67 protein-coding genes, 1 riboswitch and 1 other annotated feature (2 of these 69 cut by a window edge) are annotated in these 55,828 nt (G+C 36.3%); of the genes, 48 read left to right on the forward strand and 19 right to left on the reverse strand.

Annotated features, from left to right (window positions below; all coding sequences use genetic code 11):
- The 12 genes from CN288_RS02610 to CN288_RS02670 form a co-directional block, all read left to right on the forward strand.
- Positions 1–1,129, forward strand: the 3' portion of a protein-coding gene (locus tag CN288_RS02610) for a dihydrolipoamide acetyltransferase family protein (RefSeq protein ID WP_098301778.1). The gene continues 185 nt to the left of window position 1, outside the view; the window shows 1,129 of its 1,314 coding nt (coding positions 186–1,314); the start codon falls outside the window, past its left edge; the stop codon is at positions 1,127–1,129.
- A gap of 345 nt (positions 1,130–1,474) precedes the next feature.
- A complete protein-coding gene (locus CN288_RS02620) occupies positions 1,475–2,653 on the forward strand; it encodes an FtsW/RodA/SpoVE family cell cycle protein (RefSeq protein ID WP_026590008.1) in 1,179 nt (392 codons plus the stop codon).
- Positions 2,654–2,772: 119 nt separating this feature from the next.
- Complete coding sequence (locus tag CN288_RS02625; protein ID WP_026590009.1) at positions 2,773–3,477, forward strand: DUF421 domain-containing protein; 705 nt, start codon at positions 2,773–2,775, stop codon at positions 3,475–3,477.
- A 213-nt stretch (positions 3,478–3,690) separates the two neighbouring features.
- The gene (locus tag CN288_RS02630; protein ID WP_026590010.1) at positions 3,691–4,155 is read left to right on the forward strand and encodes an NUDIX hydrolase; all 465 of its coding nucleotides are present in this window, start codon (positions 3,691–3,693) and stop codon (positions 4,153–4,155) included.
- A 138-nt stretch (positions 4,156–4,293) separates the two neighbouring features.
- Positions 4,294–4,701, forward strand: coding sequence for a YjdF family protein (locus tag CN288_RS02635; RefSeq protein WP_090687432.1), 408 nt, complete (start codon positions 4,294–4,296; stop codon positions 4,699–4,701).
- Between the two features lie 142 nt (positions 4,702–4,843).
- Positions 4,844–5,257 carry a BrxA/BrxB family bacilliredoxin gene (locus CN288_RS02640; RefSeq protein WP_139265493.1) on the forward strand — a complete coding sequence of 138 codons (414 nt, stop codon included), beginning with the start codon at positions 4,844–4,846 and terminating at the stop codon, positions 5,255–5,257.
- 394 nt (positions 5,258–5,651) lie between these two features.
- Positions 5,652–6,431, forward strand: a complete 780-nt coding sequence (locus CN288_RS02645; RefSeq protein ID WP_098301779.1) for a transporter substrate-binding domain-containing protein — start codon at positions 5,652–5,654, stop codon at positions 6,429–6,431.
- A 37-nt stretch (positions 6,432–6,468) separates the two neighbouring features.
- Entirely contained in the window at positions 6,469–7,128 is a 660-nt protein-coding gene (locus CN288_RS02650) for an amino acid ABC transporter permease (RefSeq protein ID WP_026590014.1), read from the forward strand.
- Complete coding sequence (locus tag CN288_RS02655) at positions 7,121–7,843, forward strand: amino acid ABC transporter ATP-binding protein (protein ID WP_026590015.1); 723 nt, start codon at positions 7,121–7,123, stop codon at positions 7,841–7,843. Before CN288_RS02650 ends, CN288_RS02655 begins: the two co-directional genes overlap by 8 nt.
- A 291-nt stretch (positions 7,844–8,134) precedes the next feature.
- The gene (locus tag CN288_RS02660; RefSeq protein ID WP_026590016.1) at positions 8,135–9,103 is read left to right on the forward strand and encodes an aromatic acid exporter family protein; all 969 of its coding nucleotides are present in this window, start codon (positions 8,135–8,137) and stop codon (positions 9,101–9,103) included.
- A 16-nt stretch (positions 9,104–9,119) separates the two neighbouring features.
- Positions 9,120–9,671 carry a L,D-transpeptidase gene (locus CN288_RS02665; RefSeq protein ID WP_098301780.1) on the forward strand — a complete coding sequence of 184 codons (552 nt, stop codon included), beginning with the start codon at positions 9,120–9,122 and terminating at the stop codon, positions 9,669–9,671.
- 73 nt (positions 9,672–9,744) lie between these two features.
- Positions 9,745–9,984, forward strand: a complete 240-nt coding sequence (locus CN288_RS02670) for a DUF3894 domain-containing protein (RefSeq protein ID WP_026590018.1) — start codon at positions 9,745–9,747, stop codon at positions 9,982–9,984.
- 104 nt (positions 9,985–10,088) lie between these two features.
- Here the strand turns inward: CN288_RS02670 and prli42 are convergent, their stop codons facing one another.
- Positions 10,089–10,181 (reverse strand): stressosome-associated protein Prli42, encoded by a 93-nt coding sequence (prli42, locus tag CN288_RS28590; protein ID WP_090687428.1) that lies wholly within the window; start codon positions 10,179–10,181, stop codon positions 10,089–10,091.
- 199 nt (positions 10,182–10,380) lie between these two features.
- Between prli42 and CN288_RS02680 the strand changes: the two genes are divergently transcribed.
- Positions 10,381–10,926, forward strand: a complete 546-nt coding sequence (locus tag CN288_RS02680) for a GNAT family N-acetyltransferase (RefSeq protein WP_026590019.1) — start codon at positions 10,381–10,383, stop codon at positions 10,924–10,926.
- Positions 10,927–11,046: 120 nt separating this feature from the next.
- Positions 11,047–12,165: a tripeptidase T gene (locus CN288_RS02685; protein WP_026590020.1), complete on the forward strand. Its 1,119-nt coding sequence runs from the start codon at positions 11,047–11,049 to the stop codon at positions 12,163–12,165.
- 54 nt (positions 12,166–12,219) lie between these two features.
- Here CN288_RS02685 and CN288_RS29370 read toward each other — a convergent pair whose 3' ends face one another.
- A complete protein-coding gene (locus CN288_RS29370; RefSeq protein ID WP_098301837.1) occupies positions 12,220–12,450 on the reverse strand; it encodes a hypothetical protein in 231 nt (76 codons plus the stop codon).
- Between the two features lie 121 nt (positions 12,451–12,571).
- On the opposite strand from CN288_RS29370, the gene CN288_RS02695 reads away from it, so the two are divergent.
- Positions 12,572–13,810, forward strand: a complete 1,239-nt coding sequence (locus CN288_RS02695; protein ID WP_098301781.1) for a DNA polymerase IV — start codon at positions 12,572–12,574, stop codon at positions 13,808–13,810.
- Between the two features lie 132 nt (positions 13,811–13,942).
- Here CN288_RS02695 and CN288_RS02700 read toward each other — a convergent pair whose 3' ends face one another.
- The gene (locus CN288_RS02700; protein WP_026590022.1) at positions 13,943–14,467 is read right to left on the reverse strand and encodes a YhcN/YlaJ family sporulation lipoprotein; all 525 of its coding nucleotides are present in this window, start codon (positions 14,465–14,467) and stop codon (positions 13,943–13,945) included.
- A 222-nt stretch (positions 14,468–14,689) separates the two neighbouring features.
- On the opposite strand from CN288_RS02700, the gene CN288_RS02705 reads away from it, so the two are divergent.
- The gene (locus CN288_RS02705) at positions 14,690–15,013 is read left to right on the forward strand and encodes a hypothetical protein (protein WP_098301782.1); all 324 of its coding nucleotides are present in this window, start codon (positions 14,690–14,692) and stop codon (positions 15,011–15,013) included.
- A gap of 112 nt (positions 15,014–15,125) precedes the next feature.
- Here the strand turns inward: CN288_RS02705 and CN288_RS02710 are convergent, their stop codons facing one another.
- A complete protein-coding gene (locus CN288_RS02710; RefSeq protein ID WP_026590024.1) occupies positions 15,126–15,377 on the reverse strand; it encodes a DUF3932 family protein in 252 nt (83 codons plus the stop codon).
- A 188-nt stretch (positions 15,378–15,565) separates the two neighbouring features.
- On the opposite strand from CN288_RS02710, the gene rnz reads away from it, so the two are divergent.
- The 5 genes from rnz to sdaAA all read left to right on the forward strand — a co-directional run bounded on the left by rnz (position 15,566) and on the right by sdaAA (position 18,982).
- Positions 15,566–16,489: a ribonuclease Z gene (gene rnz / locus CN288_RS02715; RefSeq protein WP_026590025.1), complete on the forward strand. Its 924-nt coding sequence runs from the start codon at positions 15,566–15,568 to the stop codon at positions 16,487–16,489.
- A gap of 463 nt (positions 16,490–16,952) precedes the next feature.
- A complete protein-coding gene (locus CN288_RS29375) occupies positions 16,953–17,141 on the forward strand; it encodes a PTS sugar transporter subunit IIC (protein WP_231503887.1) in 189 nt (62 codons plus the stop codon).
- 113 nt (positions 17,142–17,254) lie between these two features.
- On the forward strand, positions 17,255–17,377 hold the full coding sequence (locus tag CN288_RS29380) for a hypothetical protein (protein ID WP_255259944.1): 123 nt from the start codon (positions 17,255–17,257) through the stop codon (positions 17,375–17,377).
- Between the two features lie 48 nt (positions 17,378–17,425).
- Positions 17,426–18,085, forward strand: coding sequence for an L-serine ammonia-lyase, iron-sulfur-dependent subunit beta (sdaAB, locus tag CN288_RS02725; RefSeq protein ID WP_026590027.1), 660 nt, complete (start codon positions 17,426–17,428; stop codon positions 18,083–18,085).
- 18 nt (positions 18,086–18,103) lie between these two features.
- A complete protein-coding gene (sdaAA, locus tag CN288_RS02730; protein ID WP_026590028.1) occupies positions 18,104–18,982 on the forward strand; it encodes an L-serine ammonia-lyase, iron-sulfur-dependent, subunit alpha in 879 nt (292 codons plus the stop codon).
- 56 nt (positions 18,983–19,038) lie between these two features.
- Here sdaAA and proI read toward each other — a convergent pair whose 3' ends face one another.
- On the reverse strand, positions 19,039–19,878 hold the full coding sequence (gene proI, locus CN288_RS02735) for a pyrroline-5-carboxylate reductase ProI (RefSeq protein WP_026590029.1): 840 nt from the start codon (positions 19,876–19,878) through the stop codon (positions 19,039–19,041).
- A gap of 165 nt (positions 19,879–20,043) precedes the next feature.
- On the opposite strand from proI, the gene CN288_RS02740 reads away from it, so the two are divergent.
- Together CN288_RS02740 and CN288_RS02745 are read left to right on the forward strand one after the other, a co-directional pair.
- Positions 20,044–20,997, forward strand: coding sequence for an MBL fold metallo-hydrolase (locus tag CN288_RS02740; protein WP_098301783.1), 954 nt, complete (start codon positions 20,044–20,046; stop codon positions 20,995–20,997).
- Between the two features lie 9 nt (positions 20,998–21,006).
- A complete protein-coding gene (locus CN288_RS02745; protein WP_026590031.1) occupies positions 21,007–21,801 on the forward strand; it encodes an SDR family NAD(P)-dependent oxidoreductase in 795 nt (264 codons plus the stop codon).
- A gap of 29 nt (positions 21,802–21,830) precedes the next feature.
- On the opposite strand, the gene CN288_RS02750 is transcribed toward CN288_RS02745, so the two are convergent.
- Positions 21,831–22,016, reverse strand: a complete 186-nt coding sequence (locus CN288_RS02750; RefSeq protein ID WP_026590032.1) for a YqzH family protein — start codon at positions 22,014–22,016, stop codon at positions 21,831–21,833.
- Positions 22,017–22,241: 225 nt separating this feature from the next.
- Between CN288_RS02750 and argC the strand changes: the two genes are divergently transcribed.
- The 7 genes from argC (at position 22,242) to CN288_RS28595 (ending at position 28,349) form a co-directional block, all read left to right on the forward strand.
- Positions 22,242–23,279, forward strand: coding sequence for an N-acetyl-gamma-glutamyl-phosphate reductase (gene argC, locus CN288_RS02755; RefSeq protein WP_026590033.1), 1,038 nt, complete (start codon positions 22,242–22,244; stop codon positions 23,277–23,279).
- A 10-nt stretch (positions 23,280–23,289) separates the two neighbouring features.
- A complete protein-coding gene (gene argJ / locus CN288_RS02760; RefSeq protein WP_051588524.1) occupies positions 23,290–24,516 on the forward strand; it encodes a bifunctional glutamate N-acetyltransferase/amino-acid acetyltransferase ArgJ in 1,227 nt (408 codons plus the stop codon).
- Between the two features lie 11 nt (positions 24,517–24,527).
- Positions 24,528–25,295, forward strand: coding sequence for an acetylglutamate kinase (gene argB / locus CN288_RS02765; RefSeq protein ID WP_026590035.1), 768 nt, complete (start codon positions 24,528–24,530; stop codon positions 25,293–25,295).
- Entirely contained in the window at positions 25,292–26,452 is a 1,161-nt protein-coding gene (locus tag CN288_RS02770; protein ID WP_026590036.1) for an acetylornithine transaminase, read from the forward strand. Before argB ends, CN288_RS02770 begins: the two co-directional genes overlap by 4 nt.
- Positions 26,453–26,464: 12 nt before the next feature.
- Positions 26,465–27,415, forward strand: a complete 951-nt coding sequence (gene argF, locus CN288_RS02775) for an ornithine carbamoyltransferase (protein ID WP_026590037.1) — start codon at positions 26,465–26,467, stop codon at positions 27,413–27,415.
- Positions 27,416–27,567: 152 nt separating this feature from the next.
- Entirely contained in the window at positions 27,568–28,119 is a 552-nt protein-coding gene (locus CN288_RS02780; RefSeq protein ID WP_026590038.1) for a DUF2062 domain-containing protein, read from the forward strand.
- A 56-nt stretch (positions 28,120–28,175) separates the two neighbouring features.
- On the forward strand, positions 28,176–28,349 hold the full coding sequence (locus tag CN288_RS28595) for a hypothetical protein (protein ID WP_170833600.1): 174 nt from the start codon (positions 28,176–28,178) through the stop codon (positions 28,347–28,349).
- A gap of 23 nt (positions 28,350–28,372) precedes the next feature.
- Here the strand turns inward: CN288_RS28595 and CN288_RS02785 are convergent, their stop codons facing one another.
- The gene (locus CN288_RS02785; RefSeq protein WP_026590040.1) at positions 28,373–28,819 is read right to left on the reverse strand and encodes a MarR family winged helix-turn-helix transcriptional regulator; all 447 of its coding nucleotides are present in this window, start codon (positions 28,817–28,819) and stop codon (positions 28,373–28,375) included.
- Between the two features lie 71 nt (positions 28,820–28,890).
- On the reverse strand, positions 28,891–29,661 hold the full coding sequence (locus CN288_RS02790) for a GDSL-type esterase/lipase family protein (RefSeq protein ID WP_026590041.1): 771 nt from the start codon (positions 29,659–29,661) through the stop codon (positions 28,891–28,893).
- 297 nt (positions 29,662–29,958) lie between these two features.
- On the opposite strand from CN288_RS02790, the gene cpdB reads away from it, so the two are divergent.
- The gene (gene cpdB / locus CN288_RS02795) at positions 29,959–32,262 is read left to right on the forward strand and encodes a bifunctional 2',3'-cyclic-nucleotide 2'-phosphodiesterase/3'-nucleotidase (RefSeq protein ID WP_098301785.1); all 2,304 of its coding nucleotides are present in this window, start codon (positions 29,959–29,961) and stop codon (positions 32,260–32,262) included.
- Between the two features lie 74 nt (positions 32,263–32,336).
- On the opposite strand, the gene nhaC is transcribed toward cpdB, so the two are convergent.
- Positions 32,337–33,710, reverse strand: coding sequence for a Na+/H+ antiporter NhaC (gene nhaC, locus CN288_RS02800; RefSeq protein ID WP_026590043.1), 1,374 nt, complete (start codon positions 33,708–33,710; stop codon positions 32,337–32,339).
- Positions 33,711–33,967: 257 nt separating this feature from the next.
- Positions 33,968–34,187: a binding site (T-box leader), on the reverse strand.
- 144 nt (positions 34,188–34,331) lie between these two features.
- Here nhaC and CN288_RS02810 point away from each other — a divergent pair.
- The 8 genes from CN288_RS02810 (at position 34,332) to CN288_RS02845 (ending at position 41,183) form a co-directional block, all read left to right on the forward strand.
- Positions 34,332–34,688 (forward strand): hypothetical protein, encoded by a 357-nt coding sequence (locus CN288_RS02810; protein WP_026590044.1) that lies wholly within the window; start codon positions 34,332–34,334, stop codon positions 34,686–34,688.
- Positions 34,689–34,809: 121 nt separating this feature from the next.
- The gene (bioA, locus tag CN288_RS02815; protein WP_026590045.1) at positions 34,810–36,201 is read left to right on the forward strand and encodes an adenosylmethionine--8-amino-7-oxononanoate transaminase; all 1,392 of its coding nucleotides are present in this window, start codon (positions 34,810–34,812) and stop codon (positions 36,199–36,201) included.
- On the forward strand, positions 36,198–36,926 hold the full coding sequence (bioD, locus tag CN288_RS02820; RefSeq protein ID WP_026590046.1) for a dethiobiotin synthase: 729 nt from the start codon (positions 36,198–36,200) through the stop codon (positions 36,924–36,926). The genes bioA and bioD overlap by 4 nt, the downstream gene beginning before the upstream one ends.
- Positions 36,892–38,079 (forward strand): 8-amino-7-oxononanoate synthase, encoded by a 1,188-nt coding sequence (gene bioF / locus CN288_RS02825; RefSeq protein ID WP_090687398.1) that lies wholly within the window; start codon positions 36,892–36,894, stop codon positions 38,077–38,079. The genes bioD and bioF overlap by 35 nt, the downstream gene beginning before the upstream one ends.
- Positions 38,076–38,816, forward strand: coding sequence for an alpha/beta fold hydrolase (locus CN288_RS02830; protein WP_098301786.1), 741 nt, complete (start codon positions 38,076–38,078; stop codon positions 38,814–38,816). Before bioF ends, CN288_RS02830 begins: the two co-directional genes overlap by 4 nt.
- On the forward strand, positions 38,782–39,642 hold the full coding sequence (gene bioC / locus CN288_RS02835) for a malonyl-ACP O-methyltransferase BioC (protein WP_026590049.1): 861 nt from the start codon (positions 38,782–38,784) through the stop codon (positions 39,640–39,642). The genes CN288_RS02830 and bioC overlap by 35 nt, the downstream gene beginning before the upstream one ends.
- Positions 39,596–40,594 carry a biotin synthase BioB gene (gene bioB / locus CN288_RS02840; protein ID WP_026590050.1) on the forward strand — a complete coding sequence of 333 codons (999 nt, stop codon included), beginning with the start codon at positions 39,596–39,598 and terminating at the stop codon, positions 40,592–40,594. Before bioC ends, bioB begins: the two co-directional genes overlap by 47 nt.
- A gap of 268 nt (positions 40,595–40,862) precedes the next feature.
- Positions 40,863–41,183 carry a hypothetical protein gene (locus CN288_RS02845; protein ID WP_026590051.1) on the forward strand — a complete coding sequence of 107 codons (321 nt, stop codon included), beginning with the start codon at positions 40,863–40,865 and terminating at the stop codon, positions 41,181–41,183.
- Positions 41,184–41,203: 20 nt separating this feature from the next.
- Here the strand turns inward: CN288_RS02845 and ribH are convergent, their stop codons facing one another.
- From ribH to ribD, 4 genes are read right to left on the reverse strand one after another with little or no spacing between them, the layout of a single operon-like run.
- The gene (gene ribH, locus CN288_RS02850) at positions 41,204–41,665 is read right to left on the reverse strand and encodes a 6,7-dimethyl-8-ribityllumazine synthase (protein WP_026590052.1); all 462 of its coding nucleotides are present in this window, start codon (positions 41,663–41,665) and stop codon (positions 41,204–41,206) included.
- A 22-nt stretch (positions 41,666–41,687) separates the two neighbouring features.
- Positions 41,688–42,881 carry a bifunctional 3,4-dihydroxy-2-butanone-4-phosphate synthase/GTP cyclohydrolase II gene (locus CN288_RS02855; RefSeq protein WP_026590053.1) on the reverse strand — a complete coding sequence of 398 codons (1,194 nt, stop codon included), beginning with the start codon at positions 42,879–42,881 and terminating at the stop codon, positions 41,688–41,690.
- Between the two features lie 12 nt (positions 42,882–42,893).
- Positions 42,894–43,538, reverse strand: coding sequence for a riboflavin synthase (ribE, locus tag CN288_RS02860; protein WP_026590054.1), 645 nt, complete (start codon positions 43,536–43,538; stop codon positions 42,894–42,896).
- Positions 43,520–44,632, reverse strand: a complete 1,113-nt coding sequence (ribD, locus tag CN288_RS02865; protein WP_026590055.1) for a bifunctional diaminohydroxyphosphoribosylaminopyrimidine deaminase/5-amino-6-(5-phosphoribosylamino)uracil reductase RibD — start codon at positions 44,630–44,632, stop codon at positions 43,520–43,522. Before ribD ends, ribE begins: the two co-directional genes overlap by 19 nt.
- 305 nt (positions 44,633–44,937) lie before the next feature.
- Positions 44,938–45,082: riboswitch (FMN riboswitch) on the reverse strand.
- 145 nt (positions 45,083–45,227) lie between these two features.
- Here ribD and crcB (CN288_RS02870) point away from each other — a divergent pair.
- Complete coding sequence (crcB, locus tag CN288_RS02870; protein WP_026590056.1) at positions 45,228–45,632, forward strand: fluoride efflux transporter CrcB; 405 nt, start codon at positions 45,228–45,230, stop codon at positions 45,630–45,632.
- Positions 45,629–45,982, forward strand: a complete 354-nt coding sequence (gene crcB / locus CN288_RS02875) for a fluoride efflux transporter CrcB (RefSeq protein WP_026590057.1) — start codon at positions 45,629–45,631, stop codon at positions 45,980–45,982. The genes crcB (CN288_RS02870) and crcB (CN288_RS02875) overlap by 4 nt, the downstream gene beginning before the upstream one ends.
- Positions 45,983–46,020: 38 nt before the next feature.
- On the opposite strand, the gene CN288_RS02880 is transcribed toward crcB (CN288_RS02875), so the two are convergent.
- Positions 46,021–46,224 carry a CDGSH iron-sulfur domain-containing protein gene (locus CN288_RS02880; protein ID WP_026590058.1) on the reverse strand — a complete coding sequence of 68 codons (204 nt, stop codon included), beginning with the start codon at positions 46,222–46,224 and terminating at the stop codon, positions 46,021–46,023.
- Positions 46,225–46,367: 143 nt separating this feature from the next.
- Here CN288_RS02880 and CN288_RS02885 point away from each other — a divergent pair, with 143 nt between their 5' ends.
- Positions 46,368–46,613: a DUF2552 family protein gene (locus CN288_RS02885; RefSeq protein WP_026590059.1), complete on the forward strand. Its 246-nt coding sequence runs from the start codon at positions 46,368–46,370 to the stop codon at positions 46,611–46,613.
- Between the two features lie 17 nt (positions 46,614–46,630).
- Here CN288_RS02885 and CN288_RS02890 read toward each other — a convergent pair whose 3' ends face one another.
- A complete protein-coding gene (locus CN288_RS02890; protein ID WP_098301787.1) occupies positions 46,631–47,554 on the reverse strand; it encodes an alpha/beta hydrolase in 924 nt (307 codons plus the stop codon).
- 78 nt (positions 47,555–47,632) lie between these two features.
- On the opposite strand from CN288_RS02890, the gene CN288_RS02895 reads away from it, so the two are divergent.
- On the forward strand, positions 47,633–48,112 hold the full coding sequence (locus CN288_RS02895; protein WP_026590061.1) for a GNAT family N-acetyltransferase: 480 nt from the start codon (positions 47,633–47,635) through the stop codon (positions 48,110–48,112).
- Between the two features lie 153 nt (positions 48,113–48,265).
- Complete coding sequence (locus tag CN288_RS02900) at positions 48,266–49,195, forward strand: LacI family DNA-binding transcriptional regulator (RefSeq protein ID WP_098301788.1); 930 nt, start codon at positions 48,266–48,268, stop codon at positions 49,193–49,195.
- A 30-nt stretch (positions 49,196–49,225) separates the two neighbouring features.
- On the opposite strand, the gene CN288_RS02905 is transcribed toward CN288_RS02900, so the two are convergent.
- The gene (locus CN288_RS02905) at positions 49,226–50,545 is read right to left on the reverse strand and encodes a Na+/H+ antiporter family protein (RefSeq protein WP_098301789.1); all 1,320 of its coding nucleotides are present in this window, start codon (positions 50,543–50,545) and stop codon (positions 49,226–49,228) included.
- 128 nt (positions 50,546–50,673) lie between these two features.
- The gene (locus CN288_RS02910; RefSeq protein ID WP_098301790.1) at positions 50,674–51,675 is read right to left on the reverse strand and encodes an alpha/beta fold hydrolase; all 1,002 of its coding nucleotides are present in this window, start codon (positions 51,673–51,675) and stop codon (positions 50,674–50,676) included.
- 134 nt (positions 51,676–51,809) lie between these two features.
- Here CN288_RS02910 and CN288_RS02915 point away from each other — a divergent pair, with 134 nt between their 5' ends.
- Entirely contained in the window at positions 51,810–52,286 is a 477-nt protein-coding gene (locus tag CN288_RS02915; protein ID WP_026590065.1) for a ribbon-helix-helix domain-containing protein, read from the forward strand.
- A 47-nt stretch (positions 52,287–52,333) separates the two neighbouring features.
- On the opposite strand, the gene CN288_RS02920 is transcribed toward CN288_RS02915, so the two are convergent.
- Complete coding sequence (locus tag CN288_RS02920) at positions 52,334–52,777, reverse strand: ferritin-like domain-containing protein (protein WP_098301791.1); 444 nt, start codon at positions 52,775–52,777, stop codon at positions 52,334–52,336.
- Positions 52,778–52,959: 182 nt separating this feature from the next.
- The gene (locus tag CN288_RS02925; RefSeq protein WP_090687377.1) at positions 52,960–54,549 is read right to left on the reverse strand and encodes a bifunctional metallophosphatase/5'-nucleotidase; all 1,590 of its coding nucleotides are present in this window, start codon (positions 54,547–54,549) and stop codon (positions 52,960–52,962) included.
- A gap of 233 nt (positions 54,550–54,782) precedes the next feature.
- Here CN288_RS02925 and CN288_RS02930 point away from each other — a divergent pair, with 233 nt between their 5' ends.
- From CN288_RS02930 to CN288_RS02940, 3 genes are all read left to right on the forward strand, one after another.
- A complete protein-coding gene (locus tag CN288_RS02930) occupies positions 54,783–55,037 on the forward strand; it encodes a YqkE family protein (RefSeq protein ID WP_026590068.1) in 255 nt (84 codons plus the stop codon).
- Between the two features lie 69 nt (positions 55,038–55,106).
- Positions 55,107–55,631: a GrpB family protein gene (locus tag CN288_RS02935; RefSeq protein WP_026590069.1), complete on the forward strand. Its 525-nt coding sequence runs from the start codon at positions 55,107–55,109 to the stop codon at positions 55,629–55,631.
- Between the two features lie 149 nt (positions 55,632–55,780).
- A protein-coding gene (locus CN288_RS02940; RefSeq protein ID WP_026590070.1) for an aldo/keto reductase crosses the window boundary here: on the forward strand, positions 55,781–55,828 show its 5' end (the start). It continues 780 nt past the right edge of the window; the window shows 48 of its 828 coding nt (coding positions 1–48); its start codon is at positions 55,781–55,783; its stop codon lies beyond the right edge, outside the window.

The following is a 55,828-nucleotide window of genomic DNA, read 5'->3' on the forward strand; positions in this document are numbered from 1 at the left end:
TGGTGAAGGTGATACACTGGCTGTAGGTGAAGTTGTTTGTGTAATTCAAGTAGAAGGAGCAGATGAAGTAGCTGCCACGACTGTAGAAGAGAAAACAAAAGAGGAACCAAAAGTAGAAGTAGCTTCATCTGAAAAAGCACCAAAAATGAAGCAACCAACTGATGGCAAACCACGTTTCTCACCAGCTGTATTAAAACTTGCAGGTGAACATAATATTGATTTAGATGCAGTGGAAGGTACGGGGGCAAATGGCCGTATCACACGTAAAGATATTTTAAAGCTAGTTGAATCTGGTAACATCCCGGTAGTTGGGGCAAAGAAAGAAGAGGCACCTGTCTCTGTACCAAAACTACAGGAGGCACCAAAATCAGCTACGCCAGCACCAAAAGCAGAAGCGGCAAAACCAGTATCTGTACCGACAGTACCTGGAGATATCGAAATTCCGGTAACAGGTGTGCGTAAAGCAATTGCTGCGAATATGCTGCGTAGCAAACATGAAGCACCGCACGCATGGATGATGATTGAAGTAGATGTAACAAATCTTGTATCATACCGTAATTCAATCAAAGGCGAATTCAAAAAGCGCGAAGGTTTCAATTTAACATTCTTTGCATTCTTTGTAAAAGCAGTTGCACAAGCATTGAAAGAGTACCCGCAAATTAATTCAATGTGGGCTGGCGATAAAATCGTTCAGAAGAAGGATATTAACCTTTCTATCGCAGTTGCAACAGAAGATGAGTTATTTGTACCTGTTATTAAACAAGCAGATGAGAAAACAATTAAAGGCATTGCTCGTGAAATTACAGAACTTGCAGGAAAAGTCCGTACAAAATCATTGAAAGCAGACGAAATGCAAGGCGGTACATTTACAATTAATAACACAGGATCATTTGGATCTGTTCAGTCCATGGGAATTATTAATTATCCACAAGCTGCGATTTTACAAGTAGAATCTATTGTAAAACGTCCAGTAATTATGGATAATGGCATGTTTGGTGCACGTGACATGGTTAACTTATGTCTATCACTTGATCACCGCGTACTTGATGGTTTGATTTGTGGTAAATTCTTAGGACGTGTAAAAGAAATTCTTGAAAATGTATCAGCGGATAATACATCTGTATATTAATAAAAAGCTCGCGTCTGCGAGCTTTTTGCTTTAGAAAAGATATACTTCTTCACTTTGTATTCCACAATAAAAAATGCCTTCCATTAATCTGACAATGAATAACAATGTGTTATAAATTTATGAAAATACATTGCTGATATTCAGTATATAGATATACAATAAAAAAAGAATCCTTTTTTGGCAAATCTTACTGACGAAACTGTAGTATAATGTATTGTATTGTTTGAAAAAGAAAGTTATTCTATATAAGTATTTTATAGATTAATGTGCAATCAGCCGTCAAAACATGAAGCGTATTGACTCCTGATTTTTTATTTTGCCTTAACAATGTTTCAGGAGGGTGTCATGAAGAGAAGTACCGAGTTTCTAAAAAGTTTAGATGTAAAATTAATTTTAATTTTGTGTGTCTTATGCATTACAAGTATAGCTGCCATATATAGCAGTCAACAAACAGGGCAATATGGAGCTGCGAACTTTGCAATGAAACAAGGGATTAACTATATAATAGGTATTGTGTTATTACTACTTGTTGCAAGTATTGATTTAGATCAGTTGCAAAAATTAGCGTGGCCATTGTATATTGTTGGATTTGCTTCTATTATCATACTTAAGATTTCACCATTTAAAGGTTTAACACCTGAAATATTAGGTGCAAAAAGATGGTTTCGTGTCCCTGTCCTTGGGGCAATTCAGCCATCAGAGTTTTTCAAAATTGCGTTGCTTATTTTAGTTGCCAGTTTAGCGGTGAAGCATAATGCGAAATATATGGTACGAACTTTTCAAACGGATTTAATATTAGTAGGTAAAATTATTTTAGTATCGATTCCACCTGCTTTAATTGTATATAGTCAGCCTGATACAGGGATGGTTTTCCTATATGCTGCAGGGATCGCATGTATTTTGTTTATGTCAGGTATTCAAAAGAAGTTAATTGCAATATGTACAGTTATTCCACTGACCATATTGTCCACATTAGTATTTATATTTTTGAAATACCCAGATATTTTTTTCAACAAATTGGTTGCTTTACTAAAGCCACATCAACAGTCACGAATTTTGGGATGGCTAGATCCATTTGAGCACGCAGATCAAGGTTATCAAACACAACAATCAATTTTAGCGGTGGGTAGTGGAGGAATGGATGGAAAAGGATTTGGATATGGAAGTGTCTACATTCCCGAAAAGCATACCGATTTCATTTTTGCTACAATTGCTGAAGAAGGTGGATTTTTAATTGCAGCTTTTATTGTATTTATGTTCCTTCTTCTTTTATATCGAACAATTATAATTGGGTATTCAGCAGATAATTTGTTCGGTACATTATTATGTGCAGGAATAATTGGTGTTTTAACACTACAAATCTTCCAAAATGTTGGTATGATCGTTGGATTAATGCCGGTAAAAGGAATTGCGCTTCCGTTTTTATCATATGGAGGAAGTTCCTTATTCTCGAATATGATGATGATGGGGCTCGTTTTATCGGTGCGGAAAACTTATAAAAAGTATATGTTTTCAGTTAGTTAATTTTTATGTAAAAAGGCTGATTCGTTTTCATGCGAATCGGTCTTTTTTGTATAGATGCTCTTAATCATCACAAACTAAAGGGAGTGTGAAAGTTTGTGATGATTAAGGAGTGCAAATTCATGCATATGCATATTTTGAATGGGGCACATCATCTTTCTTATATAGAATGGATGATTCGAGCTATCATAGCGTATATTTTTTTAATTTTTGTTGCTAAAGCAATGGGACAACGCTCCATTGCACAGCTTCGTTTTTTGGATGTCGTATTAGTGCTATTGTTGGAAGGGAATCTCTCTAACGCACTATCCGATGAAAGAGTCGGTTTACTCGGATCGATGATTACAACATGTATGCTCATTGTTCTTTATATTGTCAGTTCGATTTTAGCGTTGAAATGGGATCGATGGAGACGCTTTTTAGAACCATCGCCCATTATACTTATACATAATGGGTCAATTGATTTTAATAATTTGAAAAAAGCAAGAATTACAGTAGAGTATTTATTCTCTGAATTACGCTTACAAAGTGCTAGTGATATTAAAACGATAAGATTAGCATTATGGGAAGCAAGTGGTGTTGTTTCGGTATTTCAGTATCCAGAATATGAAACGGTATCTCGGCAGGATATGAAAGTAGCTGGTAAAAAATCACCTATTTCATTTATTCTTGTAAAAGACGGGAAAATTCAAAAGGATGTGCTCACTTTATTGGGGAAAACGGAAAGATGGGCAAAGGAGGAATTATCAAAAAAAGTATCAATTGAATTGATTCAATTAGCAACTATAGATGAAAATGAACAAATCAATATTTTGTCTAGCGTTTAAGATTAAAATGCAAGGAAAGAAAAAAAGTTAGGTGGGGGAATGTGCTGCTCGTAAAAGCCTAATTGATGAAAATGAATTATTACTGGGGAGGGAGAAAAACTCCACTGATTAAAGTTTTACTTTATAAAAAAGTAAAAAATATGGCATTTTACCATTTCTTGCATATGATACAATAGTGTGGACAACGAAATAAAAAAAGAAGGGTTTGTTTTGATGGGATATGTAGAAGAATTACGGAAAGTAGTTGGTCATCGCCCTTTAATTTTAGTTGGTGCTGTTGTTCTCGTATTGAATGAAGATGGACATGTTTTGCTACAACAACGAACAGAACCGTATGGAAAATGGGGATTACTTGGCGGTTTGATGGAACTTGGAGAATCACCAGAAGAAACAGCTTGCCGTGAAGTATATGAAGAAGCAGGGATTCATGTAAAAAATTTAAAGCTCATTAATGTGTTCTCTGGAGCGAATTACTTTATAAAATTAGCGAATGGTGATGAATTTCAATCCGTAACGACGGCTTATTATACAAATGAATATGAAGGGTTGCTATCTGTCAATAAAGAGGAAGCAGTTCAACTTAAATTCTTTCCAATTACAGGATTACCAGATTATATTGTAGGTTCGCATAAAAAAATGATTGAAGTATATGAAAATATAGGAAAAAGAGTTAAATGAAGTAAAAATGATGTATAATGGATATAGAAATGCAAAAACACAGTTCTGGTTGGTAGTCCAGGCGCATACTAGTATGTCAGTAACCTTCCCCTCCGGGATGTCCAGTATTTCTAATTTTTTCTAAGGAGGGGCTGTCGAATGGATTTGACAGTATATCATGATGGTCAATTTTTTGTAGGAATGATTGAGAACACACATAAAGGAACTTTGTATGCAGCGAGGTATATTTTTGGTGCTGAGCCATCAGATGAAGAGATACTTTTGTTTGTAAATGGTATGATGCTAAAGTATTTTAATCACTTTGCCAGATGTGGTGTTAAAGTGAAAGAGAAACAGCGTCCAAAAAATATAAAGCGTATCATAAGAGAAGCTGCGAAAGAAATGCATACAAAGCGCTTTACGAAAGCACAAGAAGCAATTAGTTTATCTTATGAATTGCATAAGCAGGAAAAAAGAGTGCAATCTAAGGAACAGCGTGAAGCAGAAAAGCAGAAAAAACGTCTTATCAAAGTGCAAAAAGCAAAACAAAAGCATCGTGGACATTAAGAGAAACGTCTTAGGACACTTGTTCTAAGACGTTTTATTTATACACAAAAGTAAGTTTACTTGTACTTCTGAAACAGTAACTGGTAAGATACAAATAGATAGATCTAGAGGAGGGAAAACATTGATTAACTTTAACTTTTTTATGAATGATGTTGTCCGTCAAGCGCGTGAGGAAATTGTTTCCGCTGGATATACAGAATTAACAACAACAGAAGCGGTCGATGAAGCGTTCAAAAAAGAGGGCACAACGCTTGTAATGATAAACTCAGTATGTGGTTGTGCAGGTGGTATTGCTCGCCCTGCTGCTGCACATTCCGTACACTATGATAAACGTCCAAATCAACTTGTAACAGTATTTGCAGGTCAGGACAAAGAGGCAACAGCACGTGCACGTGAATATTTTGAAGGATATCCACCATCTTCTCCGTCTTTCGCATTATTAAAAGATGGAAAGATTGTAACGATGGTTGAACGCCATGAAATTGAAGGTCACGATCCAATGCAAGTTATTGCAAAATTACAATCGTATTTTGAAGAGAATTGTGAAGAGATTTAATAGAATGAAAAAACGGTACAGACACTTATGTGTTTGTACCGTTTTTTTTGTATCTTGCTAATTAGAGTGAAACGAGGAAGATGGGGAGTAGAAAAATTTCCTTTTTGCTAGAAGTTTCACATATTGAAAGGATATGTAGAAAAATCTCACTTTAATGGTTAATAGAATTTGAATTTCTTTATTCTTAGTTGCATATCATGAAAGAGAATATACATAAAAAACATGTATTATGCAAAAAAATATACATAAAAAACATATTGGATATTGATTATAATTAAAAACATTATTTATTTTTATTTTAATTATTGCATAAAAATAAAAACGTTGATACAATACAAACATCGAATAAAAATTCTATAAAACTTTTAAATATACATTATTAGGGGGAAGAAACATGAAGAAGTTATTATCAATTTCATTTGCACTTATTTTAATCGTAAGTATGTTTAGTGCTTGTAGTAAGGGAGAAACAAAAGAAGCGAATAAAAATAAGAAAGTACTTATTATGGGAACTTCAGCAGACTATAAACCTTATGAATATGTAGAAGCTTCCAAGAGTGATGAAATTATCGGTTTTGATGTAGATATTGCAAAATATATTGGAAAAGAACTTGGTTATGAAGTGAAAATAAAGGATATGGATTTTGGGGGATTGCTAGCATCTCTTAGCTCAGGAAAAGTTGATTTTGTTATGGCAGGTATGACACCAAATCCAGATCGTAAGAAGAATGCCGATTTTACAGATATATATTTTGTTGCTAAAAACATGATCGTTTCGAAAAAGGATTCTGGTATTAAATCATTACAAGATTTAAAAGATAAAAAAGTAGGAGTACAAACAGGTTCTATTCAAGAAGAAAAAGCAAACGACTTCAAAAAACAAGTGACCTTCCAGGCGGAAGGTCGTGACCGTATACCAGAAATTGTACAAGAAATTCAGGCTGGACGCTTTGACGCTGCCATTATAGAAGATACAGTTGCTAAAAATTATTTAGACAAAATAAAAGATTTACAAGGAATTGAAATCAAGGAAGCTCCAGAAGAAGTAGGAGCAGCAATTGCCCTTCCGAAAAATAGTGATAAAACAGCAGAATTTAATAAAGTAATTAAGAAAATGCAAGAGAATGGTGAAATGGATAAATTAGTGAAGAAATGGTTTGGCAGCGGAAAGTAAGCTGCCTTTCTATTTTCTGTGAGAGGAATGACAAAAGATGAACTTAGATTTTTCGGCAATTACTCCGTCGATACCATATATATTAAAGGGTCTAGAAGTTACACTGAAAATTGTAGCAGTATCTGCTATAGCTGGTTTTATGCTCGGAACGCTATTAGCACTTTGCAAAATTGCTAGAATAAGAGTATTAAATATCGCCGCTGATTTATATACATCGATATTTCGTGGTACACCGCTCGTTTTGCAATTAATGATTATTTATTTCGGTGTCCCGCAAATGATTGGATATGATATACCTGCATTTTTAGCAGCAGTACTTGCATTTAGTTTAAATTCTGGTGCATATATGTCAGAGATAATTCGTGCAGGTATTCAAGCAGTTGATAAAGGACAGACAGAAGCTGCGATGGCATTAGGTGTTCCGTATGGAAAAATGATGAGAAATATTATTTTGCCACAAGCATTAAAAAATATATTACCAGCGCTTGTGAATGAGTTTGCAACACTTACAAAAGAGTCAGCAGTAGTAACGGTAATTGGTGCTACAGATTTAATGCGCCGTGCTTATATTGTAGGTGGTGAAACGTTTAAATACCTTGAACCGCTATTATTTGTCGGACTTGTTTACTATATTTTAGTAATTATTCTTACGTTTGTTGGGAAAGCAATTGAAGGGAGAATGAAGAAAAGTGATTAAAGTTGAAAACCTTCATAAATCATTTGGACAAAATGAAGTATTAAAAGGCATTACAACAACAATTGAAAAAGGCGAAGTTGTTGCCATTGTTGGACCGTCTGGATCGGGGAAATCAACATTTTTACGTTGTATGAACATACTAGAAACACCTACAAGTGGTAACATTTGGATTGGTAATGCCGAAGTGACTAACCCAAAAACGAATATTATGCATGTTCGCGAAAATGTTGGTATGGTGTTTCAACATTTTCACTTATTCCCTCATATGACTGTATTAGAAAATATTACGTATGCACCAGTAAATGTAAAAGGAGTGACAAAACAGGAAGCGGAGAAAAAGGCAAAGGAGCTTCTTGAAAAAGTAGGGTTGCTCGATAAAAAGGACGCGTATCCAAATCGTCTTTCAGGCGGACAAAAGCAGCGTGTTGCAATTGCCAGAGCTTTGGCAATGGAGCCAGAAGTTATGCTATTTGATGAACCAACATCTGCACTTGATCCTGAAATGGTAAAGGAAGTATTAGAAGTAATGAAATCTTTAGTGACTACTGGAATGACGATGGCAATTGTGACACATGAGATGGGTTTTGCGAAAGAAGTAGCTGATCGTGTGCTCTTTTTAGATGGTGGTAAACTTGTTGAAGATACACACCCAGAACAGTTTTTTACAGAGCCAAAGAGCAAGCGGGCGCAAGAATTTTTACAAAAAATATTGTAACATGTAAAAGTTACGTGAATAATAAGGAGAAAAGGATGACAGTTTGTCATCCTTTTTTTATACTTACTGTAACTACCTGTATACATATATATAAATACAGATTGAAAAAATAATATAAAACCTTTTCTTTTAGGGAGAAGAGAGCGTCAGCCCTTGCATAGAATCGGTCATTGCTTTTTTATCCCCATGCCACGTGAAAACAAAGGGAGAAAATGAGTGGAGAGACCTTTTTATTTTCATAGCCGTGACTTATATGCTGGGAAATTAGAATGAATGTATAGGAGCAATGATATGTTTAGAATTGGATATCGTACAGTGAAAACAGCAGTTGGAACAGGTGTAGCAGTTTTTATTGCCCAGCTATTCGGGTTGGAATTTTATAGTTCTGCGGGGATTTTGGTTATTTTGTGTGTACAAAATACGAAGTGGAAATCACTTCAAGTCTCTTTACATCGATTTTTGGCCTGTTTGTTATCAATGGCATTCTCATTTTGTATTTTTGAAACAATCGGTTATACGCCGCTTGCAATTAGTTTGTTACTTCTTACTTTTATTCCGACAGCTGTTATGTTTAAGATTCAAGAAGGAATTGTTACAAGTTCAGTTATTGTTATGCATTTATATTCATTAAAACATATCACATGGGCAGCGATTGGAAATGAAGTAGCTGTTTTAACAATTGGGATTAGTGTGGCTTTGTTAGTAAATATGTATATGCCAAGTGCAGAAAAAAAATTAAAAGGCTATCAAGAAAAAGTAGAATGGAATTTTAAAACGATTTTATTTGAGATGGCTGTATATTTACGAAATCGGGATAGCGCATGGTCTGGAAAAGAATTAATTGAAACAGAGAACATTTTGAAGCAAGCAAAAGAGCTGTCTTTCAAAAAGCTTGAAAATCAATTTATGCGAGAAGATGATTATTATTATCGATATTTTGATATGCGTATGCAGCAATTTGAAATTTTGGAGCGGATTATGCCACTTGCAGCCTCATTATCGTGGTCATATGAACAATCAGATATGATTGCGGAAATGATTGAAAACGTTGGGAACTCAATTCGTCCTGAAAGTACGGGGCTTATTTCACTTAGACAATTACAAGAAATGCGAGAGATTTTTAGGGAAATGCCACTTCCTGAGACCCGTGAAGAATTTGAAATGCGTGCGAAGCTTGTTCAACTTGTTTATGAAATGGAGCAATATTTACTCATTAAAAGTAGGTTTAAAGGGAAGGATAATGTGAAAGAACTTATATAGAGGGAAGGAATGAATCATGCCGTATTTTCTATCCTTGCTACTATGTTTTTCTCTTTCACCAATTTGGCCTCTTGGAGATAATCCGCGTGCTGGAGATCCATTTATTATTGTAAATAAGCAGACGAATAAGCTTGCTTATATTGATGATGGTAAAATTCAAAAAGTTTTTCCTGTAGCGACTGGAAAAACAAACGAGTTAACACCAGAGGGGACTTTTGATATTGTAATGAAGGCAAAAAATCCTTATTATATTGCGAAGGATATCCCTGGTGGTTCACCCAAAAATCCACTTGGGTCTAGGTGGATGGGGTTTAATGCACGAGGTACTGATGGGAGTAAATATGGTATTCACGGTACAAATCAGCCAAGTTCAATCGGGAAATATATTTCACAAGGGTGTATAAGGATGAAAAAACAAGATGTGGAATATTTATTTGATCGTATTCCGATTGGAACAAAGGTGTGGATTGTAAAAACGAATAAGCCGTTTCAGAAGCTCGCAAAAGAAAAAGGGGCTATTGCTTATGAAAAGGTCAACCATACAAGTTGGCTTTTTCTTTCTGACTAGGTTGTCTTGACATGTGTACATAACCATGAGTTAATGAGAATATACAAAGATAATAGGAAAAGGAGTTGCTTGTATGTATTTGAATCCAAAGCTTTCCTATATGCAATTTTTTATTGGCTTTCTATTCGTTGTTACTTTCATATTGGCAACTTTTAATGTATGTTCTTTTCTTGTATCTATTGTTTTTATGGTGTTCCTTAATTTGACATTTGTAATTGGAGCGTTTCAGCAGAAACATTATACGAGTTTTGTTATGGCACTTGTGATGGCCTTTTCATTCAGTATTGTCGCGATTGTGCTAATCATGAAATAAATATTATTCATTAAAATCATTGTGATTGAACAGGCTGCTTATTTTCTATCTAGAAGAATAAGCAGCCTGTTTGTGTAAAAAAAGGACGAAATCTATCGCCCTCTTTACCAAAACATACTAGCTCCAGTGAGTAATGTTGTTACAAGCATTGAAATTAGCATAACGTATATCATAATTTTTTGTGCTTTTTTATTCATACTGGTCCTCCTTGCAATCATTACAATTTTATTGTATCGAGAAATGAAAACATGGACAAGAGTATAAAGAAGACAAAATTCGAGAAGTGTATCTAAAATATAACAGGAAAATATAGAATACATAGAGAATATAGAAGGATGGGACACAAGGTTTTTCGGTGCCTTTAAAAAGTTTTACTAGATGAAGAATGGAGATACGATGATGAAAATATATGAAACAGAACGTTTACAATTAAGAGAAATCGATGAGTCGTATGCAGAGCAAGTTCTTCAATATTACGACAAAAATCGTGAGTTTTTAAAGGCGTGGGAAGAATATCGACCAGATGATTTTTTTACACTAGACTATCAAAAAAAACGATTGCAAAAAGATAAAAAAGAGTTTAATGAAGGAAAAACGATTCGATTATGGATTTTTAAGAATGGAGATAATACGAATATTATAGGATGTATTTCTTTCAATTTAATTGTGAGAGGGATTTATCAATCTTGCGTTCTAGGCTATAAGTTAGATAAAGATGAATTGAATAAAGGATATACAACAGAAGCGCTTAGAAAAGCAATTGATGTTGCTTTTCAAGAATTTCACTTACACCGTATTGAAGCCCCGATTATGCCGCGTAATTTAGCATCTATTCAAGTTGTAACGAAGATTGGTTTTCAATATGAAGGAGTGTCGCGGAAAATGTTAATGGTGAATGGGGTGTGGGAAGATCATATGCGCTGGGTATTGTTAAATGAGTAGAATAGATGGTTATCTAGATGTGTGAACCATCTATTTTTTTCGTGTCTTTCGAAACTTTTGCGAAATTCTGTTATAATTAACCTTGTTACATACATAATGCAATGCAGGAGGCGCATTCTCATGATTAATCAAGAACGTTTAGTAAATGAATTTATGGAACTTGTTCAAGTAGATTCTGAAACAAAATATGAAGCAGAAATTTGTAAAGTGTTAACAAAAAAATTTACTGCTTTAGGTGTTGAAGTATTTGAAGATGACACAATGGGTGTGACTGGACATGGAGCTGGAAATTTAATTTGTACTTTACCAGCGACGAAAGAAGGAGTAGATACAATTTACTTCACTTCTCATATGGATACAGTAGTTCCTGGTAAAGGAATTAAGCCTTCTATTAAAGATGGTTATATCGTATCAGATGGTACTACAATTTTAGGATCAGATGATAAAGCGGGATTAGCTTCTATGTTCGAGGCAATTCGTGTTTTAAAAGAAAAAAATATTTCCCATGGGAAAATTGAATTTATTATTACAGTTGGTGAAGAATCTGGTCTTGTTGGTGCGAAAGCATTGGACCGTGACCGTATTACAGCAAAATATGGTTATGCATTAGATAGCGATGGAAAAGTTGGCGAAATCGTAGTTGCAGCACCAACACAAGCAAAAGTAAATGCGATTATTCGTGGGAAAACAGCTCACGCTGGCGTAGCACCAGAAAAAGGTGTATCTGCAATTACGATTGCAGCAAAAGCAATTGCAAAAATGCCACTAGGTCGTATTGATTCGGAAACAACTGCAAATATCGGTCGCTTTGAAGGTGGCACACAAACAAATATTGTTTGTGATCATGTACAAATCTTTGCAGAGGCTCGCTCTTTAGTAGATGAAAAAATGCAAGAACAAGTTGCAAAAATGAAAGAAGCATTTGAAACAACTGCAAAAGAAATGGGCGGTCAAGCGGATGTTGAAGTAAAAGTTATGTACCCTGGATTTAAATTTGCCGATGGCGATCATGTTGTAGAAGTTGCAAAACGTGCTGCTGAAAAAATTGGTCGTACGCCTTCTCTTCACCAAAGCGGTGGCGGAAGTGATGCAAACGTAATTGCTGGACATGGTATTCCAACAGTAAACTTAGCAGTTGGTTATGAGGAAATTCATACAACAAACGAGAAAATTCCTGTTGAAGAATTAGCAAAAACAGCTGAATTAGTTGTGGCAATTATTGAGGAAGTAGCGAAATAATTGTAAGCATAAGAAAAAAGGGCGTGTAAACCACAATAGGTTTACACGCCCTTTTCATTTAGATTCAATCGCTTTTACAAGGCGATTGAATCTAAATGAAAAAATCCATGGGAGTATATACTTTGTTACTACACCTACTGCGCGAGGGAAAAGTGCAAAGGTAATATAAAAATTGAAAATTTGCAGTAGTAAATAGTTAATAGCAATAATTAATATAATAACAAGGAATGTGTAATTGAGTTTGTAATATACGCCACTTCTTGTGAAAAAATATCCATATTTAATATAAGTATATCAAAAATATGAATGGGAACGAACGTGCTTTTGTAGTTGGAGAAGCTCCACTGTTTTCATGGAATTTGATATAATAAAATTAGGAACGAATGTTCTTCAGGGGGTGGAAAACATGAGAGAAATGTATCCCAAAAACGGTCGTGTCATCTTACACGTTGATATGAATTGTTTTTTTGCATCAGTTGAAATTGCGCATGACCCATCGTTAGAAGGTAAACCACTAGCAATTGCCGGAAATGAAAAAGAGCGAAAAGGAATTATTATAACATGTAGTTATGAAGCGAGAGAATACGGAATACGAACAACAATGCCCCTTTGGGAAGCAAAACGATTATGTCCAGATTTAATTGTGAAGCATCCAAATTTTAAATTATATCGTGAGGCATCATTTGAAATGTTTCAAATTCTATCACGTTTTACTGAGAAGATACAGCCTGTTTCTATAGATGAAGGATACTTAGATATAACAGATTGTTATGGATTAGGTTCCCCCATTGATATCGCTCGAATGATTCAACAGGCGTTATTAACGGAGTTGCATTTGCCATGTAGCATTGGGATTGCCCCAAACCTTTTTCTTGCAAAGACTGCGTCGGACATGGAAAAGCCGCTCGGTATTACTGTGTTTCGTAAACGAGATATTCAGGAGTTACTGTGGCCGCTTCCTGTTGAAGCGATGCATGGAATTGGTGAGAAAACAGCAGAGAAATTGAAAGAGATCCATATATATACAATTGAACAGTTAGCACATGAGGAAGAACATATCATTCGCGCCAAAATAGGAAAGCATGGTGTGGATTTACAAAAAAGGGCAAAAGGTATGGATGATAGAGAAGTTGATCCGAATCAAATGGGACAACATAAAAGTGTTGGGAATTCAAAGACATTTTCAAAGGATATGGATGAAGAGAAGGAATTGCTTGATATGTTAGAGTGCTTAGCGAAATCAGTTAGTAAAAGGCTACAAAAACGTACGCTTGTCAGTTATAACATCCAAATTACGATTAAATATTATGATCGGCGTACAGTAACACGGAGTAAACAATTAAAAAATGCAATTTGGGAAGAACGCGATATCTTTCAAGCTTCTTCACGTTTGTGGAAACAACATTGGGATGGAGATCCGATTAGGTTGCTTGGTGTTACAGCTACTGAACTAGAGTGGAAGACAGAATCAATCAAGCAACTGGATTTATTTTCATTTGAAGAAGATGCGAAAGAAGAGCCAATATTAGCTGTAATTGACCAGATCAATGATAAATATGGAGCTCCTATTTTGCAAAGAGGAAGTCAGTTATTTCGAAAGCAGGAAAAATCTTTTCAGCAGAAATTAGAAAATAAATTTATGTAAAAGGTGTCATGACAATTTCATATCATGACACCTTTTATGTTTAAATAGCTTCTTAATTGAATAAAGTAGCGGCCAGTCTAGATTTCAAAAGTATTCGGCTTACTACTTCTTCAATTAAGGCTACTTGATTTATTATCGAGGATTAGGGAATACTCTTCGAACGGTTTCAGTAAATTCTTCAAATAGTCCTGATACTGGTTTACCCTGGTTGATTTTGTCCGCATAGTCTCTCATGCGATCTGCAAAATCAGGATTTGATGATACAAATACATTGCGGATATCTGGATCTGTAGCTCTTACTTGGTCAGCAATTTTGTTCTCTAATTGCTTTGTGACATCACCTTTTACGTTGTCACGTAAAACGACTGCAACATAGGCATTTTTGTTTGTGACGACTACAGTTGCGTTGTCCACTTCTGCTAATTCAACAATCCGGTCAGCTGCTTTATTGGCTACGTGTAGTCGTGTTTCATTGTTCGTGATACCGTTCGTATCATTTCGTACCCTTTGAAGGTCAGTGTTGGTTCCTTCGTATCTAACATTGCGTACGTCATTGTTTTCGCGAGTATCCAATGCTTTCTCCTTTTGCTTTCCTGCACATCCAAATAGCGAAATAGCTGCTAAAAAACAGATTGTAAGCATCTTTACATTTTTCAATGATAACCCTCCTTCATTATACTACGTTCTTAAAATGACCAGTTGTACATTTATTATGCATAGTGAAATAGGATGATATAATTTTTATCAAATAAGTTTGGGGGGAAGGGCATGGAGCAAAGTAATCTGAGCTATAGGGTACAAGAACTTTGTAATGTGGCTATTGAATAATTAAAAGCCTTTGACAAAACTTTTAATTATTCCGAGGAGGATATCAAAGAATTGGAAGAGATTTTAGATTATTATGCGAACGATTTACGGGATAAGAAAGCAATTGGGGATGAAGAAGATATACCGACAGAAAATCAAATGTATTCGATGGCTTTAATTTGGGGGAGTTATTTAGGCGAAGTTCTAAAAAGGCATTTAGGACAAGAGGCAGAGTGGCTTCAAGAACCAGTCTTTGATAATGAAGAGGTTTTACATTTACAAGTAGGAGAGTGGAAAGTGTTTCCCATTGATAAAGTATATAAACGATTGGTAAATGGATCAGAAGAGAATGTTATATCCTTCTATGATATAACTAAAGAGTATATGTTAAAGTAATGAGATTTGTATATTTTTGAAATAAAAAAGGCATCGAGAATCGATGCTTTTTATTTTTGTGTTGCTATTTGCGGATAGTAAAACGCCACTCATTAAAGTTTCACTTTATAGATTATGAGATGGTAGAATTTTCATAAATTACGATCTCTGAATTGTTTGTTGTTGAAATACGTTGTGCATAATATGTGATAGAAGAAGAAATATATTTCGGTAACGTTTGATTTGTGTGCAATGTTGTGTACTCATGGATTAATTCTTTTAAAGTCGTCCACTGTAATTGTGCCGGGTGATCAGAAACGAAAGAACTTACCCAGCGATCAAATGAAGATGAAAAATCAGTTTGTAAACGAAATACTTCTTTCATAGTTAAAGGCTCCCTTTTTATTTGATATAATCATTTTACTACAAAATACGAACGTTTGTTATTTTTTTATTTATAACGTTCGTGTTATATAGTTGTCTAGATGAGTTGTTTATGAAATTTGATTTGCCATTTGAAATTACATTCCGTAAGATGAAAGATAGAGTATATAAAGAGCTGGAGGAAACAAAGTGGAATTTGTATTTTTAGGAACTGGTGCAGGCGTTCCTTCAAAAGGAAGAAATGTCTCATCAATAGCTTTACAATTACTAGAGGAACGTGGTGAAACGTGGTTATTTGACTGTGGTGAAGCAACGCAACATCAAATTTTACATACATCTGTGCGTCCGCGTCGCATTGAAAAAATTTTTATTACTCATTTACATGGTGATCATATTTTTGGGTTACCTGGTTTATTAGGAAGTCGCTCTTTTCAAGGTGGAACAACGCCATTAACGGTTTATGGCCCAAAAGGAATTAGGCAATTCATTGAAGTGGCATTATCAGTGAGTACGACGCATGTTAAATATCCACTTGAAATTGTTGAAATTACGGAGGAAGGTATTGTTTTTGAAGACACTCAATTTTCTGTAGAAACGAAGAGATTATCACATGGGATTGAATGCTTTGGATATCGCATTGTAGAGAAAGATATACAAGGGCACCTTCTTGTTGATAAATTGTTAGAAGCAGGAGTAAAACCAGGACCAATCTTTAAGCGTTTAAAAGATGGTGAAACAGTAGAATTAAATGATGGAAGAGTCTTACACGGGAAAGACTTTATCGGTCCACCGCAAAAAGGGAGAATTATTACGATATTAGGAGATACGCGTTATTGTGAAGCGAGTAGCCAACTTGCACAAGACGCAGATGTGCTTGTTCATGAAGCGACGTTTGCAGCAGCAGATGAAATCCAGGCGCATGATTATTTTCACTCGACAACGAAACAGGCAGCAAGTATTGCGTTACAAGCGAATGTGAAACGATTGATATTGACTCACATTAGTTCGCGGTATCAAGGAGATGCATATAAGGAATTGTTACAAGAAGCTCAGTCGCTGTTTGCAAATACGGAAATAGCGATGGATTTGAAATGTTTTCCAGTAGAAAGGTGACATTTCACAAACAATGGCAATATAGATTTGCCATTGTTTTGTTTTTTATAAAAAAGTTTTCTCTATAAAATAGATAGAACTGTTATAATTTGATAAATTTATGAACTGATACAGGAATTTTAAGATTTTTGAAAGGGTATGAAAGAAGTGCGAAAAATCATTTGTCTTGAAAAACTGTTATATAGATAATTTGTTTTATTATTAATACAAGGGGAATAAATGAGATTGAATTCGGAAATTTTAAAATTCAATAAAAGTAAGCGTTTTATAAAAAACAAGCTATAATGAGGGCGAATTACAATTCATCGTAAGTTGCATCGTGCATTTTAGCCATTTTTCGTAACGAAACGAAATTGACTAAAAGAGAGAGGGCATCAAGGAGATAATTAAAGGAACTGTATTATTATTATTATTATTTGTATTAAGTCTTTTTTAGCTTTTTAGTTTCAAAGCACCAAATGGTATGAAAGCAATGGGTGCTTTAACGAGTGCCGCTGTTGCAAGTTTCTTAGTTGAAGCATTTCAGCTATATGTTGATGGAGATGTAATTGACATACCGTTTTTGAAAGAAGTTGGAGAATCAGCAGGTAGTCTAAGCGGAGTAGCTGGTGCAACTCTTGTTGCGTTAGTAATGGGGGTCTCGCTTGTTTAGGCTATGCTTGTAGGGGCTTCTGTGTTAGAATTTGGATTGCTACCAGGATTTATTGTTAGACTTATGACAATGTATGGCTTTAATAATCCGATGAAAGTGACGCTATGTTTCTTATGTATTATGGTGTCTGGTATTTTACAGGATATATCGGCTCGCTTCTATTCAAAAACTATCCAATTCGTACAGCACAGCAAATTCGTGGTACGGAAGGGAAGGCAACAGAATCGGCAGCTTAATAGAATAGTAGTAAGCAATTTTTGATAAAAGGTTTAGGGGGAATCATGATGAAATATCGCTCAGTATTTGATATTATCGGTCCAGTTATGATTGGGCCGTCCAGTTCACATACCGCAGGGGCAGCAAGAATGGGACAGGTTGCTCGTCAACTTTTCCGGCATGAACCAGAAAAAATTACGATTTCGTTATATGGCTCGTTTGCCAAAACATATCGTGGTCATGGTACGGATGTCGCATTGATTGGTGGAATACTAGGATTTGAAACAGATGATATACGTATCCCAAGTGCGCTAGAAATTGCAAAAGAGCGTGGGATTGAAGTGAATTTTATTGAAGAAGAAGCGAATGCACCACATCCGAATACAGCGAGAATTCGCTTGTATAAAGGAGAAGAGGAGATTGAAGTGGTTGCTTGTTCAATCGGTGGTGGAAAGATTGAAGTGGTGGAATTAAACGGATTTGATTTACAATTATCAGGAACAAGTCCAGCACTTCTTATTGTCAATAACGATCGCTTTGGAGCGATTGCATCTGTAGCTTCTATACTTGCCAAACATGAAATTAATATTAGTACAATGAGTGTTTCACGTAAGGAAAAGGGAAGAAAAGCACTTATGGTCATTGAAACAGATGAATTATTAGCAGATGAAGTGATTGAGGAAATTAAGGGACAATCAAATATTTGTCAAGTAACTATTATGGACTAATTGCAGGGGGGACACACCATGTTTCGGAACGCAGCGGAACTAGTGACACAAGCTAAAGAACAGAATGTAAAAATTGCAGAAATTATGATTCAATGTGAAATGCAAACAAGAAGTATTTCTCGTGAAGAAGTACTTGCAGGTATGGAAAAAAACTTAGTCGTGATGGAACAAGCAGTAGAACGTGGTATTCGTGGTGTAAAATCACCAACCGGTTTAACTGGCGGAGATGCGGTGAAAGTACAAGAGTATATGAAGAGTGGAAAAGGCTTATCTGGACATACGATGTTGGATGCGGTAAGTAAAGCTGTTGCGACAAATGAAGTGAATGCAGCGATGGGAATCATTTGTGCAACACCAACAGCTGGATCAGCGGGCACTGTACCAGGAGTATTGTTTGCACTTAAAGAAAAGTTACAGCCAACACGCGAAGAAATGATTGAATTTCTATTTACAGCTGGAGCATTTGGTATGGTTGTTGCCAATAATGCTTGTATTTCTGGTGCAGCTGGAGGATGTCAAGCTGAAGTTGGTTCAGCAAGTGGAATGGCAGCGGCAGCAGCTGTTGAAATGGCAGGAGGAACACCGGAGCAAGCGGCTACGGCGATGGCAATTGCTCTAAAGAATATGTTAGGATTAGTATGTGATCCTGTTGCTGGACTTGTAGAAGTCCCTTGTGTAAAACGTAATGCAGCAGGTGCTTCAAATGCGATGATTGCAGCTGATTTATCATTAGCTGGTGTAACAAGTACGATTCCATGTGATGAAGTTATTGAAGCGATGTTTAGAATTGGGCAAACAATGCCAGTTGCACTTCGTGAGACGGCTGAAGGTGGACTAGCAGCAACACCGACAGGACGTCGCCTTCAAGAAGAGATTTTTGGGAAGAGTAGCAAATAAGAGAATACGATCGTAATAAAAAACGGAGCTCAGATTTATTTTCTGAGCTCTGTTTTTTATTTTTCTTTTGCTAATTGTTCTAATGTTTTTCCTAGCTCATGAGATCGTTTTGTAGCTTGTGTAATACACGCGATGAGTGCTTGTTGAAAATTAAAACTTTGTAGAACCTCGATTCCAGCTTCTGTCGTTCCACCAGGAGAGGTAATTTCTTTTCGTAAGATAGAAGGGTGTTTTGTATTCGCTTTAAGCATTTCAGCTGCACCAATCATTGTTTGTAAAATAAGAGATTTAGCTACATGCTCTTCTAAGCCGATTTGTTTTGCAGCTTCTTCCATTGCTTCAACTACGTAGTACACATATGCAGGACCGCTTCCAGATAGGGCAGTAACAGCATGCATATGCTCTTCTGCTACTACTGAAACAAGACCGATTGTTTCAAATAAAGATTTAGCAATATGAACATGTTGCTCTGTTGCATGCAAGGATGGAGAGATAGCTGTAGCTGATTTTAAAATAGCTGCCGATGTATTTGGCATTGCACGGATAATCGGAACATTTTTTTGAAGCAGACTTGTAATAGAACTTGTAGAAACACCTGCTAATAATGAAATGATAAGTTGGCTACTTGTTATATATTCTTTAAGAGGTGTTAAGGCTTCCGCTACATCCTTTGGCTTCATTGCGAGAAAGATAATATCTGCATGAGCCAGTAGATCTTGTTTGTTATGGGTTCCTTTAACACCATATTTTGTATGTAATTCCTGTAATCTTGTTTCATTGGAGCGATTACTTACTGTAATTTGTTCACTCTTTACAACATTTGCATCTAATAAACCGGCGATGATTGCTTCAGCTATTGATCCAGCACCTAGAAAGGAAATATTTTGAATAGACATGATGAAGCCTCCTTCATTTTGGTAAGAAAAACTTATAAATTTACATACATTCTTTTTATTATAGAAAAAACCTTCTTTTTATCTGAAAATAATGACAAATTTTTATGGAAGTTGTAAACTGAAGAGAGATTCATTTTGAACCGGAGAGAGATGGGGGGCATAAACATGGTAGCAATTCATCGAATGGAGATTCCTGTTCCATTTGCAGTTGAGACAGTTAATGTGTTTTTAGTAGAGGGAGAATCATTAACATTAATTGATACAGGGACAAATACAAAGGAGGCAAAGTCAGCATTAGAAAAACAATTAAGGACTTTAGGATACAAGATAGAAGACATTGAAACAGTAGTGATTACACATCATCATGCTGATCATTGTGGGCTTCTAAATACATTTTCCGAGAAGACGAATATTGTTGGCCATCTTTGGAATGAGCCATGGATTACACAAGATTCTCAATTTTTGAAACGTTATCAGCAATTTTTTAAAGAAGCCGCATTACAGTTTGGCGTCCCAGAAGCATTTTTGAAAGATGAAGTATTACTTACAACGAAAACACTTAAATATTCTTGTAATAGGTCGTTAACACATACTGTACTAGAGGGAGATAGTATTGAGTCGTTACCTGAGTTTACAGTTATTGAAACACCTGGGCATGCTTCGACGCATATTTCGTTATATAGGGAGCGAGATGGACTGTTAATTGGTGGGGATGCTTTAATTAGTCATATTTCTTCGAATCCAATACTAGAACCGCCATATGAAGGGCAGACGGAGCGAGCACGGCCTTTGTTACAATATAACCAAACATTAAAACGTTTAAGTAATATGAATATTTCACGTATTTTATCAGGTCACGGAGAAGATATTGTGGATGTGAAAGCGCTGATAAGAGGAAGATTGCAAAAGCAAGAAACACGCGCATTTAAAGTATTAGAATTATTAAAAGAAAAGCCGATGACAGCCTTTGAAGTATGTGTGAAATTATTTCCTGTATTATATAAAGAACAATTGCCACTTACGATTTCGGAAACAGTTGGACAATTAGACTTTTTAGCATATAATCAACAAGTGATGATTGATGAATCGTCGCCACAATTGATTTATTATGCAAAGTAGGTGACAGCGATGACAGGACGTTTACAAGAAAAAGTAATCGTCATTACAGGAGCTTCTAGTGGGATTGGAGAACAAGTCGCGATGCAAATTGCAGCTGAGGGCGCAATTCCTGTATTAATAGCGAGGACAGAAGAAAAACTGCGAGTATTAGCGGGGAAGATTAAAACGACTTACAATACGCCTTGTTATTATTATGTATTAGATGTAAGTAAAGAAACAGAGGTTAATACTGTCTTTGCAAAAATACTAGCAGATGCAGGACAAATTGATATATTAGTAAATAATGCTGGCTTTGGCATTTTCAAAACATTTGAAGAAGCAACCATGGTTGAAGTGAAAGATATGTTCGAGGTTAATGTATTTGGATTAGTAGCTTGTACGAAAGCGGTATTATCTCATATGTTAGAGAAAAATAGTGGGCAAATCATTAATATTGCTTCGTTAGCAGGGAAAATTGCAACGCCAAAATCGAGTGCGTATGCTGCAACCAAACATGCGGTATTAGGATTTACGAATAGCTTACGCATGGAGCTCTCAAGTACAAATATTTATGTAACAGCAATTAATCCAGGACCAATTGACACAAACTTTTTTGATATTGCCGATCAATCCGGTACATATGTAAAAAATATGGGGCGTTACATGTTAAAGCCAACATATGTAGCAGAGCAAATTGTAAAAGTGATGCGAACGAAAAAGCGTGAAGTGAATTTACCCAAATGGATGAGTATTGGACCAAAACTTTTTGCGTTATTTCCGGGATTGTTTGAACGTGTAGCAGGTAAATCATTAAGTAAAAAATAGGAGATTTCCAAATGGAAATCTCCTATTTTTTATTTTCCCGTAATATATTCATAAACAATGTCCTCAATTGCTTCATACAAATCGATATGAGGTTCCGAATGAATCAGTGTTTGGATACTTTGAATTAAAATTTCCTCATCTTCTTTTGAAACAGGTTTACATTGATATTGCCGAAAACTTTTTGCTAACATCTTCTCAATTAATTTTTCGTTCATCTTTTTCCCCGCTTATGTGTATACATGTATTGTTTTTATTGTACTTGAAGTGTAGAAAAAATACTAGTATACGTCTTTTGTGTATAAAAATTCATAATCGGTTAATGTTTTTCTAGAAAAATTACGTTTTTAAAACTTTTAAAATTAATAAATATTTAATTGACTCTATAAATATACAATATTATAATCATACTTAATTTAAAGAATCCATATAAGGAGGAGCGTATGAAAGTCGCGATTATTGGAGCAACAGGATATGGAGGAATTGAGTTAATAAGGTTATTGCAACATCATCCATATTTTTCAATTGTATCTCTCCATTCTTTTTCACAAGTAGGGGAACGCATAACAAATGTATATCCCCATTTACAAAATTTTATTGTTCATACGTTGCAAGAAATCGATGTGGAGGTAATAGCGAAGGAAGCTAGTATTGTATTTTTAGCGACACCAGCAGGAGTTTCGGCGCATATAACGCCAAGATTGCTAGCGGCTGGTTTAAAAGTTATTGATTTATCAGGTGATTTTCGTATGCTAAATCCTCATGCATATGAAACATGGTATAACAAGCCTGCTGCAAAGGAAGAAATTCTGCAAAAGGCAGTGTATGGATTGAGTGAATGGAAAAAGTCAGCTATTCAAGAAACAAAATTAGTTGCAAATCCAGGGTGTTTTGCAACAGCTGCACTATTAGCGGCCGCACCATTAATGCAGGGTGGGATGATAGAGGAAGACTCACTTATTATCGATGCGAAATCAGGGGTATCAGGAGCAGGAAAGACACCGACAACAATGACGCATTTTCCTGAGTTGTATGATAATTTTCATATTTATAAGGTGAATGAGCATCAACATGTTCCAGAGATTGAACAAATGCTTACTGAGTGGAATGAACAAGCACAACCTATTACATTTAGCACACATTTAATTCCGATATCGAGAGGGATTATGATTACTCTCTATACAAAAGCAAAACGAGATATCAATACACGTATATTACAGAAGTTATATGAAGAAACGTATTGTCATGCTTCCTTTGTTCGTATTCGTCCTAAAGGGGAGTTTCCAAGCCCGAAAGAAGTGAGAGGTTCAAATTATTGTGATATTGGAGCGGCTTATGATGAACGAACAGGGCGTATTACAGTTGTTTCTGTCATCGATAATATGATGAAAGGAGCTGCTGGGCAAGCAATTCAAAATGCAAACTTATTAGCAGGGTTAGAGGAAACAGCAGGGTTACAATATATACCGCTTTACCCATAAGGGAGGAAGAATAATGATTGAAACAGATTCTATTATAAAAGTTGCAAGTGGATCAATTGTAACGCCAAAAGGTTTTGCTACAATTGGTATCCAGGTTGGATTGAAAAAAGAGAAAAAAGATATGGGAGCAATTGTTTGTGATGTTCCTGCAAATTGCGGGGCTGTGTATACAACAAATCAGTTTCAAGCGGCACCGGTGCAAGTAACAAAAGAAAGTATTGCGGTGGAGGGGAAAGTGCAGGTCGTTGTTGTAAATAGCGGAAATGCGAATGCTTGTACAGGTATACAAGGATTGCAAGATGCGTATGAAATGAGAATGTTGGCTGCGAAACAATTCCATGTAAAAGAAAATCATGTGGCGGTTGCTTCAACAGGTATCATTGGAGTTCCTTTAGCGATGGATGTGATCCGTGCTGGTATTGTCCATCTTGTGCCATCGAAGGAAAAAGAGAAAGTAGATTCATTTTATGAAGCCATTTTAACAACGGATCTCGTCAAAAAACAATCGTGTTATCAGTTTACAATTGAAGGGAAAGAAGTGACGATTGCAGGAGCTGCTAAAGGGTCTGGAATGATTCATCCAAATATGGCAACGATGCTTAGTTTTATTACAACCGACGTACATATAGAACAAGCTACACTTCAGCTAGCGTTATCACAAGTGACCAATCATACGTTTAACCAAATTACAGTGGACGGAGATACGTCTACAAATGATATGGTGATTGTTATGGCAAGTGGATTATCAGGGACGACTGCCATTGATACAAATCATACAGAGTGGAAAAAATTTATGTGTGCTTTGCAAAAGGTATGTGAGGACTTAGCGAAGCAAATTGCTAAAGATGGTGAAGGCGCTACTAAGTTAGTTGAAGTAAATGTATCTGGGGCACGAACAGTAGAAGAAGGAAATAAGATTGCGAAACAAATTGTTGGCTCAAGTCTTGTGAAAACAGCGATGTATGGTGAAGACGCAAATTGGGGTCGCATTATTAGCGCAATTGGTCAAAGTGGAGTTGCTATTGAACCTACCGCCGTTGATATCGCTGTTCAGTCCATTTCTGTTTTACAAAGCAGTGAGCCACAAGTATTCTCTCAAAAGGAAATGAATAAAAAATTAAAGCAACCTGAAATTGTTATTGATGTTCATTTGCACCTTGGAGAGGAAAAAGGAAGAGCTTGGGGCTGCGACTTAAGTTATGAATATGTGAAAATAAATGCTTGTTATCGTACGTAGGGAGAGAAAAGATGAGCGAGTATATTGTAGTAAAATGCGGTGGTAGTATGTTAGAGCGTTTAGACCATATATTTTTTGAATGCATAGAGCAGCTGAAGAAAAAATATCAAGTTATTGTTGTTCATGGCGGTGGACCAGAAATTGATGCAAAGCTACAGCAATTTAATATTTCAATTGAAAAGAAGAATGGATTACGTGTGACGACAAAAGAAGTGATGAATGTTGTTCAGATGATTTTATGCGGGAGCACGAATAAAAAAATGGTGATGAATTTTCAAAAGCATGGCTTGCATGCAATTGGGATCTCTGGTTGCGATGGAAGGTTACTGCAAGTTAAGCAACTTGACTCTGAACTTGGATACGTAGGAGAAGTTAGTGGTGTAGAGACGGCGCTATTAAAAGGGTTACTAGATTTAAATTATATTCCGGTTATTGCTCCAATTGGGATAAGTGGTGGCCAAGTATATAACATAAATGCAGATACGGCGGCAGCTGGAATTGCATACGCGCTGGGGGCGAAAGAACTTATTTTTATTACTGATGTAGATGGGATATTGTTCGAAGGAAAGTTGTTAAAGAAAGCAGATAAAGCTGAGATCCTACGACTGATAGAAAAAGAAGTTATTACAGGGGGAATGATTCCGAAAGTACAGGCGGCTCTTACCTCAATACAGATGGGCGTTCAGAACGTCAGCATTGTAAATGGTACAAAACATTTTGTTGGAACATCAGGCGAGTGGATTGGAACGAAAGTAACAAAAGGGGTGAGTATTGTATGAGTAGTCATATATTTCCCACATATGGAAGACGCAGTATTGAAATTGTTCAAGGGACTGGAACAAAGGTTATAGATGAAAATGGGAAAGAGTATATGGATTTTACTTCTGGCATTGCTGTATGTAATTTAGGACATTGTCATCCTGTACTTGTAGAAGCGATGACAAAGCAATTAGAGGAAATTTGGCATATATCAAACCTTTTTCCGCACAAGGTACAAGAAAAGGTAGCTGCACTATTAACAGAGGGGCGTGAGCTAGATTACGTGTTCTTTTGTAATAGCGGAGCAGAAGCGAATGAAGCAGCACTTAAACTAGCACGCAAGCATACGGGAAATTCACTCGTTTTAACATTCCAGCAATCCTTTCATGGTAGAACTTTTGGGACAATGAGTGCAACTGGACAAGAGAAAGTCAAAACAGGATTCGGGCCACTTCTTCCGTCTTTTTTACATATTCCCTTTAATGATATAGAAGCACTCAGGGAGACAATGAATGAAGAAGTAGCTGCAGTTATGGTGGAAGTTGTGCAAGGAGAGGGAGGAGTTTTACCGGCCGATATTTCCTTTTTACAAGAGATTGAACAATTATGTAGACAATATGGAGCTCTTTATATAATTGACGAGGTGCAAACAGGGATGGGAAGAACGGGAACGTTGTTTGCTTATGAACAGACTGGAACATCCCCAGATATTGTTACAGCGGCAAAGGCGCTTGGAAATGGTATTCCGGTTGGGGCAATGCTTGGAAAGAAAGAGCTTATGACTGCTTTTACAACTGGGGCTCATGGCTCTACATTTGGTGGGAATTATATTGCGATGACAGCAGCAAAAGAAGTGTTGCGAATTATGAAGCAACCGTTTTTTTTACAAGAAGTTAAAGTAAAGGGAGAATATTTACTACAAAAACTAAAAAAAGAATTACATGATATCGAATGGATTACTGATATTCGCGGAAGAGGACTTATGATTGGAGTCGTTTGCAAGTGTGATGTCACACCAATTATAGAACAGTTAGAAGAAGAGGGGATTCTTGTATTGCAAGCTGGAACAAATGTTTTGCGATTGTTACCACCGCTCATTGTAACGAATGAAGAAATAGATGAAGCGGTAAATATGATAAAGAGAGTAATTTGTACACAAAAATCACCAATATTATAAGGGGGAATTTCCATGTCAACTATACAAATACCGAAATTACAAACGAAAGATCTTTTAACATTAGAGGAATTGACACAGGAGGAATTGATTGCGTTAATTGAATTTGCTATTTATTTAAAAAAGAATAAACATGAACCGTTATTAGAGGGAAAAATATTAGGACTCATTTTTGATAAACATTCAACTCGTACGCGTGTTTCTTTTGAAGCCGGAATGGTACAGCTTGGTGGGCATGGAATGTTTCTAAGTGGAAAAGAAATGCAACTTGGTAGAGGAGAAAGTGTTTCAGACACAGCGAAAGTATTATCTCATTATATTGATGGAATTATGATTCGTACATTTTCGCACGCAGATGTAGAGGAACTTGCGAAGGAAGCTAGTATTCCTGTTATTAATGGATTAACAGATGATCATCACCCATGTCAGGCATTAGCGGATTTGATGACAATTTATGAAGAAGTTCATACATTTAAAGGGATTAAACTTGCTTACGTGGGAGATGGAAATAATGTATGTCACTCTTTACTGTTAGCAAGTGCAAAAGTCGGTATGCATATGACAGTAGCAACTCCCCCGGGGTATGAACCAAATGAACAAATTGTAAAGAATGCGCTAGAAATTGCAACTGAGACAGGAGCGAATATTGAAATTTTACATAATCCAGAGTTGGCGGTGAAAGATGCAGACTTTGTCTATACGGATGTTTGGATGAGTATGGGGCAAGAAGATACGGAAGGGAAATATAAATTATTCGAGCCGTTTCAAGTGAATGGAAAACTTGTTCAGCATGCGAAAGCAACGTATCGTTTCTTACATTGTTTACCCGCTCATCGTGAAGAAGAGGTAACAGGAGAAATTATAGATGGTCCTTCTTCTGTTGTCTTTGAGCAAGCTGGGAATCGATTACACGTTCAAAAAGCATTATTGGCAAGTCTGCTTCAAAATGTCAAAAAACCTTTCTAATCAGGAAGGTTTTTTTGTTATGAAATGTCTGATGTATATTTGGTGAATGCCCTTTGTATCATTTATAATAAGATGAAGATGAGTAGTTTTGTTTCTTAGTAATATATAAGAGCATACTGGAAAGAGAAAATACTATAAAAGAGATGATGATTGTGCGAACAAGTAAAAAAACATATTCTTTTTTTCAGCGAATATGGAGGATGCCGAAATTTCATTATTATAAGTTGCTCCGTTCGCCAGAAGGAGCAAAGAAAGTGTCACGAGGATTTGCGATTGGGTTTGCTTTGGAAATGCTAGTGCTTTATACAGCGTCACTTGTGTATCTTGTTTTTTATCCAATTGTGCGATTAGCAAAGGGTTCTTTTCCTGCAGCGGTTATTGGCAATATTATCGGAAAAGTATCATTTCTTCCGGTATTTTTGTTTCCGTTTGCATATGCATTAGGAAAAATGTTATATCCGTTTGAAATAAAGGTAATTCCGCATAAACCATATACAATATCTGATCTTTTCTCAAGCGATGTTTTTATGATGCTAAAGAGCTTATTGCAGAGTGAAGTATATGTATTAATTGGGATGACGATTTTAGGTGTTGTGTTCGGAGTGATATCTTATTTTGTTGTGTATTATTTATATGAAAAGAACCGGAAGTTACGTTTGAAAAAAAGAAAAAAACAAACGAGAGAACCACTTGTACAAATATAAAGAATGTCACATCCATTTCCTGCCTTGAATATGTTTAAGAAAAAGGGGGGGAATGAATGTATTATTACTATGTACCTCAAGTATATCCATATGCGAATTATTATACTGCTCCTTATCCACGGCAGCAGTTTGAATTATATCAGCCACCGCAGCCTTCGCAGCAACGAAAACCTTACTTAATGACATGGCCGTATTCAAATGTATATTATGGAAATTATTATGAATCATAAAGCTGCTTCTTTTGGAAGCAGCTTTACATGTTTGTTTTCAAAATTAAATTTTGAATCGTTTGAAGCGAGTGAATGAGTTGGTCACGATCGCTTTCCGACAATGTTTGAAAGTTTTCTTTTAATTTGTCTAAAATAAATTGTTGATATTGATTTACTAACGATTTCCCTTCTGTTGTCAGGTAAATTAAAATGACCCGTCGATCTTTTTCGCTGTAATGCCGCTCTATAAGTTCTTCCTGAATCAATTTATTTAATAGAGGTGTCATGTTTGGTCTTGAAATCGCTAATCGTTTTCCGATTTCTGAGACTGCTAATGTGCCATGTTCATGTAATAGCAATAACACCTGTGTATGTGACGGTGGCATGTGCCTTTGTGAAGAAAATTCTCCAGGAAGCATAAATTTGCGATAAAAAAGAGGCACTAGCGAAAGAAGATGATCAACAATACGTTCCCACTCACGTGATTCCATATAAAGGCCCCCTTCCATTATCATTGTAACAAAAAAGGTATCGTATAAAAATAGAATTGTTTGGCTTAGCCTCAATATTTATAGGACAATACTTGCTTTGTAAATGCATTAGCAATAATCTCATAGCCTTTATCATTTGGGTGTACTTGGTCGTATAGTAAATCTTTATTATCATTTGGTATTAATTTTCGAATTGGTAAAACAATGGACGGTTGATTTGCTTTCGAAATGGAGTAAACTGTATCATTCCAGCCGTCTAAAAACATATCAGCATAAGAAGCAATTGAATCATCGAGTTGTAAAGGGTTATAGAGTTCAGATAGAATGAGTAAAGCATTCGGATTGAGTGTCCGAACTGTCTTTACAATATTTTTTACGTCTGTTTCAAAATGAGTCTTTTCTTTATTTAACATTTTAATACCATCTATAACACCTACATTGCGATTTAAACGAAATAAATTATTTCCCCCAATATTTATGGTAATTATATTCGCTTCTTTAATTTTTTGTTGTACTTCTTCTGTCTGAACTTTTTGAACGAGACGATCCGTTGTAAGTCCATTTACTCCAAGGTTTTCCACTTTAATTGGTTTATGAATTTGTTCCTCTATTTGTTTGGAGGCTAATTCCGCGAATCCTCCTTGTGTCGAGCCAAATCCTTTTGCAAGCGAATCCCCTAATACAAGGTGATAAAAAGAATCATTCGTCTGCCTATCAATCCAATGGGGAGTAGACGCTGCTTTTTGTTCTTTCTGTTCTTTTGTCTCATCGTTCTCTTCAAAATATGAATAAGAAATGATTAGAAGGAGGAGACAAAGTATAGTTAAGATGACTTTTTTCATAAATTTATCCTCCTGGTAATTGGTTATTGTATCATACCTAACTGTATAAGCAGTGAAAGTTTATATTATATCTTTATGGAAAGTTTACAATAACTTTACAGAAAATTTGTAGAAGCATGTCAAAAATTATTGACGATATGAAAGTATGTTCGATATGATAATGTCAGATAAATGAATGTATGTCACTCTAATATGAGGAAAGAAGAGAATAAAGGTAGAGAGAAAGCTTTATTAGAGTTTGATAAGAAACTCATTTTATTTGTTTTTCAAGGGACAATTTTATAAGGGGGATTTTTTGTGAAGAAGTCAAAGAAAGTGTTAGCGGGAGCAACGCTTGCATTAGGTGTTATGGCTCCGCAAGTGTTGCCAACAACTGCACATGCAGAGGAACAAGCAGGGGAGAGTACAGTTAATTTACGAATCTTAGAAACTTCTGATATTCATGTTAACTTAATGAACTACGACTATTATCAAACGAAAACAGATAATAAAGTGGGATTAGTTCAAACTGCAACGCTTGTAAATGAGGAGCGTGCAAAAGCGAAGAACTCTGTACTATTTGATGATGGGGATGCTTTGCAAGGGACTCCGCTCGGGGATTATGTGGCGCAAAAAGGTTTGGATGGAAACTATGTTCATCCTTTATATCGTGTAATGAATTTAATGAAGTATGACGTCATTTCTCTTGGGAATCATGAGTTTAACTACGGTTTGGACTACTTACATAAGGCAATTAGTAAAACACAGTTCCCAGTTATTAACTCAAATGTTTTTATAGATGATCATGATAATAATGAAGAAAACGATAAAAATGCATTTGAAAAGTATCATATTTTTGACAAAGTAGTAACAGATGAAGCTGGCAAAACACAAACAGTGAAAATCGGTGTAATGGGCTTTGTACCACCGCAAATTATGGGCTGGGATAAAGCAAATTTAGAAGGAAAAGTAAAAGCGAAAGATATTGTGCAAACAGCGAAGGATTTGGTTCCAGAAATGAAAGCTAAGGGTGCAGACATTATTGTTGCACTAGCGCATTCTGGTGTCGATAAAAATGGTTACAATGCTGGTATGGAAAATGCATCGTATTATTTAGCAACACAAGTTCCTGACGTTGATGCAGTGTTAATGGGACACTCGCATACGGTAATAACGGACAAGTTTGACGGTGTTCCAGTTGTCATGCCTGGTGTTTTCGGAAGTAATCTAGGTATCATTGATATGGAACTGAAAAAGGTAAACGGCAAGTGGGAAGTACAAAAAGATAAATCGGTTCCAAGTGTTCGCCCAATTTCTGATAGCAAAGGAACTGCATTAGTAGAACCTGATAAAAAATTAGTTGATGAGATCAAAGATGATCACGAGGCGACAATTAAATATGTAAATACTCCTGTTGGTAAAACGACAGCACCAATTAACAGTTATTTTTCACTTGTACAAGATGATCCATCTGTCCAGCTCGTTACAAATGCTCAAAAATGGTATGTAGAAAAGCTATTAAAAGATGAAAAGTACAGTGAATTTAAGGGAATCCCAGTCTTATCAGCAGGTGCACCTTTTAAAGCAGGCGGCCGAAATGGTGCAACTTATTATACTGATATTCCAGCAGGAACGTTAGCAATTAAAAACGTTGCTGATTTATATGTATATCCAAATACACTGTATGCTGTAAAAGTAAATGGTGCGCAAGTAAAAGAATGGCTGGAAATGTCAGCAGGGCAGTTCAATCAAATTGATCCAGCGAAGGCAGAAGAACAGTCGTTAGTAAATGTAAACTATCCTACATACAACTTTGATGTTTTAGATGGCGTAAAATACGAAATTGATGTTACACAACCAGCAAAGTATGATAAAGATGGGAAAGTAGTAAACCAAAATGCAAATCGTATTGTGAATGTAATGTATGATGGAAAACCGGTAGCTGATAATCAAGAATTTATTGTTGCTACAAATAATTATCGCGGTAGTAGCCAAACATTCCCTGGTGTAAGTAAAGGTAAAGTTGTATATCAATCTCAAGATGAAACGCGTCAAATCATTGTGAAATATATGCAAGAAACACCAGTTATTAATCCGGCAGCAGATCAAAACTGGACGTTTAAGCCAATCGTAGCTGAAAAATTAAATACTACATTTGATTCTTCACCAAACGCGCAGAAGTATATTACACAAGGTGGAAAAATTTCTTATGTTGGCCCGTCCGAAAATGAGTTTGCGAAATATGCTATTGACCTAACGAAAAAGAAAGATGAGGGCACTCCAACAACACCAGGTGAAGAGAACAACGGTGGTAATCCAACAACACCAGGTGGAGAGAATAACGGTGGTAACCCAACAACACCAGGTGGGGAAAATAACGGTGGTAACCCAACAACACCGCCAGCAGGTGAAGAAAATGCTGGAGATAAACCAACAACTCCTGACAATGGGAATAAAGACACGAAAGAACCTACAAATGTAAGTGAAGACAAAGAAACAAGCAAAGTAGATCGTGATTTACCAAAAACGGGAGCGAATGTCTTCTCTACAATTGGAGCGGGACTTGCATTTATTGGAGCTGGTATGTTCATGCTCTTTAGAAGAAAAAAAGCAAATAGATAATAACGTTCGCAAATAGAGGAATAAAGAAAAAAGGGATTACCGATAGTGGTAATCCCTTTTTCTTTATATTTCATTTAAGAAACTGAAACAGTTTTTTCTTTTTTCCATGAAAGCCCGAATCCTGTGAATCCAACGATAATTGTAACGATTGGGCAAGCTAAGCAGAAGATTGAGTATGGAACATAATCAATTGTTGGAACGCTTAGTACGTTTGCTAAGAAGACGCCGCTTACGCCCCATGGTACAAGAGGATTAACAACTGTGCCTGCATCTTCTAGTACGCGTGATAAATTACGGCGTTCTAAACCGACTTCATCGTATTTGTTAGCAAATGCTTGTCCTGTTAAAACGATAGATAAGTATTGCTCACCAAGCAAGAAGTTAACTCCAATTGCTGTTGAAGCGGTAGAAATAATTAAACGCGTGCTTGTCTTAACGAAATTAGAAATAATGTTCATAAGCTGAGTAATAATGCCCATTCCTTGTAGTAATCCACCCATAGAAAGAGCAAGGAAAATAAGTGCAATTGACATAAGCATACTTTGTAGCCCACCGCGTGATAATAAGCTATCAATATCTTTTATGCCTGTCTTAGCAACATAGCCATCTTGCATAATTTTCATCAAATCAGAAAGTGATGTACCCGGCTTGAAAATAAAGAGAATGATAATGCCAGCTACAATGCCAGCAAGTAAAGTTGGAACAGCCGGTACTTTTTTAAATGCGCATACGAATAGTAATAGAATCGGAATAAGTGTGACGATTGAAATGATTGTATTCTTTTCTAACGCATTTGTAAAAGTAGAGAAATCAACATTTCCTGAAGAACCACTTCCTAAAGTGAAGAAAGCGATAAAGGCAATAATGAAAGCAGGAATTGTTGTCCAAAGCATGTTACGAATATGCTCAAATAGATCCACTCCTGTTACAGCAGGAGCTAAGTTTGTTGTATCCGATAAAGGAGACATCTTATCCCCGAAGAAAGCTCCAGAAACAATTGCACCAGCAATAAGTGCTGGATCGTATCCAAGAGCAGTGCCCATACCCATAAAAGCAAGTCCTACTGTCGCTGCTGTTGTAAAGGCGCTGCCAATACTTGTTCCAACAATTGCACAAACAACAAAGACTGTCGGAATGAAAACCTTTGGAGATACAAGCCCGAAGCCGTATACCATTAATGTTGGGATTGTTCCAGCGGCAATCCAAACACTAATTAGAACACCAACAAGTAAAAAGATGAAAATGGATGGAATGCCAGCTGAAATGCTACTTATCATTCCTTTTTCCATAGTAGACCAAGGGATTTTTTTAATAAATCCAAATGCTAATAGTACGATAATGCCAAATAGAATTGGAATGTGTGGTGATGTTCCTAATTGAATAACACTGAAGCCAATGCAGAAAAAGATTAAAAATGTTAAAAGAATAGATTCAATTTTTGAAATCATTGTTTGCTCCTCCTAATAATCTAAAATAGTTCTTTTTTATATAAAATTCGCCAATATTGTATATTTCCTTCTAAAATTTAGAATTTTGTGACAAATTACCGGTAATTGTTTAGCTTTATAAAAAAACGTCCCTGCATATAAATATGCAGGGACGAAAAAAATCGCGGTACCACCCTAGCTTGTGAAAAGAACGTAGCACAAAATAAAGGATCGTATAATATGCACCAACAGAAAATAAAAAACGCCCCTGCAGTATATGCAGGGACGAAAAATCGCGGTACCACCCTAAATTGTGAAACAGTTTCATTTCACCACTCTGTAGAAATAACGGTCCATAACCGTCTTTTACTACTCCCAACGTTTCGTAAAAGAAGCTCAAGGGGGTAATTCATAATTCGCTCTGTACTGGTTCGCACCGACCACCAGCTCTCTGAAATCAAGAAACGAAATACTACTAAATCCTATCATCGCCGATTCATATGATGTTAGTTAAATTTTTATCACACATCTGGATCATATGTCAACATATATGTTAATTATTTTTCAAAAGAAAATAATGTTAGAATATTTTTTTAATTCCTTGTTTGTGCGTTATAATGAAAAAAGAAAGGAGGGGAGTGAATGAAGAAAAAATTATTTCTTTTGACAACCTTACTTGTTCTTGGTGGGGGTGCTGGGATTTATACAGTATTTGCGGCATCACCAGATCAACCGAAATTACAGGTTGAGCAAAAAGTAGAAACAAAGGAATTAGAGAAAGTCAAAGAAGAAAAGAATAGAGAGAAAGCAGCTGATAAATTAGGCGTTTCTCTTGAAGGGAAAACAGAGAAAGAGATTCAAAAAGAGTTAAATACAGCAAGGTTTGAAAAGCGTCATGAGCTGCTTATAGAACATGCAAAGCAACTTGGGATTGATACTGAAGGAAAAAAAGATGAAGAGATTATTTTAGAAATCGGAAAGATTCAACATGGAAAATAAAGCGACTTATCTTATGATAAGTCGTTCTTTTTTAAGAACATTACCAACTGAAAAAATTGACAGCACTTCGTTTTTAATGTTAACTATATTTATATAAAAGTTAACATTAGGGGTGACAATTGTGACTGTGAGTCGTAATACAAGTAAAAAAATAGCTTATACATATGAAGAGTTAGCTGAAAAGAATAAAGCGTATGTGTGGCATCCATTTACACAAATGAAGGATTACTTAGCGGAAGATCCTGTTATTATTGAACGTGGAGAAGGACGTAAATTATACGATGTCAATGGAAATGGTTATTGGGATGGTGTTTCATCGATTTGGCTTAATGTTCATGGACACCAGGTCCCTGAATTAGATGATGCAATTCGTGAACAATTAAATCAAGTTGCGCATTCTACTATGCTAGGACTTGCCAATGTACCATCTATTTTACTTGCAGAAAAGATTATTGAAGTTGTTCCAAAAGGTTTGAAAAAAGTATTTTATTCAGATTCTGGTTCTACAGCTGTTGAAATTGCAATCAAGATGGCGTTTCAATATTGGCAGCATAAAGGAAAAATTAAAAAGCAAAAGTTTATTACATTAAAAGAAGCATATCACGGAGATACAATCGGAGCTGTTTCAGTAGGAGCGATTGACTTGTTTCACCAAGTGTACAGTTCGCTCTTATTTGACACGATAAAAATGCCATATCCATATACATACCGTTCTCCTTATGGGGACGACAAAGAACAAATTGTACAAGAACATTTGAAGGAAATGGAAGAGCTATTAAAACAAAAACACGAAGAAGTTGCAGCGATTATTGTAGAACCGTTAATGCAAGGTGCAGGCGGTATGATTACAATGCCAAAAGGGTATTTAAAAGGCCTTCGGGATCTTTGTACAACATATAATGTTTTATTTATTACAGATGAAGTAGCGACAGGGTTTGGTCGTACTGGAAAAATGTTTGCTTGTGAACATGAAAATGTTACACCCGATATTTTAACAGCTGGAAAAGGCTTAACAGGTGGCTATTTACCAGTCGCTATTACTGTGACAACAGATGAAATTTATGATGCTTTTTTAGGTGACTATGAAGAGCAAAAAACATTTTTCCATGGCCATAGTTATACGGGCAATCCATTAGGTTGCGCTGTTGCAATTGCTAATCTAGAACTTTACGAAAAAAACAATCTAATAAATGATGTTGCATATAAAGCAGAATATGTAGGGAAACAGTTGGAAGCACTTTACGAATATAAGCATGTTGGAGATATTCGTCAGTGTGGATTGATGATTGGAATTGAACTTGTGAAAAATAAAGAAACGAAAGAGTCGTTTGAGTGGACGGAGCGAGTAGGCGTAGAAGTGTGTAAAAGGTCAAGAAAGCTAGGAATGATCTTACGCCCACTGGGTAACACAATTGTATTTATGCCACCACTAGCATCTAAGATAGATGAGATTGATGAAATGTTGCACATCTTATATCAAGCAATTGCAGATGTTACGGAGGGAGAATCATGAGTGGCTTTTTTATAACAGCAACGGATACGGAAGTTGGAAAAACAGTTGTTGCAGGTGCATTAGCAGGAGTGCTTAGAAATCGTGGGTATAACATAGGGGTATATAAACCATTGCAAAGTGGACACATCGCTTCTCATCCTGAAGGTGATGCTGCGAGATTGAAAATGGCATCAGGAGTGATGACAGAGACTGATAGTATTTGCCCTTATTCTATTGAAGAACCTCTCGCGCCAAGATTGGCAATGCAGCGAGCAGGAAGAAGTGTGACACTAGCACAAATTACCGCTCATTATAACGAGTTAATGACAGAGTTTGATAGTTTGTTTGTAGAAGGGGCAGGTGGTCTTGCTGTTCCGTATACAGAAGATGCGTTAGTGGTTGATTTTGCAAAGGAACTAAAATTACCACTTATTATTGTCGCGCGTCCAACGTTAGGTACTGTTAATCATACCGTTTTAACGATTTCGTATGCGAAAGCCCATGGTTTAACAGTTGCAGGTGTTATTTTATCCGGCTGTAAGGAATGTGAGAAGGAACGTGTGCAAGAGAATAAAGAAATGATTGAGGAGTTAAGTGGTATTCCAGTTTTGGGCTTACTACCAGAGCTTAGAGAAGGGGTTACGCGTGAAGAACTATTGAGAGCAGCAGAAGAAAATATCGCGATTTTAAATTTAGAGGAGTTTGTCAAACATGGATCAAACGTGGAATCTACACTTTCACTCTAGTTTAAGTCGTTTGAAAGAGAAATCACAATATCGACATGTAGTTATGACTGAGCAAGCTGAAGAAACATGGCTGATTAGGGATGGAAAACGTATGCTGAATTTAGCTTCGAATAACTATCTAGGCTTGGCGGGAGATAGAAGATTAAAAGAAGCATCTATTGTAGCGACAAAGCAATACGGAGTAGGAGCTACGGCGTCACGGCTTGTTGTAGGGAATTATTCACTATATGAAGAGGTAGAACAGAGCGTTTGTGATTGGAAAGAAACCGAAAAAGCAATCATTGTGAACAGTGGATATTCAGCAAATGTAGGGGCACTCTCTTCTTTAGTGAGTCGGCACGATATCGTTTTTAGCGATAAGTTAAATCATGCCAGTATTGTCGATGGAATTATGCTTAGTGGTGCGGAATATAAAAGGTATCGACATAATGATTTGGAACATTTGGAAAGATTGTTGCAAATGGCCCCTGTTGCAAAGAAAAAGTTAATCGTAACAGACACTGTTTTCAGCATGGATGGAGATGTTGCTCATCTAAAAGAATTGATTATGTTGAAAGAAAAATACGGAGCATTATTGATGGTTGATGAAGCGCATGCAGGTGGAATATACGGGAGACATGGTGCTGGTTTAGCTCATGTGGAGCAAGGACTTTCACAGAAAATTGACATTCATATGGGGACATTTAGTAAAGCGCTAGGATGTTATGGAGCATATTTAGCAGGTGATGCAATTTGCATTGATTATATGAAAAACATGATGAGAAGCTTCATTTTCACAACAGCATTACCACCAGGGACGCTCGGTGCAATGAAATGTGCAATTAAAATTGTTAAGGAAGATGAGGGAAGACGGCAGCGTCTCTTAGAAAATGGAGCGTATTTCCGCAATACTTTAGAGGAAGTTGGCTTTAATATTGGCGATAGTTCAACTCATATTGTCCCAGTTATTGTCTCATCGAATGAAGCTGTGATACGTTTTAGCGAAAAATTGCAGGAAGCAGGAATTGCTGCAATTGCTATCAGGCCACCAACTGTTCCGCATAATAGTTCCCGAATTCGATTTGCAGTTACGTCTGAACATACAAAATCTGATTTACAATGGGCTACTCGGCAGATCATTCGAATTGGTAAAGAAGAGGGGGTACTCATATGAAACCGCCTCAGCTTATTTTCATTCCTGGATGGGGGATGGAAAAACAAGTATGGGATTTATTACTTCCATATTTTCAAGAATATTCTGTTCGATATGTTGAATGGCGTAGTGTAAAAGTGGTTAATGATTTTGCAGATCGTATAGTAGAAGTTGCGGAAGAACAGGATGTAATTTTGATTGGATGGTCACTTGGTGCATTAGCTGCTCTTCAAGCATGTGATAGAGTGCGGACAAAAGGAATGATTTTAATAGGTGGTACGGCAAAGTTTACAGTGGATGAAAATTATGAGAGTGGATGGAGACATGCTTTTGTAGAACGGATGAAAAGAAGTTTGGTAAAGCAAAAGGACGATACATTGAAGCGCTTCTATAAAAGTATGTTTGCCAAACAAGAGCTAAAAGAGAGGGAACAATTTGAAGGCATTACAGAGCATTTTCAAGGTGATTCCATTGAATCTTTACAGATGGGGCTTGATTATTTAATAGAGGTGGATATGAGAAGTCAGCTAAAGTATGTAAAGACACCGATATTACTTCTTCATGGAGAACAGGATGCGATATGTCCACTATCTGCTGCTCGCTATATACAAAAAAATACGAATGGAACGCTTAAAGTAATAAATGGAGCGGGGCATGCACTTTGTGTAACGGATTTTGAATATTGCGTAAATGAAATAATCCAGTTTGTAGAGGGGATACAAAATGATCAACAAAACGTTATTACAAAAACGATTTAATGGGGCAGCAGTATCCTATGATCAATATGCAAATGTACAGAAAAAGATGGCGCAACAATTGCTCTCTATAATGAAAAAACACTACCAAAAGATGTCGTCCATTCGTATTTTAGAACTTGGATGTGGCACAGGGTATTTGACTGAACAATTGGCGGTTTCTTTTCCAAATGCAACAATTACCGCAATTGATTTTGCTGAAAGTATGATTGCTGTTGCGAAAACGAGAAGTTATGTGGAATCTGTGACATTTCGATGTGAAGATATTGAACATCTCACATTAAGCGAGTCATTTGATGTCATTATTTCAAGTGCGACATTTCAATGGTTAAACGATTTGCAAACAACGGTGAACAGTTTATATAGTCGTCATTTATGTGAAGATGGCTTATTGTTATTTTCGACGTTTGGAGAACAGACATTTAGGGAGCTTCATATAGCATTTCAAAGCGCTAAAGAAGAAAGAAATAGACAAAATGCTGCATCTGTTGGACAACGTTTTTTTACGAAAGAACAGCTGCAAGGTTTATGTGAAAGTGTAACAGGGGATGTTCATGTTTCTGAAACATGTTACATAGAGAAGTTTACTGAAGTTCGGGAGTTTCTACAATCCATTCGGAAAGTGGGAGCAACGAATAGTAATGCAGAATCATACTGTCAAATTCCCTCTATCTTTCGAACTATGCTTCGTATATACGAAAGAGATTTCACGGAAGAAGGGGAAATTGTAGCGACGTACCATGTTTTATTTGCGTATATTGAAAAAGAGGGGAAGAGGAAAAATGAAACAAGTACAAACAAAAGTAGATTGGAAACAAATTGCATCTGAAGTAGTAGAGGGTAGAAATATAACAAAAGAAGAAGCGGTAGCAATTTTAGAAGCAAACGACACAGAAGTATTAGAGATTATGAACGCAGCTTATGTCATCCGCCATCATTACTTTGGTAAAAAAGTGAAGTTAAATATGATTATTAATACGAAATCTGGACTATGTCCGGAGGATTGCGGATATTGCTCACAGTCTATCGTTTCAGAAGCGCCAATCGATAAGTATGCATGGTTAACACAAGAAAAAATCGTAGAGGGAGCTCACGAAGCAATTCGCCGTAAAGCAGGTACATACTGCATTGTTGCATCTGGTCGCCGTCCAACGGATAAAGAAGTAAATCATGTTATCGGTGCCGTAAAAGAAATTCGTGAAACAACAGATTTGAAAATTTGCTGCTGCTTAGGATTTTTAAATGAAGATCAAGCAGGGCGCTTAGCAGAAGCAGGTGTTCATCGTTATAATCATAATTTAAATACACATGCAAATAATTATGATAGCATTTGTTCAACACATACGTATGATGATCGCGTAGATACAGTCGAAAAAGCGAAGCAAGCGGGAATTTCTCCATGTTCTGGTGCAATCTTCGGAATGGGTGAAACGAAAGAGCAGCGCGTTGAAATTGCACTTGAATTAAAACGGATAGATGCGGATTCTATTCCATGTAACTTCCTTGTTGCTGTAAAAGGCACACCGCTTGAAGGACAGAAAGAATTAACACCATTAGAATGTTTAAAAACTCTCGCGATGATGCGCTTCGTGAATCCATCAAAAGAAATTCGAATTTCCGGTGGGCGTGAAATTAATTTGCGTTCTGTACAACCACTTGGTTTATTCGCAGCAAATTCAATCTTTGTTGGTGATTATTTAACAACAGAAGGACAAGAGCCAACAGCAGACTGGGGTATGATTGAGGATTTAGGGTTTGAGATTGAGGAGTGTGCGTTGTAAAAATGAGGGAGGAAAGCTCCTTTGTAGACTAGAATAATGAAATAAAAGTTACACAAAACAGCCATTGTTTCATGAAACAATGGCTGTTTTTAATTATAAAAGAAATAGATTATTTTACGGGATTTCATTGTAAATAAAATGTAATAAATTATCTTTAGTCCTTCAGATATGCGGATTTTTAGTGGAAAAATTAATTTCGTGGACGAATTTTCCAACCTGTAATTGTACAAAGTAAAGATGTAATTTACCTTGGGTTGGAGGATTTCACATGCACAAATATATATTAGCTATTATGACGTTTCTTATTTTATTAAAAGCGATAAGTACTGATCCTGTTAAAGCGGCTGAAAATCCAGAGCAGAAAGAAATGCAGCAAAGAATTGAACAGCATTTTCGAACAAAAGCTGAGCATTTTGGTATTGAAACTGAGGGGAAAGACTTAAAAGAGGTGCGGAAAGAAATTCATATTGTAGAGGAAGAAAAAAGGCGAGAAAATGTGTGGAAAACCGCTCAAAATCTTCGTATTAAAACAGAAGGAAAAACAATGGATGAATTGATACAAGATGTGCGGAAAAAAGTAAAAAAATAAAAAGAGGCCGAAGCCTCTTTTTATGCCCATTGTTTGGATAAATGAGCCATTTCAATCGCAGCAACTGCCGATTCATAGCCTTTGTTACCAGCTTTCGTACCAGCCCGTTCAATGGCTTGTTCAATTGTTTCAGTTGTTAATACACCGAAAATAACTGGGATGTCTGTTTGTAATGATAAAGAGGCAACGCCTTTTGCAACTTCATTACAAACATAATCATAATGAGTTGTAGCACCACGAATGACTGTTCCTAGTGTAATGACAGCATCGTATTTGCCGCTACCAGCCATTTTCTTTGCGATTAATGGAATTTCAAATGCACCTGGAACCCATGCGACATCAATATCGTTTTCTTCTACCCCATGGCGCTTCAACCCATCTAATGCGCCTCCTAATAGTTTGCTTGTAATAAATTCATTAAAGCGTCCAACCACAACTCCGACTTTTAATCCTGTACCAACTAAATGACCTTCGAATACCATATTATATCTCTCCCTTTATATATTATAAACTTAGTAAATGACCTAATTTTTCTAATTTTGTTTGTAAATATACTTTATTTTCTTCTTTTGTTGGCATTTGTAACGGTACACGTTCCACAACTTCTAAATCATACCCTTGCAAGCCGGCAATTTTTCTTGGATTATTTGTTAATAAACGCAATTGCTGTAAGCCTAGATCTTTTAAGATTTGAGCACCAATGCCGTAATCGCGAAGATCTGCAGGAAACCCTAATTTTTCATTTGCTTCAACTGTATCTAATCCTTCTTCTTGTAATTTGTATGCACGGAGCTTATTTAACAGCCCAATCCCGCGACCTTCTTGGCGCATATAAAGAAGAACGCCTTTTCCTTCTCGTTCAATTTGAGCGAGGGCGGCATGGAGCTGTGGGCCACAATCGCAACGGCATGAGCCGAAAACATCGCCAGTTAAACATTCAGAATGAACACGAACGAGAACAGGTTCATCAGTAGAGATGTCTCCTTTTACGAGAGCGATATGTTCTTTTTGATCAAGCGAGTTGGAATAACCAATTGCATGAAATGTACCGAAATCTGTTGGTAATGTAATTTCAACTTCCCTTGTTACGAGTGTTTCATGATGGCGGCGATAAGCAATTAAATCTTCAATCGTAATCATTTTTATATCAAATTGTTCTGCAACTTGTACTAAATCAGGAACACGTGCCATCGTACCGTCTTCTTTTATAATTTCACAAATGACCCCTGCTGGTCCCGCACCGCATAATTTTGCTAAATCAACAGCTGCTTCTGTATGGCCAGCGCGGCGCAGTACTCCGCCTTCCTTTGCAATTAAAGGGAAAATATGCCCTGGACGATTAAAATCTGTTCCTTTTGATGTTGGATTTAATAACTCGTGTACAGTTGTCGCGCGTTCGTAAGCACTAATACCTGTTGTTGTAGAAACGTGGTCAATACTTACTGTGAACGCAGTATGATGGGAATCTGTATTATGAGAAACCATAGGTTCTAACTGTAAGCGTTCTGCATATTGCTCTGTAATCGGTACGCAGACAAGACCACGGCCATGTGTAATCATAAAATTAATTGTTTCAGGTGTGATGTTCTCTGCTAAAGCGATGAAATCTCCTTCGTTTTCACGGCTTTCATCATCACATACAATAATGACTTTTCCTTGTTTTAAATCTTCTAGTGCTTCTTCAATACGATGAAACATTGTGCTTCCTCCTTATAGAAATCCGTTTTCTTGTAAAAAGCTCTCTGTAACCGAACTGCTCTGTTTCTTGGGCTTTGAAATGAAACGCTCAATATATTTTCCAATCATGTCACATTCAATATTTACGATGTCTCCAGCTGCTTTTTCCCCAATAATAGATGCACTTACTGTATGCGGAATGAGCGAAATGGTAATGGAAGATTCATCTATATCAAATATCGTTAAGCTTGTGCCATCAACAGCTATCGATCCTTTGTGTAAACAATAACGGAGCAAATCATCTGGAATTTCAATTTTGTAATATATCGCATTATAGTGCTGTTTTTTACTTACAATGGTTCCAATTCCATCAATATGCCCTGTGACGAAATGGCCACCAAAACGCCCGTTTGCAGCCATTGCTCGTTCTAAATTCACTTTAGAACGGGTACCGAGCATACGGAGTGATGTCGCTCGCATTGTTTCCGGCATGGCATCAACAGTAAACGAAGACGCTGTAAAAGAAGTGACGGTTAAACAGATTCCATTTACAGCGATACTGTCTCCTGATCTTACATCTGACAAGATTGTATTTGCGGTAATTGTTAGCCTCATGGCCTCTCCGCTTTGACTTATATTCGAAACAGTTCCAAGCTCTTCTACAATTCCTGTAAACATGCAAGCACCTCATTTCGCACTGTAGCGACGATTTTTATATCATCACCAAGTTGTTTCATCTCTTGAATTTGCAAAGAAATTGCATCTTGTAGCTTGTTAAATCCGGTGCCACCAAACATAGTTGGAGAGGCTTTTCCACCAATTAATTTAGGGCTTATATAAGTTACAATTTCATTAAAACACTTTGCTTCTAAAAAGCTCGCATGCACGGATTGTCCACCTTCAACAAAGAGTGAAAGAATTTGTTTTTCCCCAAGAAGGAGGAGGAGATCACGTATTTCAATTTGGCTCGTCTGCATTTGAAGTACAGATACTGCCTGAGATTCGTAGGTGGCTATTTTTTCTTTCTTTACATCTTTTCCAACAATAATCCATGTTTGCGCTATCCCGTCTGTTATGACATGAGAGGATCGCGGCGTTCGTAAATGTGTATCTAAAATAATTCGAATCGGATGCTTGCCTCCGTTTGGAAGACGTGTTGTTAAAGATGGATTATCAGCTATAACAGTATTGACTCCAACAAGGATGGCATCGTGTGTATGACGATATTGATGAACATCTTCGCGAGCTATTTCACCTGTAATCCATCTGCTTTCTCCAGTAGTAGTAGCTATTTTTCCATCTAAACTCATTGCTGTTTTTATTGTTACAAACGGTAGTTTTGTATTCATATAGTGGAAAAAGTAGCGATTTAATGTGATGGCTTCCTCTTCAAGAACACCGGTAGTTACACAAATACCTGCCGCTTGTAAACGTTTTGCGCCGTTACCTGAAACGAGCGGATTGCAATCAAGTGTAGCAATTACTACACGCTTCACTTTTTTTTCAATGAGTAGATCGCAGCACGGCGGAGTTTTTCCAAAATGACTGCACGGCTCTAACGTTATATATACAGTGGATCCATTTGCTTTGTCACCAGCCGTACGAAGAGCATGAACTTCAGCGTGTTCCTCACCTGCGCGCAGATGTGCTCCCATTCCAACGATGTTTCCATCTTTTACAACAACAGCGCCGACCATTGGATTTGGACTTGTTTGCCCTGCAGTGCTTTGTGCTAACTGTAAGGCGATCTTCATATATTCTTGGTCTGTCATTCTTTTCACCTCTCCTAAGAAAAATCAAAAAACCCCAAGGATTAATATCCTTGGGGTTTGGGAGACGTGATTTCTAGAAGTATAGCTCGAATACGAAAGTATAAGAAAGAAACCTAACGATGATTGATATTTTTGCATGAGAAAAAAACCTAGCAAACTATCAATTTTCATACGCTAGTCGTATCTTTTTATTTCAGCATAGAAAAATAGGTATATGAAAGAAAACACATACAGTGATTCAAAACGAATCAGTACACATGTGTACGCCAAAATAAAAGTGTATTCGCTATATAAGAACTAGAAAACATATCCTTCTCCCATCCAGACTATACTGTCGGCCCTAGAATTTCACTAGATCCACCGTTTCCAAGAGTGAAAACGGGTCACGGACTTAGAAGTGTGCACTTCATCACCGCCGGTTGGGAATTTCACCCGACCCCGAAGGATGCTGTTTGCTCACATTATAGCACAAAAAAGAAAAAAGGATAGTAAAAAATATTTGAATGTGAAGAATTGCATGAAAATGAAGGGAGGGATAAAGTTTGTTATACTAGCATGAGAAAGATTTCAGTGCATACATAAATGAGGTGAGGATATGAAATATATTGCAGTAGGAATCGGTGGTGTTATTGGGGCTTTAGCTCGGTATGGATTAGGACAATGGATTGATACTCCTTCAGTCGATTCTTTTCCGCTGGCAACATGGATAGCGAATATGATTGGTAGTTTTTTATTAGCATTTTTAACGATGTATTTATTTCGTATGAAACATGTTTCACAAACGATAATGAGTAGCGTTGGAACAGGAATGCTTGGATCTTTTACTACTTTTTCAACATTTAGCATGGAGACATTAAAATTAATGCAACATGAAGCATTTTTTATGGCATTTTATTATGTAAGTACAAGTATAGTTGGAGGATTGCTTTTGTCTTTATTTGGATTTTATCTTGGGAATACACTATATGAAAAAAGCATGAAGAAAGAAGGAGCGCTATGAATATTTTACTTATAGGAATCGGTGGCTTTTGCGGAGCTGTTGCTAGATTCTCTATTAGTAATGTAATGAAAAAAAAATACGGGAATGTATTCCCGTATGGAACATTATTTGTAAATATAGTTGGATCATTCTTACTGGGTCTGTTGTATGGAGCTAATGTGAGTAATACATGGTTATTATTATGCGGAACAGGGTTTATGGGGGCATTTACGACCTTTTCAACATTTAAGTTTGAATTGGTTCAATTAATACATAAACGTGAGGGACAAAAGGCGTTATTATATTTAGTAATGAGTTATATAATAGGCATTTTTTGTGCGTTTCTAGGTTTTTATATAGGATATTTATAAGAAGCATGCGCAAATCATTTTGCATGCTTCTCGTATTATTATTCCTTTGGTGCTCGAACGACAGACTCAAATTTTCCTTTATGTGAAGCATCACAATAAGGCATATTTTTTGATAAGCCGCAGCGACATAAAGAAAATGCAGGCTTTGCAGGGAAAGCATTCCCTTGTGAGTCGATTAATTCCACATCCCCTGTAATGCGAAATGAACCATTATCATTCACTTTAATTTGAACTTTTGCCAACGTTATCCCTCCCTCCCTTCCAAACGCTTACGTTCATCATATAATTACAGGAAGTACTTGACAATAGAAAACTGTACTTTGTATGTAGTGGAAGAGAATGTTATAATAACGTTTATAACTGAAATACAGTAAGGTGACGAAATATGAATAAACAATTACGTACATTACAAAATATTGCAAATGAGCGCACTTGGGCATCGTTTTTAAATGATAATCATCCATATAGCTTACTTCATTGGTCGATTGCAGGTGCGGGACAAGAGCCTAAAGATGTGTGGCTACTTCAAGATGAAGTAACATTTCAAACGACAGAATTTCAAACGCTCGAAGAAGCGGTAAAATGGATCTCTGAAAATATGGAACAAGTTACAGATGTGTTAGGGCAATAAAGTGACAAAAAACAGGCTTATGCAAGCCTGTTTTTTGTTTCTTTCACATATGTTTTTAAGAATTGATCCACTGCAGCTTCATACTCTTGCCGGTTCTCATTATAAGAGCAAGCGTGTGCACCGTGTTCTGCAATAAAGAGCTGTTTATTATTTTCTTTCGCTTCATAAAGTGCTTTTGTCATATCACATAAAATATAGTCATCGTCTTTACTGTGAATAAATAGAACTGGATTATTTATGTTTTTTACACAATCGATTGGAGAAACTTCTCGTATTGTATAACCGTCCCGTACTTTTAAAAAGGCATTTGCTAATGGTAGTAGCGGCCATTTCGGTAAATGGAATTCGACCTTTAAGCGATGTTGTAGCTGGCCATAAAAGTCAGAGAATGGACAATCTGCAATATAAAAATCAGCACCATCTTCCACCATTCCTGCATATTGAAGGAGTGTCGCAGCCCCCATCGATTCTCCATGAATGCCCAGTATAATATTTGTTCCAAAACGGTCTTTTAGCCAATCAACTACCGTCTTTAAATCATGTTTTTCGTAATAGCCATAACTTGTCGTTTTACCACCGGTTTTACCATGGCGACGGTGATCATAAATAAATACGTTATATCCTCTGTTTAAAAATAAATTTGCATATTTGACAGAGTTTATTTTATTTACGGTTACACCGTGACAAAAAATCATAAACTTATTAGAATTGCCTGCAGAAATGTAATACCCGTGAATTTCATATTTAAATTGAGATGGAATACGAACCTCTTCTTTTGGAATGACATTAAAATCCTCTAAGCGAAAATGTTTTTTTGTTTCACGCTCTAAAATTTCTTCTTCTGTTTTTTTCTTTAAGTACATTACTTTATTCGTAAAGAAAATACCGATACCAATTAAGGCTCCCATTATGGTTAGCAATGCTGTAAAAAAACGTTTCATACCTCATCCTCCACATACCTCTACATATGATACTCTTATATTGTATCATAATGATGTAAAAAGGGGAGAGAGTGAACCATGATTCAAATACAAAAAATTACAGAAGAAATGAGAGGAACAATTGCGCTATTTATGCGTGAAAATTGGGGAAGCACGCTGATGGTTTCACGTGGAAGAGCACATCAGTTAGACCAATTACCTGGTTTTATTGCAATTGAAGATAACAGAATAATAGGAATTATTACATATGAAATAAGAGGAAATGATTGTGAGATTGTTTCATTAGATAGCTTTAAGGAGAAAAAGGGAACTGGAACGAAACTTGTAGAGTATGTAATTGATATTGCAAAAAAACAATGTTGTAAAAAGGTGTGGCTTATTACGACAAACGATAACACGAATGCACTTCGTTTCTATCAGAAACGTGATTTTATCATGACTAACTTATACATAGATGCGGTTAAGGAGGCGAGGAAGATAAAGCGAGAAATTCCTCTCATTGGTTATGACAATATTACGATTTCACATGAAATTCAACTAGAAAAAATGAATATATAAAATCACTCTTTACATATGTTGAAGATGGAAAATGTAAGGAGTAAGAAGTATTCGTGTAACAATTTTCAGAAATATAGAATAATAATATTGACGAATGTCCTACTTTGTTTTAGGTTTGAATTGTAAGCTATTACCATATTAAGGGGTGAAGATGTGGCAACCATACGTGATGTTGCAAAATCGGCCGGTGTTTCAGTCGCAACCGTTTCACGAGTAATTAACGAAAAAGGGTATGTCCATGAGGATACAGTCAAACAAGTAAAACAAGCAATTGAAGAGTTACAGTATAAACCTAATGCTGTAGCGAAGGCATTATTTAAAAAATCTTCGACAATGATTGCTATATTAGTATCAAATTTAGAAAATCCATCATATATAACATTGCTTCGTTCGGTAGAAGAGGCTGCATATAAAGAGGGATATCAAATTGTTATTTGTAACATAGGAAATAAGAGTGATTATATAGATATACTAATGCAAAATAATATTGCTGGTGTTATTATGACGAACGACATATTCAAGCGGCTGAATAATATTTCCATTCCGTTTGTCATACTTGATGAAGCAGGAGAGCTTTCTACATATTACGAAAGTGCTAGAAAGGCAGTTGTTTTGTTAAAAGAAAAAGGTTGTCATTTTCTTGCTTATATGGGAGAAGAGGTAGAAGATGAGACAATGGAAGAACATGTATCTGGATTTTTAGATGCAGTTTGGGAAGAGGGTCTTGCTTATCGAAAAGAAAGAATAGAGGGACCTGAAGAAAAACAAATTATTGAATTGTTACGAAAGTATCCATATATTGATGGTATTGTGGCTTCTAGTGATGCTGTTGCAATTGCAGTCGTCCGTGCAGCAAGCTATCTTGGTATTCATATACCTGAGCGTTTGCAGGTTGTTGGTTTTAAAGGAAGTTTACAAGGTGAATGGGTTATGCCATCTTTGACAACGATTGGAAGGTCTTTTGAAAAACAAGGAGTACTAGCTGTTCAAAGCTTAGTAGGAAAAATAAAGAAGAAACAAGTAAAACATGAGGAAGTGCAGGAAGAAGAGTTTCTATTAATTGAACGAGAATCGACAAAGTAAAAGGTGCGTCCAAGTAAAACGCACCTTTTTTTATAATGTAACTGCAGCAATAAAACCGAATATAAGTAACGGGATATTGTAGTGAAGAAAAGTAGGGACACACGTATCCCATATATGATGATGCCTGCCATCAGCATTTAAACCTGAGGTAGGTCCTAACGTACTATCCGATGCTGGAGAACCAGCATCACCTAATGCGCCAGCTGTACCGATAATAGCAATGGTGGCCATCGGGCTAAAGCCAAGTTGGATACATAGCGGAACGAAGATAGTTGTTAAAATCGGAATGGTAGAAAAGGAAGAACCGATTCCCATTGTAACAAGCAGACCGATAATAAGCATAAGGAAGGCAGCAAGTGGCTTACTGTTCCCAATTAAATCAGCACTTGTTTGAACAAGCGATTCAACATGTCCTGTTTTTCGAAGAACTGCTCCGAATCCTGCTGCAGAAATCATAACAAAACCTATAAATGACATCATTCGCATACCACTAGTTAAAATGGCATCAGCTTCTTTTAAAGGAAGACTGCCACTAATGGATAATACTATGATACCTGCTAATGCACCAAAAATCATTGATTCTGTTGCTAGTTGTACACTTAGTGTTGCGACAATAGACAATAACCCAAAAGAAATGCTTCTTTTCGTATAAGGTACAATTTCATCAGATGGAGTATGAATGGTTTCAGTATGATAGGTTCGTGGTTTACGATATGAAATAAAAACAGCGATACATAGACCAATAATCATTCCTATTGCCGGAATGGTCATGGCTTTTGGAATGAGTGCTACATCAAATGTGAGACCGCTTTGCTGTGCATTTGTTTGTAATACATCGTGATAAATTTTTCCAAATCCAGTTGGAATCCACATGTAAGGAGTGATTAATCCGAATGTAATAAGACATGCAATAAGCCGACGGTCCACTTCTAATTCATTTAAGACTTTTAAGAGTGCTGGAATTAAAATGGGGATAAAAGCAATATGGACCGGAATAATATTTTGTGAAAAACAAGCCATTGCTAAAATGATAAATAAAATGAGCATTTTTGAATATGTTTGTTTTTTCGTGTCTTTTTCGTTGCTGATTAAGTTCAGTGCAGTATGGATCATAGCATCGGGAAGACCTGTTTTGGAAAGAGAAATAGCAAATCCTCCGAGCATGGCATAACTTAAAGCGATTGGAGCACTGTTTCCAAGACCTATGGTAAAAGTATTGATTGTTTCTGAAATTCCAAGACCACCAATTAGTCCACCTGTTAAAGCGCCGACGATAATAGCGACAATGACCTGGACACGTAATAAACTAAGCAGCAACATCACTGCAACTGCGACGAGTACAGCATTCATAATAAATGTAATCTCCCTGATCTTTTTCTGTTTCTGCAACTTATCTTAGGTAGGTATAGGTACTAACAGAGTAAAGTTGCGACATGTAATTATAAAGTGTTTTTTGTGAAATGTAAAAGGTATACCGATTACTGGTGTGGAAAAGATAGCTCTTGTTTGATAGAACATAAAGATCTTGCAAAAAGTTCAGGTTCTTCTAAATTTGGTGAATGAGCAGAGTTTGGGAACCAAATCATTTTTTTGATGGGTGCTTGAATCATGTCGCAATATTGTTGAACGAGTGCATAAGGCGTTTGATAGTCGAAACGACCAGAACAGAAATAAATAGGTACAGAAAGCTTTGAAATTGTAGAAAAGAAATCTATTGTGAGCATTTCTTCCCATAACGTCCCAGATTTCATATTTCCAGCGAGAAATTTTATCCAATCTAACCATGTATATTCTGAAGAGAATAGCCCTTTTCGAATGAAGGAAAATGAAGTCCCATTTTGCACGGATCCTCCAAATGTACCAAGCCATTTTCTTTGAATAATCAAGCGCCGCATATCTAGAAAAGGAGGTTTTCCAAGTTTTGAAAGTGAAGTCAATGCCCGCTCGTGCCCATGTTTTTTTGCAGAATGAATTAAGTGTCGATAGAGTAATTCTTCGTTTTGTTTCATATGTACAATCTGACCAATGCCAATATAGGCCTCAATATGGTCTGGATATTGACTTGTAATTTGTAGGCCGATAATACTTCCCCAAGAATGTCCAGCAAGAAATAGTTTCTGTTTATTGAAGCGAGAAAGAAGGTATTTTATTATTTCAAGTGCATCTAAAATAAATTGTTCAATTGTGAATGGTGTTTTAATATCTCGCCAAGAAAAAGTTTTCCCTGCTCCGCGCTGATCCCAATTGACAACAATAAAGTGCTTTTCTAAGTCTTTTTGAAAATGGCGAATAAATCCAATTTGTGCCATGCCAGGGCCACCGTGACAGCATAATAAAATAGGCTGATTTATATCTTGACCACGAATAAGTAGAGATTGTTTGCGATTGTTAATCGTAACGCTTTCTATCGTAGCGACGCTATTTGGAATTGGACTCTTTCTTTCATTGTAAAACTTTGGAGTGTGGCTACGAAAAAGCATATAAAAAAATCTCCTTTTCTCTAAGAGTATGTATCGCACGGGTGTACTATCTTGCATATACTGTTAAAAAGTTATTGTATCATAACATATAGGCTATATTTCAACTATGAACGCTTAGGGAGAGGAGGAAGGAAGTGACGATTGGAGAAATTATAGATTGCTTGAATAAACGTGAACCACTTGCCATAGTTGCGAAACGCCTCGATATGAGTCCCTATGCATTGTCGAAAAAGTTAAGGATACTTGGATATGAATATGATGGTGAACAGAAGAAAAGAATATTTATTGGAGAGGGAGAAGAGCCCCGCCATTTATATCTTCAAGAAGCAACTGCACTTCAATATGTAAAAACAGATTATCAGGTTTTGATTTATGAACAATTGCAAAATATTTATGAATTATTGCGAAAACGCGAGGAACTTATTCTTCCCAAAATAATCACAAGTAATGAGAAGAAAAAACGCACTTTTTCTATATGTACGGAGATTTTAGAGAAATTAGACGTTATAGCTGATGCGACAGGAGTTCATAAATCTAAAATTGTAGAAGAAGCGTTGATAGAATTTTTACGAAAGTATAAAGAAGCTGATGAATTGTATCAAGATAAATGAAGGGAAGGATACTATGTTCAATGCAAAAGCATGTATCCTTTGTAGTATTATTTTTTAGTTTTAAAAAAATAATACAAGAACCAAACGGCATGATTTTGTTCATCATCTGCTGCTCTACGAAATGCTTCTTTAATGAATTGATTTGTAGTATCATCTGCAATTTTTAAGTAGAAGTCAACAGTTCGTTGTTCGTCTTGTAGCGCGAATTCTAATCCCTCTTCATAAAAATTTGGACCCTCTTCAATGATTTTTGGTTGAGGTTGCCTACCCGTTAAGCTGATGTAAATCTGTACAAATTGTTGAAAATGTTTTATTTCATCTTGGCGGATTTCAAGAATTTGATTTCGCTCAGTATTTTGTGAAGCCAAATTAGCTAATTTAGCATAACAATTTATTGCGCTGTACTCTCCATTGATGGCTTTTTCGATGTCAACAATTAATTTTTCGTTTTGTCTGTATATAAAATTGTAATTATTTGAATAGGAATACATTTTTTTCCCTCCCAGTTTATTCTTATATATTTTACGGGGAATGAAGATACTGGGTGCATATCCTTTAGAATAGATTTTAGGTTATGTATGAAAAACCCCCGTATTCTAAATGAACATGGGGGTTTTAAGTGAGAATATAGTGGAGCTCTTTTTAGTATTAACGTATTTTCGTATAGAAAAAACTAGTTCAGTTTTTGAATTCTTCCATCAATAATAGGTTGAATTGGTTCCTTTGCTTGTTTTACATAATTCACTAACGCTTCGAAATCAGTTGGTCCTGTTTCAGCATCTTTTCCATTTTTAAAGGATACAAATCCATCACCGCCCGAAGCTAGAAAGGCATTTGCAACGACGCTGTAAGTTTTAGAGGCAACTAACTCTTCTCCGTTTGTTAAGTGGATATTTGTAACTTTTTCACCATTTGGTTTATTCGCATCCCAAGTGTACTGAATACCTGAGATTTGAAGCATTCTTGTTATGTCTTTTTGCCATTGTTGATTTAAAATATCTCGAATGTCTTGACCAGTTAAATTAACTTTTATCAATTGATTCCCAAATGGTTGAATGCCATATAATTCTCCCCATGTAATATCGCCAGCATCTAGATCATTGCGAATACCACCAGGATTCATAAGGGCAATTTGAGTATTCATGGTCTCGCGCTGAACATCAGCAATTAAATTTCCAAGAGTGGATTCGCCCGCGTCATTTTGTTTACGATCCATTGGAGCGGTAGATTTTCCAACAACCTGATTTACAAGAGGAGCAATTTTTTCTTGATACTGATCCATTTTCTTTTTCACTTGTTGATCAGGTTTTATTCCTTCATGGTAGGTTGTAACAACTTCTGCTTTTTTTCCAACAATATCTTTTGTTTTACGATCAATTTTTACATCTACGTCGGCAAAGGCCATTCCATAAGAATTTGCTTGTACGACAAGCTTGTTGTTAACGGTTCCATTTACATAAGTATGACTATGACCGCCGAAAATCACATCGACTTCTGGGTCAGTCTCATTTGCTAAGCGAACAATATCGCCATTTGTTACGCCGTTATTATCCGTTGTACCTCCATTATGTGCAAGAACAACGATAGATTTAACACCTAGTCTTTTCAGTTGTTTTACAGATGTGTTAATTGCTTCAACTTCATCTGTAATTTGTACATTTTTTAGCATAGTAGGCATAACAACGTTAGGAACATCTGTTGTTACAACCCCGATAAAGCCAACAGGAACCCCTTGTACCATTTTTACAGTAAATGGTGGTAGAAATAAGCGACCAGTTGATTTGTTGTAGAAATTGGCAGCAACGTACGGGAATTTTGCTCCTTTGAAATTCCCTGTTTTTTCATGGTATCCACCATAAATAAGACGATGCATTTCGTCTATTCCTTCATCAAATTCATGGTTTCCAATCGTTCCAACATCAAATCCTAAATCATTTAAAAATTCAATTGTTGGTTCGTCTTGTAGTAGTGCTGAAACTGGAGGACTTGCTCCGACGACATCACCCGCATGAACCATTAATGTATTTGGATTTTGCTTTTCACGATCACGTAAATAAGCAGCTAAGTACTCGGCGCCCCCTGCCTCTTTGTTGTTAATTTTCTTTACAGTGTCTAATTGTCCATGAAAGTCGTTAATACCAAGCATTTGTACGTCTATGTAGCGGTTTTGTTCTGCTGGTGTCTGAGACGGTGGTGCAGCGAATACACTTGAGAAGGTAATCGTACTTAATACTAGAGCAGCAGGAATGACTTTTTTCCACATGAAATTTCTCTCCCTTTTTTTTATAATCTGACATCATACGACATAATTTTAATAGATTAAGAGGATTAATGCTACAAAATTTCTTTTTATTATAAAAATTAATAAAACTTTATTTTTCCCTTTACATCTTTACGAGATAAAAATAGTAGGGGAATCGAAAGAGAATGGGCTTTTTTATTGTGGAGAGGGAGTCATTTCCCCTATAATGGAGAAAAAAGTAAAAGGTGAGTAGTATGAAGAAAAAGAAGCAAAGACAAACACAAATGAATCATCAGACAGAGAAAGATTCTATTACCATTGGTGATCAATTGAATGCATCACTAATGAATCAATTGAAAAGTAAGAAGAAAGAATTACAAGTAAGAGCTGAGCAAAAAGAAATAGAAGAACAAGAAAGAAAACGTAAAGAGCAAAAGGAACGAGAAAAGAATAAATCGTTTGAAGAACTATTAAGTGAAAGTAATCTCACTTGGAAAGACTTTAAATAATATAAAAAATCATCAGCGGTATTATCCTGATGATTTTTTTAACGATTTGATAAGAAAAGGGGAATTGGGATGAGAAAGATTGTAGTCGTTCCTTATGAAAACCATTGGAGTGAGAAGTTTCAAATAGAAGCGAAGAGGCTAAAAATAGCAATGCCAGAACCTGTGAAGGTACATCATATTGGTAGTACATCAGTACCAGGGCTCGCAGCAAAGCCGATTGTTGATATGATTATGGAGGTGGAAGATATTGAGAGAGTAGACAATTGGAAAGAGCGCTTTGAAAAACTCGGTTACATTGTAAAAGGTGAAAATGGTATTTCCGGTCGGCGTTTTTTTATCCATGGAACGGAAGAAAAACGGTCGTATCATTTACATGTATTTGAAACAGGAAATCCAGAAATCACACGTCATTTAGCATTTCGTGATTATATGATGGCACATTGTGAAGAAGCAGAAGCTTATGCGGCATTAAAAAATGACTTAGCAGAAAAATTCACATATGATGGAGATCAATATACAGAAGGAAAGACTGATTTTGTACGTAATATTGATGTGAAAGCAAAAGAGTGGTTAGAAAGTAACGTGAGCAAGTAAGAACGTGTTATTTTTATAAAAATATTATGTTAACTGAATGTATTTTTTGACTTTTGCTATAAATCTTGTTCAAATAAGGTGATGGTTACAAAAATTTTATGGCACCTCTCTATATCATTCGTAGGAGAGAAGAAGGAGGAGCAACAATCATGTATATTCCAACAACTACACTTCGTAATGGTGTGAAAATGCCTATG

It is taken from the genome of Bacillus sp. AFS023182, assembly GCF_002560575.1.
Taxonomy (GTDB): Bacteria; Bacillota; Bacilli; order Bacillales; family Bacillaceae_G; genus Bacillus_A; species Bacillus_A arachidis.

Excerpts from the sequence above, each read along its gene's own strand:
- sdaAA (WP_026590028.1), top strand. The coding sequence starts at position 18,104 with ATGTTTCGGAACGCAGCGGAACTAGTGACACAAGCTAAAGAACAGAAT.
- CN288_RS02895 (WP_026590061.1), top strand. The coding sequence starts at position 47,633 with ATGATTCAAATACAAAAAATTACAGAAGAAATGAGAGGAACAATTGCG.
- CN288_RS02810 (WP_026590044.1), top strand. The coding sequence starts at position 34,332 with ATGAAGAAAAAATTATTTCTTTTGACAACCTTACTTGTTCTTGGTGGG.
- CN288_RS02650 (WP_026590014.1), top strand. The coding sequence starts at position 6,469 with ATGAACTTAGATTTTTCGGCAATTACTCCGTCGATACCATATATATTA.
- CN288_RS02785 (WP_026590040.1), bottom strand. The coding sequence starts at position 28,819 with ATGGAATCACGTGAGTGGGAACGTATTGTTGATCATCTTCTTTCGCTA.
- CN288_RS02910 (WP_098301790.1), bottom strand. The coding sequence starts at position 51,675 with ATGCTTTTTCGTAGCCACACTCCAAAGTTTTACAATGAAAGAAAGAGT.
- CN288_RS02920 (WP_098301791.1), bottom strand. The coding sequence starts at position 52,777 with ATGTATTCCTATTCAAATAATTACAATTTTATATACAGACAAAACGAA.
- prli42 (WP_090687428.1), bottom strand. The coding sequence starts at position 10,181 with ATGAATAAAAAAGCACAAAAAATTATGATATACGTTATGCTAATTTCA.
- ribH (WP_026590052.1), bottom strand. The coding sequence starts at position 41,665 with ATGGTATTCGAAGGTCATTTAGTTGGTACAGGATTAAAAGTCGGAGTT.
- sdaAB (WP_026590027.1), top strand. The coding sequence starts at position 17,426 with ATGAAATATCGCTCAGTATTTGATATTATCGGTCCAGTTATGATTGGG.
- CN288_RS02855 (WP_026590053.1), bottom strand. The coding sequence starts at position 42,881 with ATGTTTCATCGTATTGAAGAAGCACTAGAAGATTTAAAACAAGGAAAA.
- CN288_RS02890 (WP_098301787.1), bottom strand. The coding sequence starts at position 47,554 with ATGAAACGTTTTTTTACAGCATTGCTAACCATAATGGGAGCCTTAATT.
- proI (WP_026590029.1), bottom strand. The coding sequence starts at position 19,878 with ATGTCTATTCAAAATATTTCCTTTCTAGGTGCTGGATCAATAGCTGAA.
- bioB (WP_026590050.1), top strand. The coding sequence starts at position 39,596 with ATGAAACAAGTACAAACAAAAGTAGATTGGAAACAAATTGCATCTGAA.
- bioD (WP_026590046.1), top strand. The coding sequence starts at position 36,198 with ATGAGTGGCTTTTTTATAACAGCAACGGATACGGAAGTTGGAAAAACA.
- CN288_RS02770 (WP_026590036.1), top strand. The coding sequence starts at position 25,292 with ATGAGTAGTCATATATTTCCCACATATGGAAGACGCAGTATTGAAATT.
- CN288_RS02620 (WP_026590008.1), top strand. The coding sequence starts at position 1,475 with ATGAAGAGAAGTACCGAGTTTCTAAAAAGTTTAGATGTAAAATTAATT.
- CN288_RS02790 (WP_026590041.1), bottom strand. The coding sequence starts at position 29,661 with ATGAAAAAAGTCATCTTAACTATACTTTGTCTCCTCCTTCTAATCATT.
- CN288_RS02660 (WP_026590016.1), top strand. The coding sequence starts at position 8,135 with ATGTTTAGAATTGGATATCGTACAGTGAAAACAGCAGTTGGAACAGGT.
- CN288_RS02635 (WP_090687432.1), top strand. The coding sequence starts at position 4,294 with ATGGATTTGACAGTATATCATGATGGTCAATTTTTTGTAGGAATGATT.
- bioF (WP_090687398.1), top strand. The coding sequence starts at position 36,892 with ATGGATCAAACGTGGAATCTACACTTTCACTCTAGTTTAAGTCGTTTG.
- CN288_RS02710 (WP_026590024.1), bottom strand. The coding sequence starts at position 15,377 with ATGAAAGAAGTATTTCGTTTACAAACTGATTTTTCATCTTCATTTGAT.
- bioC (WP_026590049.1), top strand. The coding sequence starts at position 38,782 with ATGATCAACAAAACGTTATTACAAAAACGATTTAATGGGGCAGCAGTA.
- CN288_RS02670 (WP_026590018.1), top strand. The coding sequence starts at position 9,745 with ATGTATTTGAATCCAAAGCTTTCCTATATGCAATTTTTTATTGGCTTT.
- CN288_RS02845 (WP_026590051.1), top strand. The coding sequence starts at position 40,863 with ATGCACAAATATATATTAGCTATTATGACGTTTCTTATTTTATTAAAA.
- CN288_RS02905 (WP_098301789.1), bottom strand. The coding sequence starts at position 50,545 with ATGAATGCTGTACTCGTCGCAGTTGCAGTGATGTTGCTGCTTAGTTTA.
- argB (WP_026590035.1), top strand. The coding sequence starts at position 24,528 with ATGAGCGAGTATATTGTAGTAAAATGCGGTGGTAGTATGTTAGAGCGT.
- CN288_RS02665 (WP_098301780.1), top strand. The coding sequence starts at position 9,120 with ATGCCGTATTTTCTATCCTTGCTACTATGTTTTTCTCTTTCACCAATT.
- CN288_RS02625 (WP_026590009.1), top strand. The coding sequence starts at position 2,773 with ATGCATATGCATATTTTGAATGGGGCACATCATCTTTCTTATATAGAA.
- CN288_RS28595 (WP_170833600.1), top strand. The coding sequence starts at position 28,176 with ATGTATTATTACTATGTACCTCAAGTATATCCATATGCGAATTATTAT.
- CN288_RS02685 (WP_026590020.1), top strand. The coding sequence starts at position 11,047 with ATGATTAATCAAGAACGTTTAGTAAATGAATTTATGGAACTTGTTCAA.
- CN288_RS02695 (WP_098301781.1), top strand. The coding sequence starts at position 12,572 with ATGAGAGAAATGTATCCCAAAAACGGTCGTGTCATCTTACACGTTGAT.
- CN288_RS29375 (WP_231503887.1), top strand. The coding sequence starts at position 16,953 with ATGAAAGCAATGGGTGCTTTAACGAGTGCCGCTGTTGCAAGTTTCTTA.
- CN288_RS02640 (WP_139265493.1), top strand. The coding sequence starts at position 4,844 with ATGAATGATGTTGTCCGTCAAGCGCGTGAGGAAATTGTTTCCGCTGGA.
- argC (WP_026590033.1), top strand. The coding sequence starts at position 22,242 with ATGAAAGTCGCGATTATTGGAGCAACAGGATATGGAGGAATTGAGTTA.
- CN288_RS02630 (WP_026590010.1), top strand. The coding sequence starts at position 3,691 with ATGGGATATGTAGAAGAATTACGGAAAGTAGTTGGTCATCGCCCTTTA.
- crcB (WP_026590057.1), top strand. The coding sequence starts at position 45,629 with ATGAATATTTTACTTATAGGAATCGGTGGCTTTTGCGGAGCTGTTGCT.
- CN288_RS02645 (WP_098301779.1), top strand. The coding sequence starts at position 5,652 with ATGAAGAAGTTATTATCAATTTCATTTGCACTTATTTTAATCGTAAGT.
- argF (WP_026590037.1), top strand. The coding sequence starts at position 26,465 with ATGTCAACTATACAAATACCGAAATTACAAACGAAAGATCTTTTAACA.
- ribD (WP_026590055.1), bottom strand. The coding sequence starts at position 44,632 with ATGACAGACCAAGAATATATGAAGATCGCCTTACAGTTAGCACAAAGC.
- CN288_RS02740 (WP_098301783.1), top strand. The coding sequence starts at position 20,044 with ATGGTAGCAATTCATCGAATGGAGATTCCTGTTCCATTTGCAGTTGAG.
- nhaC (WP_026590043.1), bottom strand. The coding sequence starts at position 33,710 with ATGATTTCAAAAATTGAATCTATTCTTTTAACATTTTTAATCTTTTTC.
- CN288_RS29380 (WP_255259944.1), top strand. The coding sequence starts at position 17,255 with ATGTATTATGGTGTCTGGTATTTTACAGGATATATCGGCTCGCTTCTA.
- CN288_RS02830 (WP_098301786.1), top strand. The coding sequence starts at position 38,076 with ATGAAACCGCCTCAGCTTATTTTCATTCCTGGATGGGGGATGGAAAAA.
- CN288_RS02925 (WP_090687377.1), bottom strand. The coding sequence starts at position 54,549 with ATGTGGAAAAAAGTCATTCCTGCTGCTCTAGTATTAAGTACGATTACC.
- CN288_RS02935 (WP_026590069.1), top strand. The coding sequence starts at position 55,107 with ATGAGAAAGATTGTAGTCGTTCCTTATGAAAACCATTGGAGTGAGAAG.
- CN288_RS02930 (WP_026590068.1), top strand. The coding sequence starts at position 54,783 with ATGAAGAAAAAGAAGCAAAGACAAACACAAATGAATCATCAGACAGAG.
- CN288_RS02885 (WP_026590059.1), top strand. The coding sequence starts at position 46,368 with ATGAATAAACAATTACGTACATTACAAAATATTGCAAATGAGCGCACT.
- CN288_RS02750 (WP_026590032.1), bottom strand. The coding sequence starts at position 22,016 with ATGAACGAAAAATTAATTGAGAAGATGTTAGCAAAAAGTTTTCGGCAA.
- CN288_RS02680 (WP_026590019.1), top strand. The coding sequence starts at position 10,381 with ATGATGAAAATATATGAAACAGAACGTTTACAATTAAGAGAAATCGAT.
- ribE (WP_026590054.1), bottom strand. The coding sequence starts at position 43,538 with ATGTTTACAGGAATTGTAGAAGAGCTTGGAACTGTTTCGAATATAAGT.
- CN288_RS02745 (WP_026590031.1), top strand. The coding sequence starts at position 21,007 with ATGACAGGACGTTTACAAGAAAAAGTAATCGTCATTACAGGAGCTTCT.
- crcB (WP_026590056.1), top strand. The coding sequence starts at position 45,228 with ATGAAATATATTGCAGTAGGAATCGGTGGTGTTATTGGGGCTTTAGCT.